The sequence below is a fragment of the Pseudomonas sp. SCB32 genome (assembly GCF_009189165.1).
Classification (GTDB): Bacteria; Pseudomonadota; Gammaproteobacteria; order Pseudomonadales; family Pseudomonadaceae; genus Pseudomonas.
Map to the genome: position 1 here is coordinate 3615476 of NZ_CP045118.1, position 57671 is coordinate 3673146.

Below are 57671 nucleotides of genomic sequence, written 5' to 3' on the forward strand. Positions count from 1 at the left end.
ATCTGGAGCTTCCACAGCAACCCGCCCGAAGGTGGCGCCTACAGCCTGGTGCTGTGGCAGTGGATGAGCGTTGGTGACTTCAAGGCCAACTTCACCCTGTACCTGGACGGCCTGTCGGTCACCATGCTCGGCGTGGTCACCGGCGTCGGCTTCCTGATCCACCTGTTCGCTTCCTGGTACATGCGTGGCGAAGCCGGCTATTCGCGCTTCTTCGCCTACACCAACCTGTTCATCGCCAGCATGCTGTTCCTGGTGCTCGGCGATAACTTGTTGTTCGTGTACTTCGGCTGGGAAGGCGTGGGCCTGTGCTCCTACCTGCTGATCGGCTTCTACTTCAACCACGTGCCGAACGGCAACGCAGCACTGAAGGCGTTCATCGTGACCCGCGTGGGTGACGTGTTCTTCGCCATCGGCATGTTCATCCTGTTCCAGCACCTGGGCACGCTGAACATCCAGGAACTGCTGGTCCTGGCTCCGCAGCACTTCGCCAAGGGCGACCTGTGGATCAACCTGGCGGCCCTGATGCTGCTTGGCGGCGCCGTCGGCAAATCCGCCCAGCTGCCGCTGCAGACCTGGCTGGCCGACGCGATGGCCGGCCCGACTCCGGTCTCCGCGCTGATCCACGCCGCCACCATGGTGACCGCGGGCGTCTACCTGATCGCCCGCTGCCACGGCCTGTTCGAGCTGGCTCCCAACGTCCTGGAGCTGGTCGGCATCGTCGGCGCCGTGACCCTGGTGCTGGCCGGTTTCGCCGCCCTGGTGCAGACCGACATCAAGCGCATCCTCGCCTACTCGACCATGAGCCAGATCGGCTACATGTTCCTGGCCCTGGGCGTTGGCGCCTGGGGTGGCGCGATCTTCCACCTGATGACCCACGCCTTCTTCAAGGCCCTGCTGTTCCTTGCTTCCGGTGCGGTGATCGTCGCCTGCCACCACGAGCAGAACATCTTCAAGATGGGTGGTCTGTGGAAGAAGCTGCCGCTGGCCTATGCGAGCTTCGTGGTCGGTGGCGCCGCCCTGGCCGCCCTGCCCTTCCTGACCGCCGGCTTCTACTCCAAGGACGAGATCCTCTGGGAAGCCTTCGCCAGTGGTCACCAGAACCTGCTGATCGCAGGCCTGGTCGGCGCGTTCATGACCTCGCTGTACACCTTCCGCCTGATCTTCATCACCTTCCACGGCGAAGCGAAGACCGAGGCTCACGCTGGCCATGGCATCAGCCACTGGCTGCCGCTGGGTGTCCTGATCGTGCTGTCCACCTTCATCGGCGCGCTGATCACTCCGCCGCTGGCCGGCGTCCTGCCGGAAAGCGCCGGTCACGCCGGTGGCGAAGCCAAGCACAGCCTGGAAATCGCCTCGGGCGCCATCGCCATCGCCGGTATCCTGCTGGCGGGCCTGCTGTTCCTCGGCAAGCGCCGCTTCGTCAGCGCCGTCGCCCAGAGCGCGCCGGGCCGCTTCTTCGGCACCTGGTGGTTCCATGCCTGGGGCTTCGACTGGGTGTACGACAAGCTGTTCGTGAAACCCTATCTGCTGATCTGCCGCCTGCTGGCCGCGGACCCGATCGACAAGTCGCTTGTCCTGGTCCCGCTCACCGCCCGCGGTGGTCACAAACTCCTCAGCCTCACCGAGAACGGCCGCCTGCGTTGGTACGCCGCTTCCCTGGTGGGCGGCGCCGCGCTGCTCCTCGGCGCGCTGCTGCTGGCTTAAAACTTCACGAATGAGATTGAGCCCGACATGATTCTGCCCTGGCTAATCCTGATCCCCTTCATCGGCGGCTTCCTTTGCTGGATCGCCGAGTACACCAGCAAGACCCTGCCCCGCTGGGTCGCGCTGGGGTCGATGACCCTCACCCTCGCCCTCAGCCTGTGGGTGTGGCACACCGGTGACTTCCAGCTGGCGCCCGCGCCGGGTGGCGAGCCGCAATGGACCCTCGAGTTCAAGCTGGCCTGGATCGAGCGCTTCGGTATCAGTGTGCACCTGGCGATGGACGGCCTGTCCCTGCTGATGGTCGCCCTGACCGGCCTGCTCGGCGTGCTGTCCGTACTCTGCTCGTGGAACGAGATCCAGCGCCGCATCGGTTTCTTCCACCTGAACCTGCTGTGGATCCTGGGCGGTGTGATCGGCGTGTTCCTCGCCGTCGACCTGTTCCTGTTCTTCTTCTTCTGGGAAATGATGCTGGTGCCGATGTACTTCCTCATCGCGCTCTGGGGTCATAGCTCGGACGACGGCAAGAAGACCCGCATCTACGCCGCCACCAAGTTCTTCATCTTCACCCAGGCCAGCGGCCTGGTGATGCTGGTGGCGATCCTGGGCCTGGTGTTCGTTCACTACAACAGCACCGGCGTGCTGACCTTCAACTATGCCGACCTGCTGAAGACCCAGATGCCGGCGCACACCGAGTGGCTGCTGATGCTCGGCTTCTTCGTCGCCTTCGCGGTGAAGATGCCGGTGGTCCCGGTGCACTCCTGGTTGCCCGACGCCCACGCCCAGGCGCCGACCGCCGGTTCCGTGGACCTGGCCGGCATCCTGCTGAAGACCGCCGCCTACGGCCTGATCCGCTTCGGCCTGCCGCTGTTCCCCAACGCCTCGGCGGAGTTCGCCCCGATCGCCATGACCCTCGGTCTGATCGGCATTTTCTACGGCGCCTTCCTGTCGTTCGCACAGACCGACATCAAGCGCCTGGTGGCCTACTCCTCCGTGTCGCACATGGGTTTCGTCATCATCGGCATCTACTCCGGTAGCCCACAAGCGATGCAGGGTGTCGTGATCCAGATGATCGCCCACGGCCTCTCCGCCGCCGCGCTCTTCATCCTGTGCGGCCAGCTGTACGAGCGCCTGCACACCCGTGACATGCGCAAGATGGGTGGCCTGTGGTCGCGCATCCCGTACCTACCGGCCGTGGCCCTGTTCTTCGCCACCGCTTCGCTGGGTCTGCCGGGCACCGGTAACTTCGTCGGCGAATTCCTGATCCTGCTGGGCAGCTTCAAGATCGTTCCGGTGATCACCGTGATCGCCACCTTCGGTCTGGTGTTCGGTTCGGTCTACTCGCTGATCATGATCCACCGCGCGTACTTCGGCCCGTCCAAGTCCGAAGGTGCGATCGCCGGCCTGAACTTCCGTGAACTCTTCATGGTACTGGGCCTCGCGGCACTGCTGGTCCTGCTCGGCGTGTACCCGCAGCCGGTCCTCGACACCTCCGCGGCAACCATGCACGGCGTCCAGCAGTGGCTGGGTGCCGCCCTCTCCACTCTGGCAGCACGGTAAGCGCGACATGACCTTCACGATCCAACACTTCATCGCGCTCCTGCCGCTGCTCATCACCAGCGCCACCCTGGTGGTGGTGATGCTCGCCGTGGCCTGGAAGCGTAACCACACGATGACCGCCACCCTTTCGGTGATCGGTCTGAACCTGGCGTTGCTGTCGATCCTCCCGGTGCTGAAAGTCACCCCGATCGAAGTCACCTCGCTGATGCTGGTGGACAACTTCGCCTGCTTCTACATGGCCCTGATCCTGGTCGGTGCCCTGGCCTGCACCACGCTCGCCCATGCCTACATGGAGAGCTACCCGGGTAACCGCGAAGAGCTCTACCTGCTCCTGCTGCTGTCCACCGCGGGCGGCCTGGTGCTGGTCAGCGCGCAGAACCTGGCCGGCCTGTTCATCGGCCTGGAACTGTTGTCGGTGCCGGTCTACGGCATGGTGGCGTACGCCTTCTTCAACAAGCGCACCCTGGAAGCCGGCATCAAGTACACCGTACTGTCCGCCGCAGGTTCCGCCTTCCTGCTGTTCGGCATGGCGCTGCTCTACGCCGAATCCGGCAGCCTGGGCTTCTCCGCCATCGGCGCCTCGCTGGCCGAAGGCACCAGCCATGGTCCGCTGCTGTCCATCGGCGTCGGCATGATGGTCGTTGGCCTGGGCTTCAAGCTGTCCGTGGCGCCGTTCCACCTGTGGACCCCGGACGTCTACGAAGGCGCCCCGGCTCCGGTCGCCACCTTCCTGGCCACCACCGCCAAGGTTGCCGTGTTCGCCGTGCTGCTGCGCCTGTTCCAGATCGCTCCGGCGGCCTTGAACAACGGCCTGCTGCATGACGCCATCGCGGTCATCGCCATCGCCTCGATCCTGATCGGCAACCTGCTGGCGCTGACCCAGAGCAACATCAAGCGTCTGCTGGGCTACTCGTCCATCGCCCACTTCGGCTACCTGCTGATCGCCCTGGTGGCGAGCAAGGGCCTGGCCGTGGAAGCGGTCGGCGTCTACCTGACCACCTACGTCGTCACCACCCTGGGCGCCTTCGGCGTGGTCACCCTGATGTCCACCCCGTACAGCGGCCGCGACGCTGACGCGCTGTTCGAGTACCGCGGCCTGTTCTGGCGCCGCCCGGTGCTGACCGCGGTAATGACTGTGATGATGCTGTCCCTGGCCGGCATCCCGCTGACCGCCGGCTTCATCGGCAAGTTCTACATCGTCGCCACCGGCGTCGAGTCCCAGCACTGGTGGCTGGTCGGCTCCCTGGTACTGGGCAGCGCCATCGGCCTGTTCTACTACCTGCGCGTCATGGTGACCATGTTCCTGGTCGAGCCGAACATGAAGCGCCACGACGCTCCCCTGGACTGGGCCCAGCGCGCTGGCGGCATGATGCTGGTGGCCATCGCCCTGCTCGCCTTCTTCCTCGGCGTGTACCCGCAGCCGCTGCTGGAGATCCTGCAGCACACGGGTCTGGCCGTCGCCGGCTGAGATCGACAGGCATGAAAAACCCCGCTTCGGCGGGGTTTTTTATTGGGCGGGATTCGTACCCTGCGCGCGTTTCGTAGGAGCGAGCTTGCTCGCGAACCGCATCACTCCGGCCTTGTACCGGCACCGTTCACGAGCAAGCTCGCTCCTGCAAAGTGCCCTACCCTGCCGTTTTGCGTTCTTCACCTTCACGCCCGGTGAACAGGTCCCACGAGGCGATGAACAGCGCGGCGATCAGCGGACCGATGACGAAGCCGTTCAGCCCGAACAGTGACATGCCGCCAAGGGTGGAGATCAGCACCACATAGTCCGGCATCTTGGTGTCCTTGCCGACCAGGATCGGGCGCAGGATGTTGTCCACCAGGCCGATCACCAGCACACAGAACAGGGTCAGCACCACGCCTTGCCAGATCGCGCCGGTCAGCAGGAAATAGGCGGCTACCGGCACCCAGATCAGCCCCGCACCAATGGCCGGCAGCAGCGAAAGGAACGCCATCAGCGTGCCCCAGAGCAGCGAGCCCTGGATGCCGAGGAACCAGAAGATCAACCCGCCCAGCGCACCCTGGGTCACGGCTACGGCGATGTTGCCCTTCACCGTGGCACGGATCACCGTGGTGAACTTGGTGAACAGGTGCTGCTTGTGGTCGACGCTCAGCGGCACCGCCTGCTTGATGCGGCGCCCCAGGGCGGGCCCATCGCGCAGGAGGAAGAACAGCAGGTAGAGCATGATGCCGAAGCTGATGACGAAGTCGAAGGTGTTCTGGCCGATGCTGAAGGCCTTGGTCGCCACCAGTTGGCTGACCTGCATGGCACCCTTGGACAGCTTATCCTGCAGCCCGGACAGGTCGGTCAGGTCGAAACGCTCCAGCCAGTGGTAAGCCCAGCGCGGTAACGCATCCATCACCGCCTTGAAGTACGCGGCGAAGTTGAGATCGCCGGACTTCAGTTGCTGGTAGACCGTCGCCCCTTCCTGCACCAGCGCACCGGCGATGAAGGTTATCGGCAGGATCACGATCAGCAGGCAGATGGTCAGCGAGATCAGCGCCGCCAGGTTGTTGCGCCCATTCAGGCGCACGCGCAGGCGGCGCTGCAGCGGCGCGAAGATGATCGCCAGGATGGTGCCCCAGAACACTGCGCCATAGAACGGCAACAGCAACCAGGCGAAGGCGATAGTGACCATCGCCAGGAGGAGCAGGAAAGTCCGGTATTCCAGTTTCGATTCGAACATGAGCAGGCCCTGAAGAAGGGGAAACCTGCTCATTAGTTAGCACCCAGCCTGCCGAGTGCAACTTTCGCAGCGCACTAACCGCCTTACAGCACCATTGCCGCCACCCAGCCGAACGCCAGCAGCGGCAGGTTGTAGTGCAGGAAGGTGGGCACTACGGTGTCCCAGATATGGTTGTGCTGGCCGTCCACATTGAGGCCCGAGGTCGGGCCCAGGGTGGAGTCCGACGCCGGCGAACCCGCATCCCCCAGTGCGCCGGCGGTGCCAACGATGCTGACAATGGCCAGCGGGCTGAAGCCCAGCTGTACCGCCAGCGGGACGAAAATGGCAGCGATGATCGGCACCGTGGAGAAGGACGAACCGATGCCCATGGTCACCAGCAGCCCCACCAGCAGCATGAGGAATGCGCCCAGGGCCTTGCTGTGGCCAATCCAGGCAGCCGCGCTCTCGACCAGGGTGGCGACCTGGCCGGTGGCTTTCATTACCTCGGCGAAACCGGCGGCGGCGATCATGATGAAGCCGATCATCGCCATCATCTTCATGCCCTCGGTGAACAGATCATCCGCCTCCTTCCAGCGCACCACGCCAGAGAGGGAGAACACCAGGAACCCCACCAGCGCGCCAAGGATCATCGAATCCAGCCACAACTGCACGACGAACGCCGCGACGACCGCAACGCCGGCCACCGCCAGGCTCATCGGGCTATAGGGAGCGCTCACCCGCTCGGCCTGTTCGATGCGTTCCAGGTCATAGCTGCGCTTGCACCGGTAGCTGAACAGCACCGCGACCAGCAGGCCGCAGACCATGCCCAGTGCCGGGATGAGCATGGCCCGGCTGACGTCCACGCCGCTGACATCCACCCCACTGCGCGCGACATTCGCCAGCAGGATCTCGTTGAGGAAGATGTTGCCGAATCCCACCGGCAGGAACATGTAGGGCGTGATCAGGCCGAAGGTGATCACGCACGCGATCAGCCGGCGATCGATCTGCAGGCGGGTCAGCACATAGAGCAGCGGCGGCACCAGCAGCGGAATGAAGGCAATGTGGATCGGCAGCAGGTTCTGCGACGCGATCGCCACCAGCAGCAGAAGTCCGATCAGCAGCCATTTGAAACCCGCCGGCGCTCCGTCTTCGTACCGCCCGAGCATCGCCAGTGCGCGGTCGGCAAGCGCGTGGGCCATGCCGGAACGCGCGATCGCCACGGCGAAGGCGCCCAGCATGGCGTAGGACAGCGCCACCGTCGCACCACCACCCAGGCCGGCGTTGAACGCCTTGAGCGTCCCGTCCATGCCCAGGCCACCGAGCAACCCACCGGTCACGGCGCCGGCGATCAGCGCCACCACCACGTGCACGCGACACAGGCTCAGTACCAGCATAAGGCCAACGGCGATCAGCACCGCATTCATCTCATCACTCCTACGAAGCCGGCCCGGCCGGTACGGGGGGGCAGGCAAAAAAAAGGCGCGTACTCTGCCGAACCCTACCCAGCCTGTCAAAAAGCCAATCGAATCAAAGTCTTTCGTGCAGCCAGCGACGCATTCGCAACAGGATTTTCGCCTTGGCGAACATGCTTTTTGCTGAGAAAACGCTGCCCTTGGAACGGACACACCAGAATCGCCTGTTTTTTGGCGTTTTCTCCTGCCATCGATCAAGAAGGGGCGAAAAAGGCCGATAACCCGGCAGCCCCGAGTTTTCCTGCTCAAGGACATGACCATGCTTCTCCGCCGCCTTTCCATCCAATGGAAGATCACGCTGCTCGCCGGTCTCTGCCTGCTTGGCGTGGTGTCGCTGTTGTCCGGCCTTTCCGTATTCCGCACCCAGCACAGCACCGCGCTGGTCAAGGAGTCCAGCACCCGCATGCTCGACGAAGCCGCCCAGGCGCGCCTGCGTTCGCGCGGCGAAGTCCAGGCGATGCGCATCCAGCGCTACATCATGGATGCCTACCAGTACGGCAAAGGCTTCTCGCGGCAGGTGATGTTCCTGCGCGATCAAGCGCAGAAGCGCTTCCTCGATGCCTACGACCTGCGCGAGGACCTCACCCGCCAGGTGAAGACCGCCGTGGAAGGCAACCCCGAACTGCTGGGCCTCTATGTTGCCTTCGAGCCCAATGCCCTGGATGGCAAGGACCAGCTGTTCGCCGGCCAGGCCGAGATCGGCAGCAACGACGCCGGGCGCTTCTCGCTCTACTGGTCACAGGCCACGCCGGGCCACCTCGAGTCCGAGGCGACCAACGAAGCCATGCTCGCCGACACTAGCCCCGGCCCGAGCGGCGCCCCCTACAACGCCTGGTTAACGTGCCCGAAGACCACCGGCCAGCCCTGCGTGCTCGACCCGTATTTCGACGAGGTCGGCGGGCGCAAGATGCTGATGACCAGTATTGCCTTCCCATTGGAACTGGATGGCAAGATCGTCGGCGTGATGGGCCTGGACATCAGTCTGGATAAGCTCCAGGAGATCAGCCTCCAGGGCAGCCAGGAACTGTATGACGGCCAGGGCAAGGTCAGCATCGTCAGTGCTGCCGGCCTGCTTGCCGGGCACAGCGCCGACGCCAGCCTGCTGGGCAAGAACCTGCAGGATATCTATCCCGGCCAAGGCGCCCAGCTGCTGCAGTCCATCGCCAGCAACCACGAGCAAGTGCTGCGCCAGGACGATCAACTGCGGGTCATCGAGCCGCTGCAACCGATCCCCGGCTCCAAGCCCTGGGCCGTCCTTCTCGAAGTGCCGGAACAGACACTGCTCGGCCCGGCCATCGCCCTGCAACAGCAGCTCGACGAGCAACGCACCCAGGGCACCCTTTCCCAGCTCGGTTTCGGTCTGATCGCGATCCTCGGGGGCCTGTTCGCCATGTGGCTCACCGCCCGTGGCGTGACCCGGCCGATCCTCAAGGTCGCCGCCATGCTGCGCAACATCGCCAGCGGCGAGGGCGACCTGACCAAGCGTCTGGACTATTCCGGCAAAGACGAACTGGGCGAACTGGCCGGATGGTTCAACCGCTTCCTCGACAAGCTGCAACCGATCATCCGCGACGTAAAATCCTCGGTGCAGGATGCCCGCGCCACCGCCGACCAGTCCTCGGAAATCGCCAGCCAGACCAGCGCCGGCATGCAGCAGCAGTTCCGCGAAGTCGACCAGGTCGCCACCGCCTCGCAGGAGATGAGCGCCACCGCCCACGACGTCGCCAACAGCGCGGCCATGGCCGCCGATGCCGCCCGTGGCGCCGACGGCGCGACCCGCGACGGTCTCAACGTGATCGACAACACCACCCGCCTGATCGACGAACTGGCCAGCGACATGAGCAGCGCCATGAGCCAGGTGGAAGGCCTGGCGGCGAGCAGCGAGCAGATCGGTTCGGTGCTGGAAGTGATCCGTGGCATCGCCGAGCAGACCAACCTGCTGGCCCTCAACGCCGCCATCGAAGCCGCCCGCGCCGGTGAGGCGGGGCGTGGTTTCGCCGTGGTCGCCGACGAGGTGCGCAACCTGGCCCGGCGTACCCAGGACTCGGTGGAGGAAATCCGCCAGGTCATCGAAGGGTTGCAGAACGGCACCCGCGACGTGGTCGGCGCGATGAACAACAGCCACCGCCAGGCGCAGGACAGCGTGTCCCAGGTCGAGCAGGCCGTGGCCGCGCTGAAACGCATCGGCGAGGCGGTCGGCGTGATCACCGACATGAACCTGCAGATCGCCAGCGCCGCCGAGGAACAGAGCGCGGTGGCCGAGGAGATCAACCGTAACGTCGCCGGCATCCGCGACGTGACCGAATCGCTGTCCAGCCAGGCGCAGGAATCGGCGCAGGTGAGCCAGTCGCTGAACAAGCTGGCCAATCATCAGCAGGGGTTGATGGATCAGTTCCGCGTCTGACCGCAGAGCGTCCAATGCTCTCGTAGGAGCGGACTTCGTCCGCGATCCGCCGCGCTGCTGGGCTCATCGCGGGCACGATACTCATCGCGTACAAAGACCGCTCCTACAAAAGCTGGAATCACGCCACCCGACGCGGCAGCTCAACCACCACGCGCAACCCGCCCAGCCCGCTCGCCTCCAGCCTCAAGCTGCCGCCACAGGCCGCCGCGATGTCCCGCGCGATTCCCAATCCCAGGCCGTGCCCCGCCACCTGCTCGTCCAGCCGCGTGCCGCGCTCCAGCACGCTTTCGCGCTGATCCTCGGCAATGCCGGGGCCGTCGTCATCAACGCTCAAACGATAGCTATCGGCGCCCTTCCCAACCGTCAGCCGCACCTGGGCGTCCGCCCATTTGCAGGCGTTGTCCAGCAGGTTGCCGAGCATCTCCAGCAGGTCTTCGCGGTCGAACGGCAGTCGCAGCCCAGGCGTCGCCGCCCACTCGATACTCAGATGCTCGCCATGGATCAGCCGCAGCATCTCGCACAGGCTGGGCAGCTCCGCATCGCAATCGAAATGCGCGCCGGGCAGCGCTTCGCCTACCAGTCGTGCGCGCCCCAGCTCGCGGGCCAGGCGCTGCTCGATCTGCTCCAGCTGCTCCTGCAACACGCGACGCATTTCCGGGTGCCCGCGCACCTCATCGCGCTCGGCGAGGCTGATCAGCACCGCCAGCGGCGTCTTCAACGCATGCCCGAGGTTTCCCAGGGCATTGCGCGAGCGACGCAAGGTGTCCTCGGTGTGCTGCAGCAGGTGGTTGACCTGGTCCACCAGCGGCTCCAGCTCCTGCGCCACCGGTCGGTCCAGTTGGCTGCGCTGTCCTTCCTGCAATTGTGCAATCTGCTGGCGTACCCGCTCCAGCGGGCGCAGTGCGCGGCGAACGGTGAATCCCTGGAACACCAGGATCAGCAGCAACGCCACGCCACCGGCACCCAGACCGATGTTGCGCAGGCGGTTGAAGCTCTTGAGGATCGGCGTGTAATCCTGCGCCACGACTATCTGCAACTGCTTGCCGTAGCGCTTGTAGTCCCCGCGATAGACCAGCAGACGCTGCCCCTCCGGACCTTTCTCCAGGTCACGGAGAAGGCCCTTCTGCGGCGGCAGCTCCAGCTCGCGATCCCAGAGCGAACGCGAACGCCAGGTGACATCATCGAAGCGGATGACGAAATAGCGTCCAGAGAACAGCCGCTCATAGACGGCGTCCACTCGCTGATCATCCAGTTGCAGGCCGGCAGGGCCACGCATGATGCCCACCAGCAGACTTTCCGCCTCGTCCTGCAGGCCATCGGCCAGGTATCGACGCAGGCCCTGGTCGAACAGCCAGAGTCCGGTCTGCGCCAGTACCAGGCCGATCACCACCAGCACCACGCCGAGCCCGAGGCCGAGCCGGCGCTGGATCGACATCAACGGACGGCCCCGCCGGCGCTGCCGGTGAAGCGGTAGCCCTGGCCACGACGGGTCTCGATGATCTCGCGGCCGAGCTTGCGGCGCAGATGGTTGATGTGGACCTCGATGACATTGGAGTCGCGCTCGGTCTCACCGTCATAGAGGTGCTCGGCAAGGTGCGACTTCGACAGCAGCTGACCGGGGTGCAGCATGAAATAGCGCAGCAGGCGGAACTCGGCGGACGTCAGGTCGACATCCTTGCCGCCCTGCTGCACGCACTGCCGCGCCTCGTCCAGGCTCAGCCCCGCCACTTCCAGTTGGCTCTGGTTGGCCAGTCCACGGGCACGGCGCAGCAACGCCTGGATGCGCAGCAGCAGCTCCTCGGGATGGAAAGGCTTGGTCAGGTAATCGTCGGCGCCGGCCTTCAGGCCATCAATGCGCTCTGCCCACGAGCCGCGTGCGGTGAGGATCAGCACCGGTACGGCCAATCCCATACCACGCCATTCGCGCAGTACGTCGAGGCCGGGGCGCCCCGGCAGGCCGAGGTCGAGAATGATCAGGTCGTAGGGCTCGCTCGCGCCCTGTACGGCGGCATCGCGACCGTCGGCGAGCCAGTCGACGGCATAGCCTTGGCGCGTCAAGGTGGCCAGCAGTTCATCGGCCAGGGGGACATGGTCTTCCACCAGCAACAGGCGCATCAGTCGTCTTCCTTATCCTTGAGGATGCGGCCGTCGCGGGCATCCAGTTTCAGCTCGCGTACCACGCCCTCGGCGGTCAGCAGTTCCACCTCGTAGACATAGACGTCGTGCTTCCTGTCCAACTCTGCCTCCAGCAGCTTCGAACCGGGATAACGGGCCTGGGCGATGGGCAGGATTTCCTCGAACGGGCGGATCACCCCTTCACGACTCAACCGCAGGGCCTCGTCCTGGCTCAGGTCGTGGGCCTGCGCGGCACCGGCCGACAAGGCAAGCGCAACGGCCAGCAGGGCCGCGCGCGGTAAATCGATCTTCATCAGTCGTCCTGGCGATCCTTGATGATTACGCCGCTCACCGCATCGAGTGCGACATCCCACTTCACGCCCCGGGCGTCCTTGATATCGACCTTGTAGAGGTAGCGGCCATGGTCCAGCTCAAGCTCGCTATCGTACACCGATCCGCCTGGATGCTTGCCCAGTGCGGCCTGGTTCAGGGTCTCGAGATCGCGGATGGTGCCAGCATCGCGCAGACGCAAGGCCTCATCCGGGCTGATGTGGTGGGCCATCGCCGCGGCAGCCCCAAGCAGCAGCGCGGTGGCGACCGTCAGCAGGATCAGCGGTTTCATGGGCAAGCACCTCGTCTGAATTGGCATCGTCCTAAGACTAAGGTGAAGGACTTAATTCAAGCTGAATCGGCAAGGGTCATTCACCTCATGAAGTATCCTTGCGCCCTGCATACAGGCTCTATAATCGCTGGCCTGCACCCGCGAGGCCCGCATGACTGCCATCCAGATCAAGACCCCCGCTCTCACTCTCAAGGCCGGTACCCGCGCGCTCAAGCGCATCCGCGAACAGGGCCTCGCCCCTGCCGACGTCGGCATCCTGCCTGGCGCCGCTGGCGGCCCGAAGGCGCTGGGCATCCAGGGCCTGGACCTGGCGCTGTTCGGCGAATGGTTGCCGCGCGCTCCGCGCGAGCGCTCGCTGATCGGCGCGTCCATCGGCTCCTGGCGCTTCGCCAGCGCCTGCCTGCCCGATCCGGTCGAAGGCATCCGTCGTCTCGGCGAGCTCTATACCCAGCAACGCTTCGCCCGCAAGGCGAGCATCGCCGACGTTTCGAAAAGCTGCTCGAAAATGCTCGACGACCTGCTCGATGGCCGCGACGCCAGCGTACTGGACAACCCCTGGTACCGACTCAACGTGGTGGTGGTGAAGAGCCACGGCCGCCTCGCGCAGGACGGCAAGGCCAACCTCGGCCTCGGACTGGGGGCGGTGATCCGCGACAACCTGGTGGGGCGCCGCCATCTGCATCGGCACTTCGAGCGGCTGATCATCCACGACGCGCGCCGGGCGCCGCCGCTGGAGCCGCTTTCGGACTTCCCCTCGCGCTACCTGCACCTGGACCTGGCCAACCTGCGCCACGCCCTGCTCGCCTCCGGCTCGATCCCGATGGTGATGGAAGGCGTGCGCGACATTCCCGGCGCCGGCCCTGGCACCTACCGTGACGGCGGCCTGCTCGACTATCACCTCGACCTGCCCTACCTGCCCGAAGGCGTGGTGCTCTACCCGCACTTCACCGACAAGGTGATCCCCGGTTGGTTCGACAAGGGCCTGCCCTGGCGTCGTGGCGATGCCGGCCGCCTGCAGGACGTGCTGCTGCTCGCGCCGTCGAAGGAGTACCTGGCGCGCCTGCCGCACAACAAGCTGCCGGACCGCAAGGACTTCCACCGCTACCTGGGCGACGACGCCGGCCGCGAGCGCTACTGGCACAAAGCGATGGACGAGAGCCGGCGGATGGGCGATGAGTTCCTTGAACTGATAGACAGCGGCCGACTGGGTGAACGCCTGCTGCCGCTGACATAATCGGCGACTTCACAACTCCGGCAAGGAATCGCCATGCCTCGCAACCGAATGCTCCGTTCACTCCTGGTATCGCTCCTGTTCATCGGCGTCGGCGCGCAAGCCTCAGTCGATGCCAAGGCGCAGAAGGAAATCACCCAGTTGCTGGACTTCATCGAGCACAGCAACTGCCAGTTCATCCGTAACGGCAGCGAGTACCCCGCTGCCGAGGCGCGGGCGCACCTGCAGAAGAAGCTGGACTACCTGGAGAACAAGGACATGGTGAGCAGCGCGGAGGATTTCATCGTACGCGCCGCGACCAAGAGCAGCATGAGCGGCCAGCGCTATCAGGTGGATTGCCCGGCCGGCAAGCAGGACGCCAGCGCCTGGCTGAGCGACGAGCTCAAGCGCCTGCGTCAGGCAGAGTAAGACAACTCAGCACATTCGTAGGAGCGGGCCATGCCCGCGATCAGCCGCCAACGGCGGCTTCACAACGCAACTCCGATCAGCCCGGCTGCCCATCCAGACGCGGCTTCCAGAACATCGGGCCGTAGTGCCAGGCGAACAGCAGGAAAGCCACCACCCAGCACACGGCGGCGATGCTCAGGCCCTCCAGCGGCCACCACATCACCAGCAACACCCGTGCGACGACACCCAGGTTGAGCAGCGCGAAGGCCCAGGACATCGCCTTCGGCGGTTGCAGGGGCCGGCCGGTATGGCCGAGGCTCACTCGCGCGACCATCGCCAGGATCAGCCCGCCAACGCCACCCACGGTGAGTGCGTGGATGGCCAGGCTCATGTTGAACGCCGGCGAGAAGTTCCACAGCGCCATGCCCGCCGGGGCCAGCATCATCCACACATAGGCCAGGTGCAGCGACCAGAGCAGCGGGACGCCCCAATAGTCCTTGTCGTACCAGCGCCACAGGCGGATCAGGTGGCCTATGGCAAGCGCCGCAAACAGCACGCCCACCAGCGGATGCGGCGTCAGGCCGAGGCCGACTGCGGTCAGGACCGCCACCAGCAGGGTACCGCCCAGCAGGGAATTATCCAGCCAGTTCCAGGCCGGCACCTGGGCGGTGCGGCCCAGCCCGCGCTGGGTGAAGAAGGGAATGACACGGCCACCGATAAGACCCATCAGCGCCGCCACCAGCCAGAGCGCGGCCAGTACGCCGCCGCGCTGCCAGCTTTCGTTGCCGGTCCACAAACCCGCCATCACCAGCGCATCGGCCAGGGCCAGCAGGCTCAGCACCGCGATTACCGGATAGTTGCGCTTCTGGCGAACCAACCAAAGACTACGGCCGATGAAGAAGGCCAGCGCCGGCAGGAACGCCAGCTCCAGCGGAGTGACCAGCCACAGCGGCGCTCCGGCGAACCAGCCCAGGCGTGCCGCCAGCCAGACCAGCGACAGCAGCATCAGGGGCTTGCCGCTGACGCCGGGACGGCCGGTCCAGGTCTGCACCGCGGTCAGCAGGAAGCCGGCGATGATCGCCGCCGCAAAGCCGAAGAGCATTTCATGACGGTGCCACGCCAGCCAGCCGCCCAGCGGCTGCCAGGCCGGCAGAACACCGAGCAGCACGGCGGCCCAGGCGGCAATGCCGATCAGCGCGAACAGCGCGCCACCGAGGAAGAATGGGCGGAAACCCAGGCGCCACAGCGGCGCAATGGTCAACAGGGCTTTTCGATCAACCAGCAACACAGCATGCCTCCCAACCGTCCTTGCGCATCTGATGCTGGGCGATGAGTCGCAGCACATAGCCCAGCTTCAGCGATGTAGGACCGAGGATGGTGAGGGCATGGGATGCCACGATTGCCGACAGCGACAACCTGGCATCGATCAGATAGGCCCCGGTGATCCCCACCAGAAACAGCGCTATCCCGCTGCCGAGCAACGTCGACGACATCACCAGGTTCCGTCTGGGGCAAGCGAAAAGACCATCCATCACACACCTCCTCGGTTGAACCGGCCCGCGAGCGGGCCGGGTGTTTCAGCTTCAGGCCTCCAGCACGCTCGCCGGGCCGAAGAACTCGTAGTGAGTCTGCTGCTCAGGCACGCCGAGCTCGCGCAGGTGACGCTTCACCTGGGCCATGAAGGGCTTGGGCCCGAGGAAATAGGCGTCCAGGTCACGATCGGCGGGCAGCCACTGGCCCAGCAGGTCGCGGCTGAGGAAACCCTCGGCGTGCACCTCATCCTGCTCGCGCGGCTCGCTGTAGCAGAAGTAATGCAGCAGGTGCGGATGGGCCTCGGACTGCGCTTCGATCCAGTCGCGGAAGGCATGCACGCCGCCATGACGGGCGCAATGGATGAAATGCACCTCGCGACCGCCGTCCAGGGCCTGCTTGAGCATCGCCAGCGCCGGAGTGATGCCCACGCCAGCGGTGATAAGAGCCAGAGGCTTGTCGCCATCGCGCAGGAAGAAATCACCAGCCGGCGGGAACAGGTCGATCTCATCGCCCACCTTCAGCGCGTCGTGCATGTGGTTGGAGACCTTGCCCTCTGTCTCGCGCTTCACGCTGATGCGGTATTCACGGCCATTGGGGGCATCGGAGAGTGAATAGGTACGGCGCAGTTCCTCGCCGTCCAACTCCAGGCGCAGGCCGATGTACTGGCCGGGCTGGAAGTCCAGCAGCGCACCGCCGTCCACCGGCTGAAAGTAGAAGGAGGTGATTTCCTCGCTCTCGACTTCCTTGCGGGCGACACGGAAGCGCCGCGCGCCACGCCAGCCGCCGTGCTGCTCGGCATTCTGCTGGTACACCGATTCCTCGGCGCCGATCAGGATATCGGCCAGCTGACCATAGGCGGCGGCCCAGGCATCGATCACCGCCTGGGTGGCGATTTCCTCGCCGAGCACTTCGCGGATCGCCCGCAGCAGGCAGCTGCCGACGATCGGGTAATGCTCCGGCAGGATCTGCAGCGCGGCATGCTTGTTGACGATCTTCGCCACCAGCGGGCCGAGCTGCTCCAGTTCGTCGATGTGACGAGCGTACATCAGGACACCGTTGGCCAGGGCGCGGGGCTGGTCGCCGGACGCCTGGTGCGCCTGGTTGAACAGCGGACGTACCTCGGGGTATTCGCTCAGCATCATCTTGTAGAAGTGCTGGGTCAGCGCCTCGCCGCCGGTCTCCAGCAGCGGAACGGTGGCCTTGACCAGGGTACGGTGTTCATTGGACAGCATCGGGATCTCCTCGGATTGGCCAGGTAGAGAGTGGTCTGCCTGTGCTTTCTACAGAAACCATTTCAGAAAGCGTGCCAACCCTGGAGCCCAGTATTTCCGGGACCTTTGGAATAGATTGAGTCATAATGACCACTATCTTCATGAGTCATAATGACTCCAAAGAGGTCAAAATGACCCGAAACCCCTTGCTGGCCACCCTGCTCCCGCTGGTTGCCGACCTCTCCCGCGAACTGCCCGACAGCGAACGCTATCGGCGCCTGCTGGAAGCGCTCCGCCAACTGCTGCCCTGCGACGCCACCGCCCTGCTGCGCCTGGAAGGCGACCAACTGGTGCCGCTGGCCGTCGACGGGCTCAGTGCCGACACCCTCGGCCGCCGCTTCAAGATCAGCGAGCACCCGCGCCTGCGCGCACTCCTCGAACACCCCGGGCCAACCCGCTTCGCCGCCGACTGCGGTCTGCCGGACCCTTACGACGGCCTGGTGGAGGGCCTGCACGGCCATCTGGAAGTGCACGACTGCCTGGGCTGCCCACTGTTCCTCGACGAGCAGCCGTGGGGTTTGCTGACACTCGATGCCCTCGACCCGGAGCGCTTCTCCATCGGCGACCTCGACAATCTGGAAGCCTTTGCCAGCCTCGCCGCCGCCACGGTGAAGGCCAGCCAGCGCATGCTCGACCTCGCCCTGCGCGCCGAGCACGAACAGCAACGCGCCGACGCCTACCAGCGCGCGTCCGGCGACCAGCCACGGGAGCTGATCGGCCAGAGCAAGGCGCACCAGGCGCTGATGAATGAAATCCAGCTGGTGGCCGGCAGCGACCTGAGCGTGCTGATCACCGGAGAGACCGGGGTGGGCAAAGAACTGGTGGCGCAGTCGATCCACGCCAACTCCCAGCGCCGCGAGCAGCCGCTGGTCAGCCTGAACTGCGCGGCGCTGCCGGAAACCCTGGTGGAAAGCGAGCTGTTCGGCCACGTCCGCGGCGCCTTCTCCGGCGCGGTGGGCGAGCGGCGCGGCAAGTTCGAGCTGGCCGATGGCGGAACGCTGTTCCTTGACGAGGTCGGCGAGCTGCCGCTGGCGATCCAGGCCAAGCTGCTGCGCGTGCTGCAGAGCGGACAGTTGCAGCGGGTAGGTTCGGACCGCGAGCACCACGTCGACGTGCGCCTGATCGCCGCCACCAACCGCGACCTTGCCGAAGAAGTGCGTGCCGGACGCTTCCGCGCCGATCTCTATCACCGCCTGAGCGTCTATCCGCTGCGCGTCCCGCCGTTGCGCGAGCGCAGCAACGACGTCCTGCTGCTGGCCGGCTACTTCCTCGAAGATAACCGCCCGCGCCTGGGCCTGCGCAGCCTGCGCCTGACCCGCGAGGCCCAGGCCGCCCTCCTCGACTACGGCTGGCCCGGCAACGTGCGCGAGCTGGAACACCTGATCGGTCGCGCCTCGCTCAAGGCACTGGCTAACCATCCGCAGCGCTCGCGCATCCTCAGTCTGGGGCTAGACGATCTAGGGCTGGAGCAGCAGAAACTGCCCGCCCCCACCACTGCCGCGCTCTCCGACGCTGCCCCTGAGGCCGGCGCGGAAGGCGAACTGCGTCCGGCACTCGATGCCTTCCAGCGCCGCATGATCAATCACAGCCTGGAGCGCCACGACGGCAACTGGGCGGCGGTCGCCCGCGAGCTGGGGCTGGACCGCGCCAACCTCAATCGCCTGGCGAAGCGTCTGGCGATCCGCTGAGCCACTGGCCGGAACCTCCGGCCCCACTTGCGGGTTGGTGGTAGACTGAGTGCCCATTTTCCGGCCAGCCCGCTCCAGGGCTGGCGATCGTCATAGAGCACGCAATTTTGGAACTGTTCAAGGAATTCACCTTCGAATCCGCCCACCGCCTGCCCCACGTCCCCGCCGGGCACCAGTGCGGCCGCCTGCACGGCCACTCCTTCCGGGCCGCCATCTACATCGAGGGTGAAGTCGATCCGCATACCGGCTGGATTCGCGACTTCGCCGAGATCAAGCAGATCTTCAAGCCGATCTACGACCAGCTCGACCACAACTACCTGAACGACATTCCGGGGCTGGAAAACCCCACCAGCGAAAACCTCTGCCGCTGGATCTGGCAACAGCTCAAGCCGCTGCTGCCGGAGCTGTCCAAGGTACGAGTGCACGAGACCTGCACCAGCGGTTGCGAGTATCGCGGGGACTGAGTCAGCGGAACGCCTACGGTTGCCGTGGCATCGCGCCGCTTTCGTAGGAGCGGATCTTATCCGCGAAGGGCGCCGATGCATCCGGATGAATGCGTGGAGCAACGGGCTTGCGCCCGTTATCGCGGAGAAGCTCCGCTCCTACAAGAGCCGCCCGCCTCCAACTCAAATGCCCGCGATAGCCGCAGAAAACAAAAGGCCCCTTTCGGGGCCTTTGTCGTTTTCAGGATCAGCGCGAAGCCTTGCGGCGCAACGCCGACGGGCTGAAGTTGGAATCGTCCGGCGCCGGCTGGCTGAAATCGGCGGTGCCAGGCTCTTCGTTGTCCAGCCACTGGATGCAGTAGCGATGGGCCTGGAGGTCATGGAAGGTGTCCAGCGCGGTCCACACCATCGGCTGCTCGTAGAAGCTCTTCAGGTAGGCCTGGGACACGCGCCACAGCTCGCCGCGGCCGTCGTACTGGTCCACCACGGCGGCGCCCCAGCTGTCCTCATCGAGGTAGAGGGTACGGCGCGAGTAGATGTGCCGCGCGCCGGGCTTGAGCTTGCCGTCCACCACCCAGACGCGGTGCAGCTCGTAGCGGGTGTACTTGGGATTGATGTGGCCGGGGGTGAGCAGGTCCTTGTACTTAACGTCCGGGCTGGTGACCTGGTAGTTGTTGTAGGGGATGTAGATTTCCTTCTTGCCCACCAGGGTCCAGTCGTAGCGATCCGGCGCACCGTTGTACATATCGGTGTCGTCGGCGGTACGCAGGCCATCGGAGTCTTCGATCGGGGTGTCATAGGCCAGGGTCGGCGCGCGACGCACACGGCGCTGGCCGGGGTTGTAGCCCCAGGCCTGGCGCGGCTCCTTGACCTGGTCGAGGGTCTCCTGCACCAGCGCGCCGTTACCGGCCAGCCGCGCCGGGGCGGTGGTGAAGGTCATGTAGTAGAACAGCGTGTTGCCGAGCTTGTCGTAGCTGCCCTTGGGATCGTAGAAGCGGAACAGAGCCTCGTCCTGGCTGGTCACCAGCGAATAGGCGCCGTTGCGCTGCACACCCGCCTGGGAAGAACGGCGCACGATGTAGGTGCCACGGTAGCGGGCAATGTGGTTCCACACCGCCTCCACGCCGCTCTGCGGAACGGGGAACGGCACGCCGCCGTAGGCGTCGGTGAATCCATTGCCGCCCTCCACCAGCTTGGCGCTGGTGGCGTTCTTGAAGATGTTGTCATACACCCACTGCGGTGCTGAACCGGTGCGGTGAGTCGCGTAGACCGGCATCTGGAAGCTGTCCGGATAGGCGTTGAACAGCGCGACCTGCCCCGCCGTCAGGTTGGCCTTGTACTTGTCCAGGTTGGCCTTGGTGATGACGAATTGCGGCTTCTCCCCGGCGAAGGGATCGACATGGTGCGTGCCCGGCCCCTTGTAGCCGGCAGGCGCTGAGGTCAGGCCGCCCGTCCAGGCGGGGATGGTGCCGGCGGCGTTGCCGGCCTTCTCCGCCCCCATCGGGGTAAGACTGCTTTTGAGCTTGGCTGCCTGGTCAGCCGAAACCGCTGCACGTGCATCGGTAACGGCCAGTGCCGCCAGGGCCGCAAAGACGATCAGGGAACTCTTCTTGTACATGGTTCTCTCCGGATCAGAACGAGTATTTCGCGGTGAGCGAGACGTTGTCGCGGTCGCGCATGGAGTTGCTGGAGCCGGCGCCATAGTAGTTGGTGTACTGGGTGCCGACCTCGAAGGTGTTCAGGTAGCTGGCGTCGATGCCGAGGGTATAGGCCTTGCGCCCCTCGATGAAGTTGCCGGTACGGTCGGAGTTGCCGCTGAAATCATCCTGGTAGACGACGTAGGGTGAAACCTTCACCCCAGCGTAGACGTCGTTCCAGCTGCCGGTGAGCAACAGCGTGTAGCCGTAGCTGTCGCGGCTGATCTGCACGTCGTCGCCGTTGCCGCCGACATAGGCCTTGTCCTGGGCGCCGACGAACTTGCGCTCGCTGCCGTCCCAGGCGGTGTACGTCAGGCTGCTGCCACGGATGTGCTCGGAGGCCAGTTCGGCGACACCGGTCATGGAGTCGAAGGACAGGTGCGGACCGAGGTTGTAGATGGTCGACAGCGAGATGTTGTAGGTCTCGGCACGCTCGTAGTTCTCGAACAGGCTGCCACGGCACAGTTCCTTGCCGGCCACCGGTGCGCAGGCCTGGTTGGCCGGGACGTTGGCATCGAACAGGTTGGTCTTGCCGAGTACCCCCTGGGTCAGCAGGTCACCGAGGAGGTCATCGGTGGCGGAGATGCTGATCGGCATGTTCGGCCGGTAGGCGATCTCGCCGGACACCGAGGCATCCCCCAGGGTGGTGTTGAAGCTTAAGCCGTACATGCGGATGTCTTCGACGTAGTCGCGGCGCGCCTCGGCGTTGCTGGCCATGTCCAGCGTCGACAGGCCCGGCACCGCATCACCCAGCCCCAGCGGGCCGAGCAGCGAGTTCAGCGCCGCCACATCGACCCCCTGGTAGTCGCGCAGGTCAACGGCGATCTGCGGTTCCTTGGAGTGGTAGTTGACGAAATAGAATCCGAACTCGGTGGAGTTCAGCTGCTCGGCGATGTAGCGGAAGGCCACGCCGAACTGGCCACTGTCGCGAGCGTCGATGTCCCTGCCGACGTTGGCGACCTTGAAGGTGCCGGTGTTCGGGTCGAGGAAGGAGTTCGGGCCGTGTGGGCCATTGCCCAGCAGGCCGAGCGACGCCACGGTCGGGTAGCCGGCCAGCAGTTCCTTGATCTGCGGGTTGTCCTCGGTGGTGTAGGCGGTATTGCCGCCGTCGCTGAACAGGTCGGTGTCGGAGAAGAAGGTGCCCACCGAGTCGAGGCGGGTTTCCTTCCACTTCCACTGGTAGAAGCTCTCCATCGACAGGTCGTCGGTCAGGCCGAAGTTGAAGCTCAGCGCCTCCACCGGCACCAGCACTTCCTTGAGCTCGGAACCCGGCAGGTGGAAGCGCGCGGCGTCCACCGGGTTGATGGTATTGACCCCGCCCCGGTAGAACACGCCCTCGCCCCAGTTCAGCACCTGGCGACCGACGCGCCCGGTGAGCGGGTGCTCGGCCACGTCCCAGCTGCCGGACAGGTAGGCGTCCAGCAGCTCGGCCTTGCGCCCGGCGATGTGCCGCGTGTCTTCGGTGAAGTGATCGTCCTGGGGATACGACTGGCTGGGCCGCACCACCCCATCGGTGGTGTCGTAGTAGTCGTTGCGCTTGTCCATGATCTGCGTGTCGTAGTACGCGGTGCCACGCATGAACAGGCCGTAGTTCTGGTACTTGGCCGACAGGTCCGAGGTGAGCTTGAACACCTGGGAGACCAGCCCGGTATCGAAGTTGCGGTTGCCGTCGTCGGCGTTGATGTCCGAGATGTTGCTCTTGTCACGACCCTGCACCCGCCACATCGCGCCATACGACACGGTGCTGTCCAGGGAGCCGGTGATCTCGTTGTCGGCCAGCTTGAACTCCAGGGCCTGCGCCGATCCCGCCACCAGCAGCGGCAGGAGCCCCATCACCGCGCCGGCACGCCGGGGCGCCCAGAATATGGACGAACGTCCCCCCATCTGACTGTTCATAGACAGCATTACCTCCTTGACGGCCAAGATTTATTGCCCGGTCGTTGCAACCGGTGCTGTTTTTATTCGTTTCTCGGCTGCTGATCGCCCGGCTCCTGCCGGACCACCACGCAGTAACTCCCCTGCTGGAGCGCTTGCGGGCGCTCGGGATACCTCTGTCTGTTCTGGCTGCACGCCCAGAGTTGGCACTATCGTGCAGGCAAAGTAACAAACTGTGTCCCGCCTGCCAATCCGAAGGATGCAATGCAGCTCTTTTCACACGCAAAGAAAAGCCCGGCCTATAGACGGGCTTTTAATTTCGTAAGCTAATGATTTTTAAGTATTATCTGTTATGTTAATTTTCATATCCCCCAAAAAATCCCCCACCTCGTTTCTTTGTGCACTTTTTGAACAGTGGTGGTGGGAGTGAGAGCGGTCGCATAGCGGGTCGCGCGACCATACGTCTTTCAGCTTCCGTTCTGCTAGACGCAGGCAGATATCCACCAATGATGATATCTGGCCATCACTGCGATGGGTGACGCTCAGCTCCGACTGCAATGCTAAGGCGGCTCTACGTCACTGCTGCTTCGGAAAGACCAAGTGGTCATGGACCGTACAGATCAGCCGCTGATCACTTACGACAAACTGCGATAGGTCCTCGGGATTCTGCGCACCGATGACGAACAAGTAGGTTCGCTCATCAGCCCTCGCTTTCTTCGCCGCCATGTTCTCCTGCCGAGCGATCTCCAGTTCATTCTTCAGCCGAGTCCTGGCGGTCTGCGTCCACTCGGCCCACTGCACGACAATGCAGTACGGCCTCACGAGTCGTTTGTCCATCCACTCTCCGGCATCGAGCGGAATGATCAGCCTGTCGTCATGCTCCTGAGCGGCCGTCCATGCCAACTCTGCGTAGAAGATACGTTGCTGAGGAAAGGCCTCAACACCTTCGGAACGCAGCTTTTTGAACACCGTTTGGTAGGTGGTCGTCTGGACTCCATCGATCTGCAGTGGCAGATGCCGGTCGTAAGGAAACTCCAGGAAGGCTCGGCAAATGGGGCGAATACTGTTCGCAGCACGGCGTCCTGCTGGTTTCTGCAGTGCATCTCCCGTTGTGGCTGAGCGGCTGCCGCCCTGCGCGTGAGCTCCGGCGGGAGTAGCGATGGGGTCGGTGATCACTCGCGTCTCGATCAGGCGCAGGCTGGCCGGCGAAAGCCCTGGGCTTGTTTCCAACTCTTTGGCGATGCTGCCTTTCTTGCCACGTGCACGAAGATCGTCCTCGCCCTTTACATCGCAATCCGGTGCATGAGCTTGCCCTTTGGGAAGCGAGAAGTGCGGTCTCTGCAAATTTTCAGGACGGTACGAGCGTGGAAACACTCGAACGCCGCACGCATGCCCATGGCAGACATAGCCGTAGGTATCTACGTGCTCCAGTAGCTTGAGGTCATCGGCCTCGACAATTTTCTGGGTGACACGATCAAGGGCGTTTTCCATCAACGACAGCTTCCTTTTGCGCTTACGAAGCCACTGAAAGTACGCGAAGAGGACGACTCTTTCGAGGATCTGCGCCTTTGCCTGGGCGAAGCCCTGTCGGATTTCGATTCAAAAAATTTTCAGACCTATATCACCCACCTGAAGGCGTACCCGTATGCCTTCGTAGATCCTATTTGGCGTGATATTGGGAGAGTTTCACGATGATCTGTCCATCTTGCGGCTCCAGCCGCGTAGTGAAGCGCGATTTCGGTAAAAAAGCCGGCGGCCTGATCGGCTCTGTCGGTGGAGCTGCCAGCGGTATCTCCGGAGCAATGGCCGGAGGCGAGACCGGAGCGGCTCTGGGCGCAGTGGGTGGTCCCGTTGGCATCGCCCTGGGGGGCATCGCGGGTGCGCTTCTAGGCGGTCTGGTGGGCGCAGCGACTGGCGGCATTGCTGGCGCCGCCCTAGGCAGCCAGGTCGATGAGCAACTGCTGAATAACTGCCACTGCCAGCACTGCGACTACTGCTTCAGCCTCACCGACTAAACGCTCCCCCTTCTACCTCGCAATCCACTCCCTCTGGCCAGTGCTGCGCCTCGCGCAGCGCTTTATGCCGCCTATTACCTCAAGGAAAACTCTCATGGCTCATCTCGTTGAACACATGGCTTACGTTGGCGATACCCCCTGGCATGGTCTGGGCAATCATCTCCCGCGCAAACAGCCCATCGAAATCTGGCAGCGTGAAGCCGGCATGGACTGGCAGATCCAGGAAAGCCCGGTGCATTTCAAGGCCGATGCAGTCGGCCACCTGGGCAGCATCCACTCCTTCCCCGAACAGAAGGTGCTCTACCGCTCCGACACCAAGGCACCGCTCTCGGTGGTCTCCCAGCGCTACCAAGTCGTACAACCCAAGGAGGTACTGGAGTTCTACCGCGACCTGACCGAGGTCTCGGGCTACGAGCTGGAAACCGCCGGTGTGCTCAAGGGCGGTCGTAAATTCTGGGCGCTGGCGCGTACCGGGCAAAACACTGCCCTGAAGGGCGATGACCAGGTGAACGGCTACCTGCTGCTGGCCACCTCCTGCGACGGCACCTTGGCCACCACGGCGACACCCACCACCATTCGCGTGGTCTGCAACAACACGCTGACCATTGCCGTCGATGGCGCGACGCGGGCCATCCGGGTGCCGCACAACACCCGCTTCGATCCCAAGGCGGTGAAAAAGCAACTCGGCATCGCCGTGTCGCAATGGGACGACTTCATGTACCGCATGCGTGCCCTGGCCGAGCGCAAGGTGCAGTGGCACGAAGCGATGGGCTTCTTCATGAACGTGATGTGCGATACGCCGATCAATGGCGCACTGCCGGAGAAGCTCGCCAACGAACGCGCCATGCGCAAGGTGCAAAGCCTGTACGAAGGCCGCGGACGAGGTGCGCAACTGGAGTCGGCCCAAGGTACTGCCTGGGGCCTGCTCAATGCGGTGACCGAGTATGTGGACCATGAGCGCCGGGCGCGCAGTAACGAATATCGCCTGGACTCGGCCTGGTTCGGCCAGGGTGCCGTGCTGAAACAGAAAGCCCTGGATGCAGCACTGGCACTCGCGGCGTAACGTCTGCCGAATGGCTTTGCGCATCGCTCGGTCTATTCTCACCCCCTGTAATCCCATTGCTCCCTCGCCCGAACGGCCTCGCCGCTCGGGCTTTTTTATGCCCGCAGGAAATGACCATGACCTCACTGAAAGCCCCCTCATCCCAACCGGGTAGCCGCCCTGCCCTGCGCCTGGTCAGCACCAAAGACCTGCCTCGCGAGGATTGGTTGCTGGTGCGCCAGCAGGGCATTGGCAGCTCGGATGCCGCCGCAGCGGTAGGACTGAACCCCTACAAATCGCAGCTAGAGCTGTGGTTGGAAAAGACTGGGCGCGATGCCTTGCTGCCCAAGATCGATCCCACCGACGAGGAAAGCCCGACTTATTGGGGCAACATCCTCGAACCCATCGTCGCCACCCACTACACCCAGCGCAGCGGCAACCGGGTACGGCGCATCAATGCCGTTCTCCAGCATCCCGATCCGAAGCTGGAGTGGATGCTCGCCAACATTGACCGTGAGGTGATCGGCGCCAGCGACGTGCAGATCCTCGAATGCAAGACCGCCGGCATCAACGGCGCGCGCCTGTGGAAGGAAGGCGTACCGGTGTATGTGCAACTGCAGGTGATGCACCAGCTCGCCGTCACCGGCAAGCAGGCCGCCGACGTGGCCGTGCTGCTCGGTGGCCAGCATCTGGAGATCCACCGCATCGAGCGCGATGACGAACTCATTGCGCGGTTGATCGAGCTGGAGCGCGATTTCTGGAGCTACGTGCAACGCGATACACCGCCACCCGCCGATGGCTCGGAGTCAGCGGATCAGGCACTGCGCTGCCTGTATCCGGAAGACCATGGCCAGACACTGGATTTCACTCAGGACTCGGTGCTGTCGGCAGCCTTCGACGAATTGCAAGCGGTGCGTGCCGACCTGGACCTCCAGGGTAAGCGAGAAGCCGAACTCAAGCAGCGGCTGCAGCAGGCCATGGGCGAGGCCAGCCGCGCCACCTTCGCCAATGGCGCGGTGTCCTGGCGCAAGGCCAAGGACAGCGTAGTGCTCGATGTTTCGCTGCTGCTCAAAGAAAAGCCCTACCTGCTGGCGCGCTACCCCACCACCAAAACCGGCAGCCGCCGTTTCCTGATTTCCTGATTCCGTTTCCCCCATTTCCCCCATTGGCCATCCCCGCGCGCTCCTGCGTCGGGATGGCCTTTTTTATTCCGTCACTGGAGGACTCCCCATGCTCAAAGGCTTGGCCATTACCCCGCCCTTACTCGGGCGAATTTCCATCGGCAAGGTCGTCGAAAAGAACGGCAAGCGTCTGCCGGAGAAGGACGATCAATTCACCATCACCTCGCAGGTCCAGCTGCGCGACGGCTGGGTGGCCCACCCCTTCGATGAGGAGTTGCGCAAAGCCCAGGAGGGCAAGATTCGGCGGATTCCGATTCGTCTGTTGTTCAACGCACCGGAGCTGAATTTTCGTGCGGAGTACTGCCTGTTCGACCGGCAGTCCGGTCGCCCGGTCTGTGTCGGCAACGGAGAGACCTGTAAGCGTCGGGGCCAAGACGGCATCGCCTCGCTGCCCTGTCCATCACCGGATACCTGTCCATTGGCCAAGGGCGGTGCCTGCAAGCCCTATGGCCGCCTCAACGTGGTGATCGGCGATGAGGATGCCTTGGGTAGCTTCGTGTTCCGCACCACCGGCTTCAACAGCATTCGCACCCTGGCGGCACGGCTGCAGTACCTGCAAGCCATCTCCGGCAATCGCCTGGCGTGCCTCGCCCTGGAGCTGCGCCTGCGCGGCAAGTCCACCCGCCAGAGCCATGGCTCACCGATCTTCTACGTCGATATCACGGTGCGCAGTGGAATGGCCTTGGAGCTGGCGCTGCAACAAGCCCGTGAGCTGGATGAACTGCGTCACGCCTCGGGCTTCGACCAGGCGGCGCTGGATGCCACGGCAAGGCTTGGCTTTGCCAATGGCGCCTTCGAGGACAGCGAAGACGAAGGCACGGCCATCGTCGATGAGTTCTTTCCCGAGAGCACTAGCGATAGCCCGGTTTCGCCCGAACCACCGCCTGCTGAGGCTGCGCCACCAGTTCACACCAACAAGCCGCGCCCCACGCTCTCAACCCTGCTGCGCGAACGTGCTGAGGCACGAAATCCCTCAACGAATTAGTCGCCCCTAAAGGGCGGCCCTATGCCGTCAACGACTCAACTCAATCCGTCCAGGAGTCCCCGTCATGCTCATCCTCACCCGCAACATCGGTAAAGCCATCCGCATTGGCGATGACATCGAGATCGTCATTCTTCACGTCAAGGGCCACCAGGTGCGCATCGGCGTCACCGCGCCACCTGACATCGCTGTGCATCGCGATGAGGTCTACCAGCGCATCCAGGCCGACCAGTGTCAGCCGTCCTGACCCCGTCACTCACCCCGCAGGAGTTTCACCATGGGTTTACTACGTTTTTTAGGCTTGCTGTTCGTGCTGGTCAGCATCTTCGCCGGCACGGCGGCAGTCGTCGCGCTGCTGCTCCTGGCGCTGCGTTTCTGGCCGCTGCTACTGGTCATAGTGCTGGCGTTGCTGCTGTTCCAGCAGGAACTGCGTCGGGCCGAAGCACGTAAGCGCTCGCCGACCTGAGACGGCATAAACAGGAGCCCACCGGGCTCCTGTTGCTTTCACTTTTGGAAATCCCTTCGGAGCAACTATGAGCCCCAATCCCTTTCGTCGCGGCTACGACACGCTATCGATTCAACTGATCGTGCATGACCTGCAACCGGGCAGCACCGTGCGTGAGCTGTCCTACGTGATTCATGCCCAGGACCAAGATCAATCGCTGGTACTTGGCGTACAGCCCACGTTGGAACAGGCCCAAGGCATTGTGCAGCGCTTGAGTTTCGAGACCGGGCATTTCAGCCGGTGCTGGGAGATCAGTGCAGAACATTTGCCAGAAGACGTGCTGAACCAGCTGTTCCTCATGCGCACTGATCTTCATGCCTTACAGCTGGAGTTCTTCCAGAACGCCAATCAAAGCGTGATCGGTTGCAAGCTGCGTAATACGCCGTGGACGGACAAGCACCTGGACCTGCTCAACACCAGCTCGGCAGCACTGCGTCAACAGCAACTGGACTATGGGTTGCCTGCCGAATTCGTGGAGATTCTGCACCTGGCTGGGCAAGCCGATGTGCGCTTCTTGCTGTTCGATCCAGATGCGGCATTTCTCGACGGCTTACCGATCTTCAAGGACGTGGCGTAGCCGCTCTTACAGCCCGGCCTCCACCAACAGCTCAGAGGGCTTGCACCCAATGGCCGTGGCAATCCGACAGATGTTGAGGAAGGTGACGTTGCGCTCGCCTCGCTCAATCTTGCCCATGTGGGATCGATCGATCACCGCCGCATCGGCCAGGGCTTCTTGCGAAAGCGCCAACGCCCTACGGCGCGCTCGTATCGCTGCGCCCAGCTTCACGAGGTCGCGGTCTTTGTCCTGATGTCCGGAGATTCTTGCCATGGCAAAAATCGTCCCGTTATGATGTCAAAACGACCACGGTATTTACGACCCAATTAACAACCAAACATCCCCTCAATGAGCATGCTGCTCATCCAACCCACCGACAGAAGGACATGTCCTGATGAACAAGAAACTGCTGCTTACAGCTCTGCTTGGCACGCTGCTCAGCAGCGCGACGCAGGCGGGCACTTATGAATGGACCTCGGGCTTTGCCCAAGGCGTCACCGAGCACCTGGTCGATGACGGCAATGGCAACGGCCTGAACATCTCCTGTTCCAGTGATGACGGTCAGGCCGTCCGGGCTTACGCGAGCATCGCGGGCCAGGAGTACTCCTCCGAAAGCGACGAGGGCTTCGATGTCATCGTCGATGGCGTGACTTACAGCAATCCGTTCTTCACCGACTGCCATGCCTGTGGCTCCAACTTCCCCGGGTTCTGGGCTGCCCTGCGCAGAGCCAACAACCTGCAGATCACGGCTCACGGCAAGACCGTCAAGCTCCCCACCAAGAACCTGAGCCGCGAGCTACTACCACTCAGCAGCCAAGAAAACGCGTGCAAGTCGGCGTGGTAATGCCGGCTCCCCAAATCCCTCTGGAGAAAAGTCATGGATCATGATGTTCAGCAAAACGAGCCCGATGTACCAATGATCAGCCCAGCCGTGATTGGCTGGGCTATCGCCGCTGTGGTGGTCTCGATTCTCTTCGTCGTGAAGAACAACTCGGCCCTGGTGCTGGGCGCGAGTACCTTCGCCAAGGTGGGTGCGGTGGTAGTGGGAAGTGTCCTGGGACTCATCGGCGCCGTACTGGGTGATGCGCTGCGCCGCTTTGCTCGGCCCGATGCGGTCTATACCCGTGGTGGCATGCTGCAGCTGATTTGGATCAAGGTGTTCTGGCTGGTGGGGCCGCAGGTGGTGGGCCTGATCGGCGGTATCGCCATCGGCTGCGCCCTTGTGTTGCGCTGAGGAAGGCCTGTATGCGCGCACTCTTTGTGGTACTGCTGATGGCCACGCTGGTGGCCGGATGCTCTGACGAGAACTCGAAAGTGAGGGGGCAATTCCTGGCGGGATGCATCCAGGGCGGAGCCCCGAAAGCCATCTGCACCTGCACCTTCGAGAAGCTGGAAGCAATTTACAGTCCTGCTGAACTCAAAGCACTCAACAAACCCTACACAGCACCACCTGAGCACATTCTCAAAGCCCTAATGGCCTCCGCTCAGGCCTGCCAGGCCGAGCAGTAACAAGGACACCCTTGCGACCTCCTGCTGACAGCCCCGAATGGGGCTGTGGGCGGGAGGTTATATTTTTGTCTCTTCGATCAGTTGGAGGCTGCTGTTGCTGATTCCCGAAGTGCAGTCGTTGTACCAAGCAGACTACGAGCAGCGACGGGGGCGGTAAATCGCAGGCAATAAAAAAACCAGCTCGTTGGCTAGGGTTTTTATTAACTATTTAGACGTAAGCCAATATCCTCTTGCAGAGGAATTCATAAAAATCACATGCATAATCCAAACACTCACCGGAAGGGATTCTAATTTTTATCAAGTATTCCCCATCTTTATAGGAGCTCAAATCAAAGAAGAACACCTCTCCCAAATCCGTCTCACTTATAACCAATCTCCGATCATCTACAGTGTTATTTTTCAGCCCAACCAAATGCTGATAAACAATATCCCCACCATTGACCGTATCGAAATCCATACCGTAAAGACTATAGATTTCTTCACTACCAACTTCTCCGCCAGCGTATTTATTTAAATACCATTTATAGGAATCAGCAAAGACCGCGCCCAATCTTTGCTCTGCCTTCTCAACCCAATCATCACCAACTGAGTTGCTTTCATCGCCGAAATTAACGATTTCGCGATGCAAATCCACCAACTCTTCAACTTCACGAAAACCATACTTATTCATTGAATACCACCGTAACCAGCAGCCCTCTGCTCCCAATACTGAGCTTTCCATTTATCGAATGCAATACGATCAATTCCAGACGGGATAGTGTTCGGATTGATATGAATAACAGAGCTATTCTGCTGATGGAAGGTTTGCGTCATTTCAGCAATAGGCCCATCCTGAGTTTGAGTAGTGTGGTGTAGATTGACTGACTTTCCGTCTACACCTATTGGCGCTCGGCCACTAGCCATACGTTCAATGTTGGTTCCGCTTACAACTTTCCCGCCATCGCGCCAACTACTAACGAGATTCGGGTCAAACAAGTCATCTCGCTGATAAACCTTATTACCACTGAACTGAATAGGCTCCTTAGACCAGAAACTTCTTTGCTGGCTGAAGACCGAACTGGCTTCAGCCGCTGTCCCAGCCCCTTTTGGCAGCAGCTTATTAAAGCTACTGCCACTACCACCAATCAAGCCACCAGCTGCCGACTGAGCCAATGCCATCTTGAGCAGTTCAGTCGTACCGCCTGTCTGAGCAAGATACTCAGAGGTGGCTGTATCCATCGCCATGCGGTTCGACTGAATATAGTTAGTCGAGATGACGGCTTCCAACCCAACCGTTTGGGCCTTGTGCAGACTCAGCGCCAGCTCGACGTTCTGCGGATCTTCCGCCATCAGACGGGCCGCGATCTTTCCGCACGCAGCCAAGTCGCTCTGGCAAAGCGCGGGGTACTCATTGTTGCGCTGTTGATCCAACTCCGAGTACTGCTGGCCGATGCGATCCTTGCAATCCTTATCGGCTCCACATCCCTGGATTTTTCTCGCCATCTCATCCAGTTCTTCGTGGAAGAGATAGTTGTACTGCGTTGAGTTCTTGGCGGCCCAAACCCCGGTTTCAAGCTGGTCAGTGCTGGCGTTCTGGATGACAGCCGCCGTGGCGACCAGCCCGACCAACTGGGAGCTGGTCGTCAGCAGTTGCTCTCGTTGGTCCGGGCTCAGCTTTTTGAAGGTGTCATCGAGGCTCGCAACCATCGCCTCGTTGGCGCCAGCAGCCACCGCGCCTGTGGCAAAGTCTCCACCGCTGACGACCGAGGCTAGGCCACCCATCAATGCATGCATGGCCACCATTGGAGCGCTTCCAGGGGCATAACCATTGATGGCCCCAATGTCACCCACCTGATTGAAACCAGCCGCTGCGAAGGTGTTGTAGAGGCTGTTCTTCAGCGCATCACCAAAGCTACCGCCTTGGTCCAACGCTTGGCTCAACGCTGTGCTGGTGAAGTTCTGCATGCCCTGGCTGGCAGCGAAACTACCAACGCCACCCCAACTGCTCAGATCGGCAACTGTCTTACCTCCCACGATCTTTGTATGTGTATCGGCCCCACTCAAGCTGTTGAAGTACTCCGCCGTCAGCCCGCCTGTCAGGCTGGCAATCGCCATCTGCTTGAGGTTGTCGCTGCTGAAGCTGTCGCTGAGGACTTTGCCCAGGTCTCCTTTGTTGTTAATCAGGCTGACGCCGGCCGTTCCTGCGAGACTGCCAGCCGCCCCCACACCTGCGCCCATAGCAAAGGAGCCACCGGCAACGCCGGCACTGCTGAGTGCACCCGCCGCTGCCATCCCGCCAATAGCCGCCGCCGCAATGGCCACCGCCAACTGGGTGGCCGGCCCCATGCCGGAACTGCTGTAGGAGTAGCTGTCATGCAGCTCCTTCACCGCCCGCCAATCCACATCCCCACGCGCCGCCGCGTCCTTGATCCACGCGAGGTTCGGATCGGCCTTGACCATCGCATCGATGGCCTGGCTGACCGATTGCTGATCGAGGTGCTTGTAGTCGATCTTCAGCCCATCCACAGCCTTGATCGTCAGGTTGCCCTGAGCGGTCAGTTCGCTCTGCCGCACCGTTTCGTCGGTGTTCCCCTTGCCCTTGGCACTGCTCCAGGCGAGGTCACTGTTGCTCTTCTCGTGACTCTCCTGGTGCAGGTCTTTCACCGCTTCAAAGACCACTTCTCCGCCACTGACGATGGAGAGATCGTTACCGCTCTCCAGCTTGGCGCCCTGGTACTTCTGATCCCCGCCACTGATCAAGGTGATGTCGGAGCCGGCGCTGATTTCGCTGCCCACCGCCTTCACGTCGGTGACTTCATCGCGCTGGGTTTTCTTCTGCCCGAAGCTGCCCTTTTCTTTTTTGTCGTAAAGGCTGTAATCGCTGTCGTTGGCGGCGAGGATTTCGATCTTGTCGCCGGCGACAAGGTAGGCTTCGTCACCCGCACCGATCTTGCTGCTGACCAGGGTGATGTTCTCACCCGCGTGGATCAGTACATCCCCCCGGCAGTCAGCTCGGTGCTTTGCTGGTGAACATGGTCTTCCTGAGCAGTCACCTTCTTGGTGTGGCTGTAGCTATGTTGTTCGTCCGCCGCCGACGCGAGAGTGACGTCGCGGCCCGCACTCAGGGCCGCATCACGCGCGGCATTGATCCGGCTTGCCACGGCATTCAGATCACGCCCTGCGTTGATCTCGAGATCGCGCCCGGCGGAGGTCTCGCTCCCCAGTTGGGTGATGTTCTGGCTACCGTAGCGACGACCGTTGACCTGGCCGTCCTCCAGCTCAACGCTGGTCAGGTTGACGTCACGCCCAGCCTGCATCGACAGATCGCGACCACTGCTGATCATCCCGCCGAGGTTGCCGATATCACGTCCGGCGCTAATCTCCAGATTGCCTGCAGACTCGATACGCGCGGCGCTGTCGGCGAAGCTGGTCGTCCAACTGCGATTGCTGCCCTGGGCACTATCGATGCGAGTGACGCTGCGCTCGTTGATCACATCGCCGGTCAGCGCGGTGAGGCTGACGTCGCGGCCCTTGATGATGCCGCCCTGGGTGTTCTGGATACTGTTGGTGGCCAGCAGGTCGAGACGCCCGCTGGCTTCGATCAGGCCGCTGTTATTGAGGTTGGCAGCGCTGGCGCTGAGGTCGCCGCTGGCACGCAAGGTGCCCTGGTTCGCCAGATCGCCGCCGCTGATCAGCGACACGTCCTTGCCCATGATCAGAGCGCCATTGGGGCCGAGGCGATTATCGACCTGGGCCAGGTACACCACCGGCACCAACACCTTCTCGCCATTCACGATGGCTTCTTCGAGCCACACGATGTCGTGGGTCAGCGCTGCCACCTGCTCGGCGCTTAGACCAACACCCACCCGCAGATTCAGGCGGTCTTTGTAGGCGATGGCGTTGTCCATCAGATAGCGGAACAACGCCTCGTCGCTGGTCATTCCGTCGATGAAGCGCTGGCCGGTGCGAGCGACCACCGCCTGCTGGATCAAGCGCTGTTCGTAGAGACCATCCCCCAGACGCTTCTGCGACTTATCCGGGTCGTAGCCGAGCTGGCCCAGCAAGTAGTCGGAGCTGAGGAAGCTCTTCAGACTGGTGAGATCCGGGTTAGTCTCGATCAGGTACTTGTGGCTGTTGTCCGGCCGAGCGCTGCTGGGTAGGCCTTGTACACGCGGTACGTTCAAGCTGGCGCCGGACTGAGCGTCCGCCGTGGACGTGCCGCCCCCCAGGGCAACGCTGCCCGCGCCGCCTGTACCGCCGCCCAACGCCACTTCGCGCTGGGACGGATCAATGCCCGGGCCGGCGAAGATCAGCTCTCCACCGCCCGATATGCTTTCAACGCTCCCACCACTGCCACCCTGACCACTGAGGCGGAACAATCCATTACTGCCAGTGGGCAGACTGAAGCCCGGCAGGCTGATGGGGTTGACCTGCTTCTGCGCAAGGTCTGGCGGCAGTTGCGAGTTGATCGGCACCACGGTGCTCAGCGGACTGTCACCCAGCGCAGTGTCCCCGGTCTTCTGGCCCGGATTGACGTAGGCGTAGTGGTTGCGGATGACGCTGTTGTTGATTTCTTCACTGGCGGTGATGCTGACGTTGCCGGCGGCCTGGATGATGGCCGCGTAGGTCTGGTCGCCACTGCTCAGCTCGGTCACCGAGCCGAACTCCGGTAGCTCAGTCTCGGTGCGGGCAATAAAGTGGCTCAGCGCGGCCGCCAGACCGGCGGGATCATTCACGTAGTTGGGGCTGTCGATCCAATACAGATCGGTGAAGGCATTGGCCTCGCTGACCCAACTGCCCATGTTGTTGGTGCGCTGGGATCGGAAGACGCGGAAGGTCTCGGTCTCGCCGGGAACCACGCCCTGGTTGGTCAGGCTACGCACCGTGGCGGTGAAGTTCTGCCCTGCGCTGATCACGCTGCTGGCATTGTTCAGGGTGTCGCCGACGATATTCAGATTGCCGCCGGCACTGATGGAGGAAGCGGCACTGGCCTGCAGCACTTCGAGCTTGTCGCGCTCGGTGATTTCCCACACACCGTTACGCTTGCCAGAACAGTCCGCAATGCTGTCGTTGAGGTACTTGTAGCAGTTCACCTCGACGATCTGGGCGGTGTATTTACCGGCGCGATTGACCACCAGCACGACGCGCTGGTTATTCAGTGCGCCGACGTTCAGGCGCATGTCGCGCTGGCTTTCGAGATTGGCGGAGAGGTTATCCAGACGTACCGTACGTCCGCCCTGGTCGTCGGCCGCCAGATCCAAGCCGCCAAGGCTATAAATGTCCGCAAAGCGGTTGGTCAGGGCGCCGCTGACCCGCAGGGTCATGTCGTCGCCACTGAAGATCAGCGCGCCGTTGGCTTCGCCATCGTTGAGCAGGTTCCCGGCCTGGAGCCGCAGCAGACCGGCGCTGCCGAGGGTGCCGTAGTTGTTCAGGTTGCCGGTGTTGGCCGTCAGGTCGCCAGCGGCGGTGAGGCGGCCATGGTTGTTCAGGGTGTTGGCATTGAGCGTGACGTTGGCGCCACCCGCGATGCGGCCGTTTTCGCTGAGATCGAGCTGATTGGCGGCGAGCGTGAGGTCGCCTTGGCTGCTCAGTCGACCGTTGCTGCTGTAGCTACCCGTCAGATTGAGATCCAGAGAACCGTCGCTGGCGATCAGGCCGTCGTTGCTCCAGGTGCCACCCGTGCCGGTGAAGCGTTGTACGGCGAGTAGCTGCCCCGTGGCGCCCTGGGTGAGCTGTCCGATATCCAGGTTAAGCTCGCGCGCCTGAATGATGGCGTTGTTGGTCCAACTGGCGGCCTGGTAGCTGAGGCTGCCATTGCTGGTGAAATTGCCACCGGCCAGGCCTGCCTGGGCCAGGTCGATGCCGAAGGTGCCGTTGCCGACATGTAGCACGGTGCCGCTGCCGTTCTGCAGCGTGCCGGCCTGCTGGAAGAAGTCCTGGTTAGCGCTTTCGATCCGCCCCAGGTTGTTGTTGAGCAGCCCCGAACTGGTGATCCGCGTGGTCCCGCTCTGTCCCAAGGCGCGAATGGCACCGATCACGTTGTCGATGCTGGCCGCCCCCAGAGTCAGGCTCCCGCTGCTTTCGATCAGGCCGAACTGGTTGTTCAGTGCACCGGCGAGGCTGAAATCGATGGTGTTCCCGCCAATCTTGCCGCCCTGACCAAGCGCGGCACCGTCGTTGAGCAGCTGAGTGCCGCGCAGGTGCAGCAGGTTGCCGGCATAGAGGCCGCCACCCTGGTTGTTGAGGCTCGTGGTGACGATACGATTGTCGCCACTGACTGCCGAGAGGTGGCCTGCACGGTTGTCGATACCACCGTTGGCCTGGAGGTCGAGGGATTGAGCCTGGGTAATGCCGGTGTTGTTGCTGAACCAGCCGGTGACCAGTTTGAGCGCGCCGGTGAAGCTGGCCAGCACACCGTCTACGCTGTTATCCAGGCTGCCGCTGGTGATATCAACCGAGCCGGCCTGGCTGGTGATGCGGCCACTCTGGTTGCCGATAGCGCCTTGAGTCGTGAGGGTGGTGTGGCCTTGCCCTTGCACGGTGCCACCCGCGTTATCGAGACTGTTCGCGATGATGGCGAGCATGCCGGCCTTGCTGAAGATCAAGCCGTCCTGGCCGTTGAGCAGGTCGCCGGTGAGGGAGAGGGTCAGATCGGTCTGCGCCGCCAGGGTGCCCCCGGCGCTGTTGTCGAAGCGTCCGGCGAGCACCTTGAGCAGGCCCTGGCTGGCGAGCTGTCCGCCGCGGTTATCGACACTGCCGGCCTGGAGATTCAGCGGACCCGCGCTGACGATCTTCGCATTGCCACCAACGTTGAGCAGCGCACCGAGCAGGCCCAGGCGCAAGGCGCCCTGGCTGGAGAGGCTGCCACCACTGTTATCCAAGCTGCTGGCGTCGAGCTGCACGCCATTGCCGCTGATCTCGCCACCCCGGTTGTCCAGGGTCTGGCCGCTGCCGGTCAGGCTACCCTGGGCGCTGAGCAGGCCACCGTTGCGGTTGTCGAGATCACCACCGAGCGTCAGGCCCAGATTGCCCTGGGTGGAGACGATGCCGTTGGCGTTGTTCAGGCTGTCGGCAGCGAGGGTGATATTGCCCAGGCTGACCAGAGCCCCCTGATCGTGGTTGTCGAGGGCACCGCTGAGGGTCACGTTCAGTGCGCCATTACGGCTGGAGAGCGTGCCACCGAGGCTGTTGTCCAGGCTGGTGGCGTTGACGGCGAGGCCCTGCCAGCCGGACAGCAGGCCCTGGTTGGCATTGCGCAGCGCAGCAGCCTGCAGCGTCAGTTGGCCGGCGCTGATGATCCGGCCCTGGTCGCCGTTATCGAGGCTGCTACTGGCGACGAGGCTAAAGCCCTGGTTGCTGGAAATCTCACCGCCCCGGTTATCCAGATTGGCCAAGCCGTTGATCTGTAGGTTGCCGCCTGCACTGAGCAGACCGCCTTGGTTGTCGAAGTCGCCCCGCGCACCATTGCCCAGGTCGATGCGCACGTTGCCTTCGCCGATCAGCGCGGCCTGCTGCTGGAGCAGCCGGGCGACGATCAGTTGCAGATCGCCCTTGGCGGAGACTTCTCCGCCGCCGAGTGCTTCGAACTGCCCCGCCCGCACGGTGAGTGCCCCCTGACTGGTGATCAGGCCGCCGGAGTTGCCACTGCTGCCCGCGCCGTTGAGGACATTGCCGGCGCTAAGATCGAGGCCTTGTGCGCCGCTGACGATGCCATCGCGGTTGTCGAGGTCGGCGGTGGTGGCGGTGAGGCTGCCCTGGGCGAGCAGACGGCCATTGCGGTTGTCGGTGTTGCCGGTGGCCAGTTGCAGGTTCGCTCCTGCCGAGAGCAGGCCACCCTGGTTGTTCAGGCTGGTACTGCTGACGTCAAGTTTGCCGCCTGCGACCAGTGCGCCGTCACCGTGATTATCCAGGGTACCCTGGCTACGCACTTGCAGATCGCCCCGGCTGGCCAGGGTGCCGCCTTGGCTGTTGTCGAGGCTGGTCGCCGTTACGCTCAGGCCATTGCTGCCGGACAGCACGCCGTCGCTGCTGTTGTTCAGCGCCCCCGTGGTGAGGGTCAGGCGGTCCCCGGAGAGGATCTTGCCACCCTGGTTGAGCAGTTCCCCGGTGCGCAGATCGAAAGCGCGGTCGCTGGAGATTTCGCCCGCACGGTTATCTAAGCTGCTGGCATTGCGCAGCAGCAATTGGCCCGGGGTGACGATCAGACCACCAGCATTGTTCAGCGCCCCGCCTTGCAGGTCGAGGTCGATGCCAGTCTGGCTGACCAGTTGCCCACCGCCGTGCTGATCAAAGCCACTGACGCGACCGTCGATGACGCCCCGCGCGGACAGGCTGCCGCCCTGGCTGTTGTCCAGCTGGGCGCTGTCGAGGTGGAGGGCGGCATCGGTGACGATACGGCCATTCTGGCTGTTGTTGAGTTTCGCGCTGTGTAGGCGAATATCGCCGGCAGCGCTGAGGACGCCCCCCGCGTTATTCAGATCGCCGCTCGCCAGATCGATGCCGGCGTCGCTGAGCAGCCTGCCGCCCTGGTTATCGAGGGCACCGGCCAGGCGGGCGAACAACGTCCCCGCGCTGGAGAGCGTGCCGGCCCGGTTGTCGAGGCTGGCGGCGCTGAGGTTCAAACTGCCCTGACTGAGCACTACCCCCTGGTCGTGGTTATCCAGAACGCCGGACAGCTGCAACCAGATGCTCTTCTGGCTGCTGAGCAGGCCGCCCTGGCCGTTGTCCAGGCTCTGCCCGGTGACGCTGAGGCTGTCGCGCCCAGCGAGGGTGCCGGCGCGGTTGGCAATGCGCTGCACCTGCAGGTTAAGGCCGGTGTCGCCGATCACCTTGCCAGTGCTGTTGTCGAGGCTGTTGGCGTGGACCTCAACCTTGGCACGGCTGGAAATTTCTCCGCCCTGGTTGAGCAGGTCGGAGCCCTTGATAGTCACGCCGTTATTGGCGGCGACCAATCCACCATTGCGGTTGTCGAGCTGGCGCGCATCGAGGTTCAGCGCACCCTGGGCGAGCAATTCGCCGCCCTGCTGGGTGAGGCTATCGACTTTGGCCTGCAGATCGCCCTTGGCAGCGATGCGCCCCTGATTGCCGTTGTTCACCTGAGCAGCAGTCAGGCGTAATGCTGCACCACTGTCGAGGGTGCCACCCTGGCTGTTGTCCAGTTGGCCGACATCGACTTGCAGATCACCCTTGCTGCTGATGACGCCTTGCGTGCTGTTATTCAGACTGGAGGCGGAAAGGTTCACGCCGGCATCACCAACCACCAGACCGCCCCGGTTATCCAGGCTACCGGTCTGCACGCTCAGGGCGCCCTTGGCCGAGAGCAAACCATCGGCTTGGTTGTCGAGCGTCTGCCTCACCAGGGCCTGCAGCGAACCGTTACTGATCAGGTTGCCCTGACTGCTGTTATCCAGGCTGTCGAGGTTTAGGCTGAGCGACTGCTCGGCACTGAACAGACCGAAACGGTTGTCCAAAGCACCGCCGCGAACCTGGATGAACTGCGCGCCGACCTGGCCATTGACGTTGCTCAGTTGCTGACCGGTCAGCGTCAGGTCTTGCTGCGCCAGGAGACGCCCCTGCTGGTTGTTCAACTGCGCGGCCTGAATATGGCTGCTGTTGCCTTTTAGGCTTCCGTTCTGGTTATCCAGGGCGGCACTGGCCGTCACATCGAGATTACGGCTGGCGAGCACACTGCCGCGGTTGTGCAGGTTTTGCGCACTGAGTGCTATATCGCCTTGAGCGTTACGGGAATTGTCTGGGTTGATGCCGGCTTCGATGATGCTGGTGTTGCTGATCTGCGCAGCGGCGAGTTGGATACGCGATCTGGCGGCCAGCTGCCCCTGGTTGCTCAGCGTTCCCTGGGCCTGCAATTCGACGTTGTTTGCCGCATAGGTCGGGCCGTTGACGGTGACGTCCTGTGCATTGGCGCGCAGGCTACCGGCGGTGCTGGTACGGGCGAGACTCAGTTGGCCATTGGCATCGATCTGAATATCACCAGCGCTGGCGGCCAGGTTGCCAGCCAGCTTTACGCCCACGCCCTGTTCCGTGCCGACCAAGCGGATGGTGTTGGCGTACATGCCGCCCAGGGCGGAGCTGTCGATGGCCAGTTGCGGTTTGCTGCTGCCGTCGTCGGGCTTGGCGGTGGCGGCCAGGCTCTCGGCGTCCACCTGGTTGCGACCGGTGACGACGTTCAGTTGATTGGCGTACAGGTCAGCATTGAGCTTGGCGCTGCGGGTGATCAGCTCGAAGCGATCCACGTTGCTGGCATTCAGGCCGGCGCCTTCGATGGCGATCTCGCCACCATCGACGTCATAATCCTGCAGACGCTCGCCATTGATGATCGGTTTGCCGGTGGTGAGGGTGGCGCGCGGAGTGTTGATGAAGCCACAGCCGGCACACGTAATCCCACCTGGCGCAGCGACAATCACATGGGCGGACTGGCCCGCGACTTCGGTATAGCCACGCAATTGCGCCGGGTTGTTGCTAGTCACCTCGTTGAGGATTTTGCTCGCTGCGCCGCCCTTCAGGTTCGGGTTGCCGATGATGATCCCACCCAGTTGGGTGCCCTGGGTCTTGCCGGTGGCATTGTTGAGGATCAGGCCATTCTGGCCGACGTTGTAGTCGGTGAACTTGTTGTGCGAGAGCCCCGCGCCATTGGGTGTGGCGATGTTGACGATAGGGACGCCATTACCCGCCGCACCGAGCTGGGTATTGCCACCCGCCGCCTTGTCCACCGCCAGTTCGGCGGCTGCCGCGACGATGGGATTAAGGATCAGGATGCCGGCCAAAACGCTGGCAATGGCTTGGTACAACGGATGGCGGACGTCCATGTGGGGGCTCCCAAGTACTAAAAGAACAAAGCAGTGCGGAGGAATCAGAAGAAGAGGTCGGCGCGGAAATAGACCGGATGCTCACGGCGCTCGATGAAGTCAGGGCGCTCCAGCGAATGCGCGAAGGTGACGGAGGCGGCGGCGTGCTGGCCGCGTGCGCTGAACTCCACACCCTGGCCGCTCATGCGCCCGGAAAGCTCCTGGTTGTAGCGACCATGCTCGATAGCGCCGAAGTCGTAGGCATAGGCCACGCCGTATTCCTGCAGCCAGGGCTGCAGTGGCTCCCAGGTCACGGCGCGGCGCCAGCGCAACTGGTTGCGCCAGTAATAGCCGGAGTCGCCGGAGAGGCTCTGGTCCTTGAAGCCGCGAATCGAGGTGAGACCACCCAGGCTGATGCGCTGCGGGCTGTAGAGCACGTCTTCGCTGTGCTGGCCGGTGGCGAGGCTTTCGAAGCTGAAGGCTTCGTCCCACAGCCTGAACGGCTGCAGGTAGCTCAGGGTCAGGCTGTACTTGTTGTAGCGAGCCTTGGGTGCGCCGGGCGGTGCGTCGTGGTCGTCATCCTGCGCGCCAAAGGCGCCGATGCCACGCTGCCAGCCGGTATCGAGGTTGACGAAGGCGCTACCGATGCGCCGGCCATGGTTGAAGCCCAGGCGCGCTTCGCTGAGGTGGGTGCTGGAGACGTCCAACAGGGTGTCATCGATGTAGTTGCGGGTGCGCTGGTGGCCAAGGCCCACGTTGAGCGCGGTCTTGCTCACGTCGTCGCGATGAATGACCCGCTCGGCGCCCAACTGGTGAGTCTCGTTGTCGCCGTCGTATTTGAAGGCGAAGCCACTGTCCTCGTTGCGAGTGCGGTAGTAGTTGCGGCTGTAGCTGTAGTTGAAGGTCCACCAGCCGTAGGGGACGCTGTACCAGAGGCTCTGGTTGTCGGAGTGTTTCCAGTGGTCACTGACCACGTCCTGCCCGGCGCGCAGGCCGAACTGGTCGGCCAGGCCCAGCGGGCTGTCCCAGTCGAGGCCGACGCCGGCCTGCTGTTCGCCGGAGGTGGAGTCGCCGTTGTTGTCGCGGCTGGCCGACACGCGCCAGGGCTTGCTGCGCTCGCCCTTGAGCTGCACGCGGCTGCCGCCGACGTCCTTGCCCGGCACCAGTTCCATCTGCGCCTGGCGCGAAGGCAGGCGGTTGATCTGGTCGACCAGTTGCTCCAGGTCGCGCAGGTTCAGCATCTCCCCGGTGTGGCCGGGAAAGGTCATGGCCAGCTCGCGGGGACTAGCCAACGCGGATTGATCGAAGCCTTCGAGACGGCCTTCGACCACGATGATCTTCAACTTACCCTTGGAGAGGTCCTGTTGCGGCAGGTAAGCGCGAGTGGTGACGAAGCCATGGCGCAGGTAGAGGTCGGTGATGCTTTTGAGCAGTTCGTTGAGCTGATTCACTCCCAGGCAACGATTGCGGTAGGGTGCGAGCAGGGCCTCGCGGGCGTGCTCAACGAGGTGCTCCGCACCTTCGAGGGAGATGGTGCGGATGGTGAAGCAGCGGGTATCCGGCGGAGTGGTGGTCGGTGCTTCGGTGGGGGCCTTGCCAGGGAGCTGCTGGAGTTCCTCCAGACGCTGTTGCTGCTCATGCAGGAGCTGTTCCTGACGCTGACGTTGGAGATCGTTGTCCCCCGGTGTGGGCAATGGTGCGGCAACGGCATGGGAGCCCTGCAGCACACTAACACCCAATAGCACAGCTCGAATCGACGTCGCCAATTCTTCGTCCTTGAAGAGAGTAGTTAAATCCGGCGCAGCCTATCGCTCGCGACCAGTCTCGTGCCGTAAGAAAAGTCCCAAATAGTGGCCGTAAATTCCCAAGCACCACGACACAGGACGAGTCAGCTCTGCATAACTGCCGCCTAGGCGAAAGGAATGAATAAAAATCCCCCCTGCACCATTTAAAGACGATGCAGGAGGGCTAGTTCACTCACAGAGAGCAGTCCCTTGGCGAAGGGGACTACTCATCCACACTACAGAACCGCCACGTACCCGCGATATCAGGCATTTCTGTAGTCCGCGCAGGGTATTTCTGGTCTGCTAGTAAGTATTTTTGAGCCATTTGATAGAGGCCTGAGCCGAGCAGGCTGCAAGGCATCAAATCAGAAGGGGCACGCGCAGTTCCGCGCTAGCAGTAACGAACGGGCTCACACGCCCCAAGGCCGTTTCGGAGCAGAAACGGATGGAGCCCCTCCCGGACAATCAGGTCTTCGCCAGTCATCTCCCCCCGATCAATGGGGGGCCGCCTTCGCGCGGCCACATTCATGATCAGGTCATCGGCATAACACCGATGAGTTGCAACGGATGGGCATCCTGCGACTTGTGGAGGCTCAGTACTGGTTCACCGACGTACTACGCACCTGCAGCCGCTTCATACCCGGCAACTGCATTGCTCAATCTGTTGACGGGGGCTCAATCGTGGATGATCGCGAAACAGACTCGCTTGAGGAAACAACCGATGCTTTCTTGGCCCTATTACCGACCTTGGCCGATGTCATCGAGCGCAGTATTCCCTCAGCAGCAGCGCTGGCGGAAGCAAAGCTGCATCGACAACAAAAGGCTTGGGCCGAGCTTTGCCACTTGGCAGATCAAGTAAGCCTCTCTCCATTCACAATTGCCAGACTGATCGTACTGATCTACCGGAGCGAACAACGACGTAGCGTACCGGCCGATCCCTCCTGACGAGGCTCCATGCAAGGCGAACCGATGCCCAACCCGCGCTCCGTCGAGCCCACTGAGGAACAGCTATGGGCTGTGGCTAACTACCTGGCCTGTCGCAACGCATTGCAGCGTATCTTCCACGCGGGGTTGGGCGTTCTGATAGCGATGCTTGCCAGCCTGCTCGCTCTACAAGTGCTCCCTGGGGAGCCTGTCCCTACGGTTGCACTCTGCCCTCTGAATGCACTGGTTGTGCTCGTAGCGCTGTTCATTGCTGGCCAGGTCGCTCGTCAGAGCTATCAGGTATACCTCGCACGGCAACAGGCTCTGCGTGCAGGCATTTCAGCTGAGCTGCTAAAGGCCGCCGAAGCGCGCCAGTGGCGCTAGGTAAATCTTCGAGTGAGAGATCGGTACTGCTAGGGCAACTATCCCTGACTGAGCAAGCGTGAGCGGATACGCTCCACGAGCCAATTGGTCGTCTCCGCCGTACTGAGGTAGCGGCTTTCACTCTCATCCAGGCAGGTGATGCCAACCAGAGGGCTGAACTCAATGCCCACGTCCTGGCATGCATCCAGAAAGATCCGCTGTCTTTTGCTGAGCAGATCGTCTTCCATGGAAACGACGGCGTCATACATCCGCTTGAGATCGGGCACGAACCGTCCAATCGGCGTTGCAGTGGCGTGCTCATCCCTCTGACAGTCAATCGTGACGATGAATGCTGGCTCTCTAGAGCACGCTATACGCTCCACGAATTGATTTATCACTGTCCATCGTCCTTGGCCTTGCAGAGGTAGCTCATGCGGTGGAAGTACACCGTGAACTCCTTGTTGGCTAATGTGCGCTAAGCAATTCCCGCGAGATCCGCCACGCTAGCGATTAGGGTCAGCCCCCAAACTAGTCCTCCTAAGATTAGGAACGGCAGGTTGTAACGGGTCATTGAAGCGTTGGTATCACCCAGCGGATGACCGCCCGCTTGGTTGGCACGATGCTGGATGCTCAATAGCGGAATGAGTTGCAGATGGACTGCGATCAGCAGCAGCAAGGTGGACAAGGCAGAAGCGAAATCACTCAGAGTGTCAATGAAAGTCGCAACGATCATCAGGATGACTGCCCAGGTGGCATCACTCCGGTAGCTCCAACTCTTGCGCACCGTTTCCGGCAACGCCTCGGCGATACGCCTCGCGAGGGAGTGGATGAAGAACAGCATGAAGAAGCTACGCAACGGGGGATTGATCTTGCGCGACATGTACAGCTTCTGAATCGACCAATGCTTGTACATCCAGTAGAAGCTGTACAGGCCGGAAGTCAGCACGTAGAGCGTCGCCATCTTGCGCAGAGAGGTGATGAAGAATGGCCTGACCTGGTCAGCCTCTGCGCTACCCATGATCAGCTCGGCCTCGGGGGGGCGGTAGGGATTATCCATTTCCATGTCCGTTACTCCATTGAATAGAACGTTCTATTGTCTGGCAGTACCCCGAATACACGCATAGGGCCCGGGCGGGCGGGTGGTTAGACGTACAAGTGGGGCAGACCAATCGGCGCGATAAATATTGTGTTAGTGCCAATCGAACTGTCAGGAGGAAGGTTCTCCTCGTGCTGTAGGCTCATTCCGCACCACCGCGACTGCGCACGTGTCATGCCCCTCAGAAGGCCCGAACGCTCCCTCGCGGATCGGCGGCGCGCCAAGGAAGAGAAGGACATCCGAGGACGTCGAACCAGATCTAATAGCTTCGTGCGAGAAAGGTAGTGACCAAGCTTCTGATGTTGGACTACTCCCTGCTATATCCGCAGACATGCTGCCCATCGCCATAGACCTTGCTCTTGGCCTTGCACAGGTAACTCATGCGGTGGACGTACGCTGTGAGTCTCTTTGCTGGCAAATGGGGATGTGCGCTAGCGCGAGTGAGCATCCGGCGTTTCCATAAAGCGCCGGACGGCGGTCCTGATGGAGGTCGTTGTGGCGGCTGATTCGTTTATTGCACGCTTCTGCCAGGTTAAGCGTCGCAACGAGGATCTGCTCGCCCACGGCCTCCGCCGGCCTCGCTTGCGGGAAACCATCCGCATCGACAATCACCGAACCCTGTACCCAATCCACCCCACGCTCGTGGCCGTGCCGGTCGCATGCGGCAATGAACAAGCGGTTGACCGAAGCGTTAGCTTGCACTCGAATGACCTCTGCCGGGCGCTCCTGGCTCGGGCGAGGCCCCTAAGGCCAATTCACTGGAGCGCACAGCAACTCGGCACCAGCCAGCGCCACGGCATCTTGCCCATCCAGGCAGGTGGAAATCAGTCCTTGCAAACTCATCGGTGTGTCCTAAATCCCTTCATGTACGGCACATCGTCAATCTTGGGGTTGGTGCGTTTGGTAGCGTCGCCAGGCGGCTGAGCCAGGTTTGGTTAGGCTCATGTGGTGGCAGGTTGGGCACCAAGTCCCTGAGCGCACATGGATATAAATCGCACGCCAGGTATGCCCACGAGCGCATTGCCATTGGTAGTGAGCTCTTGCGCCCTCGTAATGCAGCGAGAGACACAGTCCTCCTCGCTCTCGGGCGGTTTGCTGCATGTGCTCTAGCGTGAGTTTTCTGCTCTCAATGTGGCACCGCTGGCACCAGTGGCCGTTACGGATTGCGGCGTATTGGGCCTTCCAGATATGGCCTTTGGCGCATTGCCATTGGTAGTCGCTCGTCGTCGAGACATAGGCATCGGATAGGCAAGTACCACCTTTGGCCTCAGCGGCTCGCTGGAGCGTTTGCAGATCGAGACGCCGCTGATCATTGGCGCAGTGCGGGCACCAGCTACCCGAGCGAATCGAACCGTAGCAGGCTCTCCAGGTGTGCCCCTTTTGGCAGGCCCAATCGTAGAGCGTCCGATCATTCAGATAAGCCGTGGACAGGAACTGTCCTCCACGTACCACGGCTGAGGCACGCACCTTATCAATCCCCAGTCGCTGCTGGTCCGATTGGCATTGCTGGCACCAGGTGCTATTACCCAGCATGCTGCTGGGGCGAGCATCCCAGATATGCCCCTGGGCGCAGCGGAACGAATGCTTGCGCTCCCCGCCCAGATAAATCGGTGAGATGCACTCGCCACCTCGGCTCTTCGCATACTCCTGCAATCTCTGCAGGCCATTGGTCATTAGCTTAGGCCCCCTGGGCTTGCAATGGGGGCAGGACGATGTTCGCAGAGCCACGGTAAACGACCGTAGCCACTCGTGAGAGGGATCGCTCAGGCAACGGAATCGATAGAGCGCCGTTGAGCCGCGCCACTCATCCAGGCACTGGCTACCGTCTTGCGCCGCTTTATCCTGAATACGTCGAAGCTTCCTGACGTTACGACAGTGCGGACATTCGCTAAGGCTCAGCAGGACGTCTGCCTTCCATGCAAATTCGTGCCCATGCTGGCAGCAAAATCGATAGCTTGCCTGCCGCGTTCGCCAGTGCTCGTCAAGTAGAGTCAGTTGTAGGCGATCCATTTCGCGCTGGATGGCAGGTGGACATTTGATCATGGCAAGAGCTACTCAAACGGCTCGATCACGGCATAGGGATCGGAGGCCCCGGCCCCCGTGACGAAGATGTTCGTGGGCAGTGTGAAACCCCGCAGCTGCAGCACAGCCAGCGGGCCGTTGCCCAGCTCGGTGCGCATCTGCCAAGTCAAAGGCAACTTGTCCGGCGCGGTCAGCACCAATTCAAAGCGTGTGTTGCTGTCGTCCAGAGTGGTGACCTTGGCCTGTTCGAGCAGGCGGATTAGGCCCCAGGTACCGGAGTAGTCGCCGAACAAGCGGGCCCCGGCATTAATACTGGTCCAGCTCAAGGAGGCGCCTGGATGGTCGGTTCCCCCCGGCCAGGTGAACTGCTGCCAGCTCTCCATCTGGTTGAAGTACTCCAGCTTCACGCCATCGAGGATGAAGGTGGTCTCCACCACATTGCGCACGGGCTTGGCCTGGAGCTGGAAGGTCATCCCCATGCCGCCATCGGTGTAGAGGATGTCCGCCAGCTCACCCAGTTGATTGACCGCTTTGAGGAACTGTGGATTGAAGTGCAGCCCCTGAGTATTGGCGCTGTCCGGTACCCAGCGATTGCCTTCCTTGTGCAGCACACCACTCAGTTGCGAGCTGATGAACTGGTCGATGCGACCGGTACCGGAACGGATCATCTGACCTAGCATCGGCAGCGACGCATCGCTGCCGGTGGCGGCGAACGGATAGCGACCATTGAAGGAGCGCTGCCAGTTGCCGACGATTGCTCGCTGCCACTGGCGATTTAGGCTTGCAGCGGAGGGCTGGAGCACGCCTTCCCAGGCTTGGTTGAGTGGTTGCACGAAGAGGTTCTGGCCGAAGCCATTCCACTCCGCCCCGAGGCTGGCGGCGATCAGGCTGCCGTAGTCGAGGGTGTCGGTCAGGTCCACGCTCTTGCCCTGGAACACCGTCTGCGCCAGGGCCTGGGTCATCGCCTGCGGATCGGTGGCGGTGGTGATCTGTTGCAGCTTCAGGCGCACACGCGTGACGCGGGTGAGGAAGGCTTGCAGGCTCAGGTTGTCATCGCCGGTGGTGGCAGCGGATTTCTCCTTGCCCAGCAAAGCGAGGAGCGGACCGAAGGTGCCGTCCAATGGCCCCTGTGGACCGGCGGCCTTCTGGTCGATCACCGGCTGCTTGCCCTTGTCCAACAGTTGCTGCGCCGATTTCATCAGCGAATCGGAGAGGGCTTCGCCTTTGACTTCGGTCTTGCCCTGGTAGGCCAGGGTGTTCATCAGGGCAATCAGCGGTGACTGGCGCACATCGCTGAGCAGGGTGAGCTGGCTGATCGCGTCGGACAGACTGTCCGCCTGGCGCCAACGGATGCTGTTGAGAAAGGCCAGCCAGGCGTCGCTGAATGCCTGGAAATAGCGCTCGGTCAACTGCGCCTTGAGTACCTCGGGCGTCAGGTCGCTGTCGATCGTGCTCTGCTGATCGCTCAGCACCCAGTCGATTTCTTCGCGACGGGCCTCGGCTATTTCGTCGATGGCTTTGCGGACCTGCCCCTCCCAGGCCTGACGGGTGAACACTCCCGGCACGCTGTTGGGGGTGTCGAACAGGCTCGATGCATCGGTTTCGCCGACCATATCCAGCAAGGTCATCGCCGCGTAGTTGTTGCTCGCCCGGTCGATCACCTGCTGGTACAGGTTGGCCATGCCGTTGCGCTGGCCCAGTTGGCTCAGCAGCACTTGTCGAGATTGGGCCACGAGGCCGGGCTGAGTCTCCGTGCGCCAGTCGGGGTGTGCCGCCAGGTGCTGTGCGTAGAACGCCCAGAGGTTGGGCGACAGGTCTTGCCAGAGACCCGGCGTGACACCGGGACGGTCGGTTTCCTCGCGGGCCAGCACCTTGGTCAGGAACTCCGGATCGGTCTTCTCCGGGCGGGCCATCATCAGGTAAGCCTTGAGCTGGGCGTGTGCTTCTTCCGCCCGTGTCGCACGCTCGGGGCTGTCCGCCGGCAAGGCGGCCAGGTCCGTCAGTCGTTGCTCCAGGTGCTTGGCCGCCACATCGCGCATCAAGCGATTGTTGGCCTGGGCATAGCGCGGCCACAGCACGGCCAGCAGGGCGTCGTTCTGGCTCAGGCCAAAGCGCAAATACCAGGGCTCGCCATGCTCGCGCCGGTAATCCAGACGCGCCATCTCGCGGGTCAGTTCGTGCAGAGCCTTGAGCTGTGCATCGGCATTGCCCGGCGTATTGAAGGTCGCCAGGGCCAATTCCACGGCGGCGATCTGGCTGCGGTTGCTGACGAAGGACACCAGCACCGCCAGTACGGCGAGACAGGCCAGCCCCAGCAACGACATCCGAGTGCCACGTCCCCAGGTCCAACCCAGCACACGGCCAGTGGCCTGCCGGTCCTCGCGCAACGCCTGCCAATCCGCTTTGGGCCACCAGGCGTGCTGTATACCCTCCACAACCGAAGAGGGTTGCGGCGGGCTGAAGACCAGGCCCCGCAGTGGCATGCCCTTGGCAAAAGGAATCAGTGAGGGCGCCAGAGCGTTACACCACTGGGTAATGCCGTCCCGCTCCAAATCCCGGGCCAAACGCAGCAAGAAGTCATGCGCCGGAACCTTGTACATCTGCCCCAAGCCTTGTTCGCGCAGCGGTCTCACCAACTGGCGTAGGGACGATTCGATCTGTTCGACCGAAGCCTTAACCGGCAGTAGGCAGCCCACGGATTGGCGTTCACGCGTAATCTGCTCCCAGTCACTCTGACAGACCTGCCACAGGTACAGCGGCGCTTGCCAACGCAATTGGCGCGCCAGTTCGCGCAAGCGATGCGCCCCATGGCCCAGGCCCTGGGCATCACGAGACTGAGCTTCGTTCAGCGCCCAGACCACGCCATCCAGCGGAGACGCTGAGCGCAATGACGTTAAGGCCCTCCAGCGCCGGATATTCTGCTCTCCGAGCAGAGCGCCACCCCACAACAAAACGTCGCCATTCGACTCCAGCCATCCGGCGTCCTCCAATCCGGGCGCGATGGCTTCGATTTCAGCCGGCTCGCCGAACACCAGCAGCAAGCGGGCCTTGCTTCTCCACAGGGGGCCTAGCTCCGTGCGCAGATGATCTTGTAGCCGGGCAAGCGCATCAGGCTCCGACTCGGCCTCAGGCATAAGCGCTTCCGGCTCAGCCGGGGCGCTGTGCCGCGTCTCCAGCCGATAGCGATCGCGCCCCAGGCTCCGGCCTATCCAGAGATAGGCCGCCAGTATGAGAACCACGAGCGTGCAAAAGCCGGAGATCACCCACCACGCCAAGTGTTGCTCTTCGCTTCCAGCACTGATGCCGAACAACGCGGGCTGAACACTGACGAATAGGGCTGAGCCGAAGCCCAGTACCATAACGACGAAGACAAGAGAAACGAGCAAGAACAAACCCACCGAACACTACCTACGTTGAAGACGGCGACACGCCCGTGAGCGTGGTGCACCAGAGCATCGCTTCTGGGTCCACAGCCCCACTGAAAATCAGCTGCGGCTTGGCGTTAATGCCGGCGGCCTCTGTGGCCGCCGCAATGGCGATCCAAGACGCCGCACAGCCGGCATGCCCGAGCGAAGTGTCCAGGTCGTAGAGGCCAAGCCCGGGTTTGATCTGAGACGGCAGATCGAGCAGTACCTTGGTGATGTCCGACTGGCGCGTCGGTGCAACCCCGCTTAACCAGACATGCTCGACTGCTGCCACCGGCAGGGGAGCCCAATTCAACGCCTGATGGGCGGCGTACAGCAGGTCATCCACCGTAGCCGTACGCTCCTGCTCGGGGCGATGCAGATTGGCCAGTGGGATGAGCCCACTCTGACGCAGGCGATTGCTCAGCAGCAGCGCTACGGCCGCCTCGGCGATGCCGTCCTGTTCCCCAGAGGTCAATCGCACGGCAACCACTAGTAGTAGCGCATGGTCGTTGCTGCGGGTATCCAGCCAATGATCAATGGCCGCCAACCCGGTCCCCTTCACGGCTTCGATCTCTTGCGTGATGCCCGATTCACGCCAGGCCTGTGCCCAGGCCCGCGCCTGATGCTCATCAGTTAACGTGCATTCGGTTTCCAGCAATAGGGCCAGCGGCTGTGTCGAGGGCAGAGATGCAAGCGGTTCCGCCAAGTCGGACAACACACGACGGTAGAGCGCCAACAAATAGGCTTCTTCATTGGCCTCCACCTCAGACACTAAGGTCGCAGGAAATTGGCTGTGCCGGTACACCAACTCTTCGCGGCCTCGCGCTGCTTGGCTTTTCAGAACGCTGCGGTTATTGAGCAGTGCTTCAATCTGGCGCGTATGGCCATCCTCGCGCCCATCATGGGCGGCGCTGTAGAAACTGCTGGCCACGATTTGAAGAGCACGCCGCCCTTGGCGCAGTCTGCTGGTCAGGTCCAGGGAGCGTTGCTCGTTGAATCCTTCGGCTCGCCCCTGTTGCAGCAGCAACAGCATGAGCCGCACCACCAGCAAGCCGCCCCAGATTGCACTAGGAACACCCAAGCTGAGGCCCCAGAACTTCAGCGACTGCTGCAACATCGACTCTTCGCCGAGCGCTAGGGTCAGGCCCAATCCGACCAACAGTGACAGTGCCAGCAAGCCGAGCCACACCCAAAGGCAGGGCAGGCTAGGCGCTTCTGCTGGAGCGGGGATGTTGTCCAGTCGTACCGGCATGGTTAGCCCACCGTGGCCTGAGGCAAGGAACTCAGCAGGACACAGCCACAGGCGCAGCGGTGGCCGTGGAGCGCAACGGGAATGCCGTGGTCAGTGAATGTCGGATGGCCTTCGGCAATCACCGTGGGACCATGCCCAGGCAGCGGGCAAGTGACGGAGTCGCCTACACGTGCGACGCCGATATCCTGAAACTTCATCACAGCAGAGCCCGAAATAACGGTGCCGCCACCCGTGGTTTTATCGCCGATGCGGATAATTCCCCTCATGAAGTATTCGTCCACTAAAAAAACAAAAAATCACAAGCCGAGTATGTTGATCGCACTATACGCCTCCCCAATTGCATCCACCTTGGCTTGTGTGAGTAGCCTTTGAGTTGTAGTTGAAATTAAATATCTTCCCGGACTTCGAGCGATATGAGAACTCATAAATTATTGCCCCCTGGGAAATAACCGTATACTCGCCACCTTGCTCCCCCTTCAATATCTCCCTCCATTTTGTCGTAACCTCGAAAGGTCTGCCTTCCTCAAAGACCCTTTCAGACTCACCAGAAAAGTATAGTGGTATCGGCTCTTTTGATTTTTCGTACACGACATATCCGATCCTGTACTTATCCGAGGGAACAAACATTGTTGAAAACTTTAGATTAATTGGTGCGCCACTATTCTCCATGCTGGTAAAACATCTAACCTCAAAGCTTTCAGCCATTCCCAGTGCTGGAAGAATAAAGCAGCCAATGCACAGCCATGCTCGAAACCAACTCATAATTACTCCAAGGTTAGCGCCGCAATTCTTTGATCTACAAACCCTTGAACATCTATATATCTTATCCCATAGATTTTTTTGTTAGGTGTGGCAGGATCCATTGGGCTTGACTGCAAAAGAACCTTCGCCTGTTTGTATCCAGCTAGAGCTTTATGCCTATCTTTAGTCACGCCATGCTCCGTCCTGACAGGGTCATGCCAAATCCCCCAGGCTAATGAATATATTTTATTTTTATAAATGGCGCTTGTATCAAAAGGAAATTGCCCCGAAGCTTCCAGCTTGCTCAGATGCGCTCCACCCAAAACCATAGATGCTGACTTAAAATACTTCAATCGATCATTGTAGCCATTAAATCCACCATTGATTCGAGCGGTAATCATATTTAAATCATCATGCTCAGAAATTCCTATAAGTTTTTTGTGTTCTGCATAGAACCAAAATGCTGACAGGGCACTATGTGGAGGCTTCGTTAATTTATCTCTGGCTGTATCCGAAGAGGTGACGTCTTCCCCAATATAAACGCCGTAATTTTTGTAATTTTCTTCTAAGGTCAGCTGCAAGAATCCCCGCCCAAACCAAGGGGCATATGACTTGCTCTCCCCGCCATACTCCCTTGTGGCGTAGAGCTTATCGCTCTCATGCAGTACTTGTGCTAGGAAATGAGCCTTTTGCCGGCATGTAGTAATGTGGAATTGATTGAACCCTTGGTTGATGGAGGAAAGATTCGCATCAATTACATCGTCAGATGTCCCTGGTGAGATCTTTTTCAATTCCTCTTTGGTTATATCGCGACCGCACGCGCACTCAGTTAAAAACACACCATTCAACCACAGCGGATGTAGGAAGTAAGCCTCGCCACCCCTTGTTAATATTCCTCGTTCCGCCACCTCACCCCACCAACTCAACTCTTTGATGCGCGTTTTCTCCGCGACCCAATTCAAAATAGGTGTCGAGCCTGTATGCCCCAAGACCTTATCCAAGGCATCCCATTTGCGCTTTTGGTAATACCATTCGCTTTCATAGTGAATAACCAGTTGCGAAATGGATTGGGCATAAGCCGGAATACCCAGTGCTAGCTGAACCTCTTGCGCCTCGATCTTGCCATCTCGATTGGCATCGATGATGTCGAACAACCGCTGTCGCACCGGCCCTTTATCGGAGGCATCGGCCAATGGCTTCCACTGATCAAGTTCCTGCTCATTAAAATAATCGCCCAGGTTGAACAGAAAGTAGGACAGTGCATTTTGCGGTGGGTCGTTGTTATAGATGACTTCATAGCCATCCCAGGACCATGGACTGACCCAGGGAGAGGGAGTTGTGCCTTCTTCATCGCACACCCAGACGTCCGGCAGGACCTTTCTATCAGCGCCGAGTATCAGGTTTTCCAGCCGATACCAAGTCTTGGCTCTGGAGTGTTCATTGGCTGGCACTTTAATCTTTCGGTCTTTTGCAAGCCCCTCCAGCATGGAGCGGGGCAGCAGCAAAGGGGCGCTGCTCAGGGAGTGATCATGACTAAAGTTGGGTGGTGTGGCTGTGCTGTAGCTGTCTTGGTGGGTGACAGCCTTTGTGCCTTTCTCCAGCTTCAGCCAGGTCTTCTCTTTCTCGGGTAGGTCTTTAGCCCATTCACGACTATTCTTGAAGAAAGTTTCCACGTTCTCGCACGCAAACACTTCCAGGTGCAACTTTTCTTGCGAATGTTCATCTCGGCAATCTTGATACGGGCCAAGATGACCGATCAGTTGGCCAGCCTTGATCGGAACGGGCCTGTCGAGCACGACCACCTTCCCACGTTCCGGTGTGCGCACGCGCTCCAGTGAAGTAAAGTGTACGTACTGGGTGACGCTTTCCAGCTTGCAAAACGCTCCTTCACTACTCAGGGTAAGTTCCGTGCCTTTGGGCAGTTTGAAAATCTGCGCACTCGCTGCATTGCCATCTGTAAAAACCTTCAGCTCATTACTGATGACACGATACCCACCGCCAGAGGCTTGCAGCCCGCTCTGACTGACGTAGCCACGTAAGCTGCCATCCGGATTTTGCAGATCCACCGGGCCCTTGATGCCTTCTACTTTTCGATAGTCGCCTGTACCACTGACGGTAACGGTCGCGCCGTGCGGCAGGAAGCCAATGATCTTTCCGTGCGAGGGCAAGTGCCGAAGGTTCAGGCCTAGTTCATCCGGGTGATTTAGGCGCGGGTCTTTATTCGCTGCCTTGACCCGGAGCTGAGGTGACTCGGGCCAGAAGGCAGGACGCTCCCTTCTGATATCCGCCTGGTAGCTGGCCCAATCGGCCAAATGCATGTACAGGCTGTAGAAAATCAGGCTTGGCGGCGTCCCCTTGCCCTCAATCTTGGGGGCTTCCAATCGATGGCGTACCAGCACAAAGCCGGAAGCAAAAGGCACTGGTTTCGTTTTACCTGGAGCGGGGTGAAACGTGGTTTCGGGCGTCTTTTCAGGGATGCGGTAAGCAATCACTTCCCCATCAGCGAGACAGCGCACGTAGCTCTGACCCTCTGGGCGAACCGCTCCTGCCGTTCCCGCGTCAAAGTGCACCCCGCCATGCCAAAGGCCATTGCGGCCTATTGGGAAGTAGCCCGCCTGGGCTGACGCCAGGTGGGTTAGCTGTTGGATGGGATCTGCCTTGCTGCCAAACGGATGGCTCCAGCTCCTGACGGCAGCCAGATCACTTGCTGGCTGTGGAGTCGCCGGGGCTGGGGCCGCGCTTGGCGCTGGACTAGGCGGCGAGGCAGGAGGTGTCAACGGCTGCAGTCTGGACTGTCGCTGCATTGGTTGCGACACAGGCGGGCCATCGCGCCAACGGCGGTATTCATCTTTCGCTGCTAGTAAGAGATCGAAAATGGACAATCGTCAGTCTCCTGTCCGTGAGAGTGGGGCTGATGCTTCCGTGCAGAGGCGCAGTACTAGCCAGAGAAATCTGAGAAGCTCTGGTGGCTACGCTGGTACTCACCGAGTTGAGGCAATTCGGGTAGCTGTGGAGGTTGCTTGGTAGGGCCTTGGCAATTGAAATCAGCCGACTTGATCAGGTAGTCGCCCTGTGTACCGGCTTCGATGCCGCTTGGGCCCAGAGTGATGTAGGTGCCACCCGCGTTGAGGACGATCTTCTTCTTGGCGGTGATGTGGATTTCGTCCTCAGTGCTGACGATATCCAGCGCCTGACGAGCAAGCAGTTCCATGCGGTCGTTTTGCGCCTGGATCTGCACCTCGCCCTGGTTGGCGATGAGCTTCATACCCAGCATTCGCACGAATAGGCTCAGCCCTTCGCCTACGCCGATAAACAGGCGCTTGACCACGCTGACATCAGCTTCGTTGCCGGCGTTGAGCATCAGGTTGCGCTGGGCGGCCAATTGCAGGTGCTCGCCACTGGTGAGAGCAAACCCGTGTGGCGCACTGAGCAGCGCCACCGACTTCTGCAGATCGGTCAGACGTTCCTGCAGCAGGTTCAGTTGGGCCTGGACATCAGCCGGGCCTGCGTTGGCCCTCTCGGCATCAGCGGATATTGACTTGAGCTGCTCACTGGCCTCTTGCAGACGCTTGAGAGCAGCGGCCATGTCCAGCACCTGGCCTTGCGCCTTGGCTTGCTCATCAGCACTGATGAAGATGCCCCTGCCACTGCGAATGGCCCCCCAGCCATCAGTACGTAGCTCAAAACCTTCCCCGCGCTTCTGCTTCTGCGAGTCCACCAAGTGGCCGAGATTGAGCTGGCTCTTGCCGCTGTGCTCGGTACTGAGCTTGATGTGCTCCTGCCCTCGCGTGTCATCCAGGCGCAACTTGTTATTGGCCGGGGTGCGCAGCACGTTGCGCTTGTAGTTCTGGATCGTGACGTGGTCGGGATGCAGGCTGTCGTGCAGCGCATGGGCAATGAACGGACGGTCCGGGTCGCCCTGCTCGAAGGCGATGGCCACCTCGGTGCCGGCGAGCAAGGGTAGGTGCAGCCCGTAGGTGTCGCCGGCATAGGAGCGCGCCAGGCGCAGCCACATGCTCTCTCGACCTGTAGGCCAGCTATCCCGATCGAAGAGGAAATTGACGCGGTAGCGTCCTTCGCTGTCGATGTGGCTGTAGGGATCGTTCCGCTGCGGGCTGGTGACGCGTGCCGGGACCGTGCCAGCGATGCGCGGCTTGGCCGGTACTGGTGGACGGAAGGCGATGTTGCCATCAGGAATAGCTTCGAAGCGGACTTCGAAGCTGCGATCACGGGCGGCGGTGCAGTGGGTGCGGACGATCAACGCGCCCTCAGTGAAAGCTGAAGGTGCCTCGCCCTCGACCTTGAGCACGTGGCCCGGAGGCAGGACCGCGCTGCTGCTGGCACCGCTCAGGCGGAGCTGGTCATTCAGGTAGCGCTCGTGGGCCAGCTGCGCGTAGAACACACCGCTTTCGGCGTGCCCCTCTTCATCGCCACGCGCCAGCGGATCACCGAGCGTCTGGTAAGGCTCGTCGGCGTAGTGATAAGCCTCGCCGTAGGTCGTGGTCGCTCCTCGGGTCAGATCGACCTGACCGTCGAGATTGGCGCCGGCGTCACGCGAGTAGTAGGCCCGGGTGCTGACCAACTGCTGTACGACCTGGTGGTTGGCCTGCAGATCCCACACAGCATCTTGGCCGGTGGTTTCCAGCCCGCTCAGGGGGCGCAGCGGTATACGGATGTCGCGTTCGTAGTGCATGGGCGAGTCTTTGAACTCGACCACATCAATTTTTAACCTCGAGTCCATGCTGAAGGAAAACCAGATCCCCCTCTCCGCGCAGATGCGTTTGATATAGGAAAAGTCCGATTCGCCGTACTGGAGCAACTGCTCATGCTGGGCGTA

At 61.9% G+C, this 57671-nt stretch carries 44 protein-coding genes and 1 pseudogene (2 of these 45 running past the window's edge); 19 read left to right on the forward strand and 26 right to left on the reverse strand.

Going from position 1 to position 57671, the window contains the following annotated elements; genetic code table 11:
• The 3 genes in view from nuoL to nuoN are tightly spaced (at most 27 nt apart) and all read left to right on the forward strand, a layout consistent with a single transcriptional unit that may run on beyond the window.
• Positions 1-1704, forward strand: the 3' portion of a protein-coding gene (gene nuoL, locus GA645_RS16500; RefSeq protein WP_152224085.1) for an NADH-quinone oxidoreductase subunit L. Its footprint begins 144 nt before the window's first position; the window shows 1704 of its 1848 coding nt (coding positions 145-1848); its start codon lies off the left edge, out of view; its stop codon occupies positions 1702-1704.
• Between the two features lie 27 nt (positions 1705-1731).
• On the forward strand, positions 1732-3261 hold the full coding sequence (gene nuoM, locus GA645_RS16505; protein WP_152224086.1) for an NADH-quinone oxidoreductase subunit M: 1530 nt from the start codon (positions 1732-1734) through the stop codon (positions 3259-3261).
• 7 nt (positions 3262-3268) lie between these two features.
• Positions 3269-4729: an NADH-quinone oxidoreductase subunit NuoN gene (gene nuoN, locus GA645_RS16510; RefSeq protein WP_152224087.1), complete on the forward strand. Its 1461-nt coding sequence runs from the start codon at positions 3269-3271 to the stop codon at positions 4727-4729.
• A 157-nt stretch (positions 4730-4886) separates the two neighbouring features.
• Here nuoN and GA645_RS16515 read toward each other — a convergent pair whose 3' ends face one another.
• Together GA645_RS16515 and GA645_RS16520 are read right to left on the reverse strand one after the other, a co-directional pair.
• Positions 4887-5954 (reverse strand): AI-2E family transporter, encoded by a 1068-nt coding sequence (locus GA645_RS16515; protein ID WP_152224088.1) that lies wholly within the window; start codon positions 5952-5954, stop codon positions 4887-4889.
• Between the two features lie 83 nt (positions 5955-6037).
• On the reverse strand, positions 6038-7357 hold the full coding sequence (locus GA645_RS16520) for a Na+/H+ antiporter family protein (protein WP_152224089.1): 1320 nt from the start codon (positions 7355-7357) through the stop codon (positions 6038-6040).
• Positions 7358-7664: 307 nt separating this feature from the next.
• On the opposite strand from GA645_RS16520, the gene GA645_RS16525 reads away from it, so the two are divergent.
• A complete protein-coding gene (locus tag GA645_RS16525) occupies positions 7665-9809 on the forward strand; it encodes a methyl-accepting chemotaxis protein (protein WP_152224090.1) in 2145 nt (714 codons plus the stop codon).
• 118 nt (positions 9810-9927) lie between these two features.
• On the opposite strand, the gene GA645_RS16530 is transcribed toward GA645_RS16525, so the two are convergent.
• The 4 genes from GA645_RS16530 to GA645_RS16545 are packed head-to-tail and all read right to left on the reverse strand — an operon-like array spanning position 9928 to position 12546.
• Positions 9928-11247 (reverse strand): sensor histidine kinase, encoded by a 1320-nt coding sequence (locus GA645_RS16530; RefSeq protein WP_178119560.1) that lies wholly within the window; start codon positions 11245-11247, stop codon positions 9928-9930.
• Positions 11244-11924 (reverse strand): response regulator transcription factor, encoded by a 681-nt coding sequence (locus GA645_RS16535; RefSeq protein WP_152224092.1) that lies wholly within the window; start codon positions 11922-11924, stop codon positions 11244-11246. Before GA645_RS16535 ends, GA645_RS16530 begins: the two co-directional genes overlap by 4 nt.
• Positions 11924-12238, reverse strand: coding sequence for a PepSY domain-containing protein (locus GA645_RS16540; protein ID WP_152224093.1), 315 nt, complete (start codon positions 12236-12238; stop codon positions 11924-11926). The genes GA645_RS16535 and GA645_RS16540 overlap by 1 nt, the downstream gene beginning before the upstream one ends.
• Positions 12238-12546 carry a PepSY domain-containing protein gene (locus GA645_RS16545; protein ID WP_152224094.1) on the reverse strand — a complete coding sequence of 103 codons (309 nt, stop codon included), beginning with the start codon at positions 12544-12546 and terminating at the stop codon, positions 12238-12240. Before GA645_RS16545 ends, GA645_RS16540 begins: the two co-directional genes overlap by 1 nt.
• A gap of 151 nt (positions 12547-12697) precedes the next feature.
• On the opposite strand from GA645_RS16545, the gene GA645_RS16550 reads away from it, so the two are divergent.
• Together GA645_RS16550 and GA645_RS16555 are read left to right on the forward strand one after the other, a co-directional pair.
• Complete coding sequence (locus GA645_RS16550; protein WP_152224095.1) at positions 12698-13780, forward strand: patatin-like phospholipase family protein; 1083 nt, start codon at positions 12698-12700, stop codon at positions 13778-13780.
• Between the two features lie 33 nt (positions 13781-13813).
• Positions 13814-14185, forward strand: a complete 372-nt coding sequence (locus tag GA645_RS16555) for a DUF5329 domain-containing protein (RefSeq protein ID WP_178119561.1) — start codon at positions 13814-13816, stop codon at positions 14183-14185.
• Between the two features lie 76 nt (positions 14186-14261).
• Here the strand turns inward: GA645_RS16555 and GA645_RS16560 are convergent, their stop codons facing one another.
• Genes GA645_RS16560 through hmpA form a run of 3 tightly spaced genes read right to left on the reverse strand, consistent with a single transcriptional unit; the run spans position 14262 to position 16929 of the window.
• Positions 14262-15452 (reverse strand): NnrS family protein, encoded by a 1191-nt coding sequence (locus GA645_RS16560; protein WP_152224096.1) that lies wholly within the window; start codon positions 15450-15452, stop codon positions 14262-14264.
• Positions 15439-15696, reverse strand: coding sequence for a transmembrane sensor/regulator PpyR (locus tag GA645_RS16565; RefSeq protein ID WP_152224097.1), 258 nt, complete (start codon positions 15694-15696; stop codon positions 15439-15441). The genes GA645_RS16560 and GA645_RS16565 overlap by 14 nt, the downstream gene beginning before the upstream one ends.
• Positions 15697-15747: 51 nt before the next feature.
• Positions 15748-16929 (reverse strand): NO-inducible flavohemoprotein, encoded by a 1182-nt coding sequence (gene hmpA / locus GA645_RS16570; RefSeq protein ID WP_152224098.1) that lies wholly within the window; start codon positions 16927-16929, stop codon positions 15748-15750.
• Between the two features lie 170 nt (positions 16930-17099).
• On the opposite strand from hmpA, the gene norR reads away from it, so the two are divergent.
• Both norR and queD read left to right on the forward strand, forming a co-directional pair.
• Positions 17100-18656 carry a nitric oxide reductase transcriptional regulator NorR gene (gene norR, locus GA645_RS16575; protein WP_152224099.1) on the forward strand — a complete coding sequence of 519 codons (1557 nt, stop codon included), beginning with the start codon at positions 17100-17102 and terminating at the stop codon, positions 18654-18656.
• A 107-nt stretch (positions 18657-18763) separates the two neighbouring features.
• The gene (gene queD / locus GA645_RS16580; protein ID WP_017516521.1) at positions 18764-19120 is read left to right on the forward strand and encodes a 6-carboxytetrahydropterin synthase QueD; all 357 of its coding nucleotides are present in this window, start codon (positions 18764-18766) and stop codon (positions 19118-19120) included.
• A gap of 226 nt (positions 19121-19346) precedes the next feature.
• Here queD and GA645_RS16585 read toward each other — a convergent pair whose 3' ends face one another.
• The 3 genes from GA645_RS16585 to GA645_RS16595 all read right to left on the reverse strand — a co-directional run bounded on the left by GA645_RS16585 (position 19347) and on the right by GA645_RS16595 (position 24162).
• Positions 19347-20717 (reverse strand): DUF1329 domain-containing protein, encoded by a 1371-nt coding sequence (locus GA645_RS16585; protein ID WP_152224100.1) that lies wholly within the window; start codon positions 20715-20717, stop codon positions 19347-19349.
• Positions 20718-20730: 13 nt separating this feature from the next.
• On the reverse strand, positions 20731-22692 hold the full coding sequence (locus GA645_RS16590) for a DUF1302 domain-containing protein (RefSeq protein ID WP_152224101.1): 1962 nt from the start codon (positions 22690-22692) through the stop codon (positions 20731-20733).
• Positions 22693-23247: 555 nt separating this feature from the next.
• A complete protein-coding gene (locus tag GA645_RS16595) occupies positions 23248-24162 on the reverse strand; it encodes a hypothetical protein (RefSeq protein WP_152224102.1) in 915 nt (304 codons plus the stop codon).
• 200 nt (positions 24163-24362) lie between these two features.
• Here GA645_RS16595 and GA645_RS16600 point away from each other — a divergent pair, with 200 nt between their 5' ends.
• The 7 genes from GA645_RS16600 to GA645_RS16630 all read left to right on the forward strand — a co-directional run bounded on the left by GA645_RS16600 (position 24363) and on the right by GA645_RS16630 (position 28973).
• Positions 24363-24686 (forward strand): hypothetical protein, encoded by a 324-nt coding sequence (locus GA645_RS16600; protein ID WP_152224103.1) that lies wholly within the window; start codon positions 24363-24365, stop codon positions 24684-24686.
• 94 nt (positions 24687-24780) lie between these two features.
• The gene (locus GA645_RS16605; protein WP_152224104.1) at positions 24781-25749 is read left to right on the forward strand and encodes a DUF932 domain-containing protein; all 969 of its coding nucleotides are present in this window, start codon (positions 24781-24783) and stop codon (positions 25747-25749) included.
• A 110-nt stretch (positions 25750-25859) separates the two neighbouring features.
• The gene (locus GA645_RS16610; RefSeq protein WP_152224105.1) at positions 25860-26870 is read left to right on the forward strand and encodes a YqaJ viral recombinase family protein; all 1011 of its coding nucleotides are present in this window, start codon (positions 25860-25862) and stop codon (positions 26868-26870) included.
• An 88-nt stretch (positions 26871-26958) separates the two neighbouring features.
• Entirely contained in the window at positions 26959-27894 is a 936-nt protein-coding gene (locus tag GA645_RS16615; RefSeq protein WP_152224106.1) for a hydrolase or metal-binding protein, read from the forward strand.
• A gap of 64 nt (positions 27895-27958) precedes the next feature.
• Positions 27959-28138, forward strand: coding sequence for a carbon storage regulator CsrA (gene csrA / locus GA645_RS16620; protein ID WP_152224107.1), 180 nt, complete (start codon positions 27959-27961; stop codon positions 28136-28138).
• A gap of 30 nt (positions 28139-28168) precedes the next feature.
• Positions 28169-28357, forward strand: a complete 189-nt coding sequence (locus tag GA645_RS16625) for a hypothetical protein (RefSeq protein ID WP_152224108.1) — start codon at positions 28169-28171, stop codon at positions 28355-28357.
• A gap of 67 nt (positions 28358-28424) precedes the next feature.
• Positions 28425-28973 carry a hypothetical protein gene (locus GA645_RS16630; protein ID WP_178119562.1) on the forward strand — a complete coding sequence of 183 codons (549 nt, stop codon included), beginning with the start codon at positions 28425-28427 and terminating at the stop codon, positions 28971-28973.
• Between the two features lie 6 nt (positions 28974-28979).
• Here GA645_RS16630 and GA645_RS16635 read toward each other — a convergent pair whose 3' ends face one another.
• Positions 28980-29225 carry a helix-turn-helix domain-containing protein gene (locus GA645_RS16635; protein WP_152224109.1) on the reverse strand — a complete coding sequence of 82 codons (246 nt, stop codon included), beginning with the start codon at positions 29223-29225 and terminating at the stop codon, positions 28980-28982.
• A 121-nt stretch (positions 29226-29346) separates the two neighbouring features.
• Between GA645_RS16635 and GA645_RS16640 the strand changes: the two genes are divergently transcribed.
• The 3 genes from GA645_RS16640 to GA645_RS16650 are packed head-to-tail and all read left to right on the forward strand — an operon-like array spanning position 29347 to position 30461.
• A complete protein-coding gene (locus GA645_RS16640; protein ID WP_152224110.1) occupies positions 29347-29796 on the forward strand; it encodes a hypothetical protein in 450 nt (149 codons plus the stop codon).
• 33 nt (positions 29797-29829) lie between these two features.
• Entirely contained in the window at positions 29830-30186 is a 357-nt protein-coding gene (locus tag GA645_RS16645) for a hypothetical protein (protein ID WP_218572329.1), read from the forward strand.
• An 11-nt stretch (positions 30187-30197) separates the two neighbouring features.
• On the forward strand, positions 30198-30461 hold the full coding sequence (locus GA645_RS16650) for a hypothetical protein (RefSeq protein WP_152224112.1): 264 nt from the start codon (positions 30198-30200) through the stop codon (positions 30459-30461).
• A 208-nt stretch (positions 30462-30669) separates the two neighbouring features.
• Here the strand turns inward: GA645_RS16650 and GA645_RS16655 are convergent, their stop codons facing one another.
• The 4 genes from GA645_RS16655 to GA645_RS16670 form a co-directional block, all read right to left on the reverse strand.
• Positions 30670-31131 (reverse strand): SMI1/KNR4 family protein, encoded by a 462-nt coding sequence (locus GA645_RS16655; RefSeq protein ID WP_152224113.1) that lies wholly within the window; start codon positions 31129-31131, stop codon positions 30670-30672.
• Positions 31128-33245, reverse strand: a complete 2118-nt coding sequence (locus GA645_RS29065; protein ID WP_372239766.1) for a DUF637 domain-containing protein — start codon at positions 33243-33245, stop codon at positions 31128-31130. The genes GA645_RS16655 and GA645_RS29065 overlap by 4 nt, the downstream gene beginning before the upstream one ends.
• A 182-nt stretch (positions 33246-33427) precedes the next feature.
• Positions 33428-41266 carry a filamentous hemagglutinin N-terminal domain-containing protein gene (locus GA645_RS16665; RefSeq protein WP_256675940.1) on the reverse strand — a complete coding sequence of 2613 codons (7839 nt, stop codon included), beginning with the start codon at positions 41264-41266 and terminating at the stop codon, positions 33428-33430.
• A gap of 44 nt (positions 41267-41310) precedes the next feature.
• Positions 41311-42972: a ShlB/FhaC/HecB family hemolysin secretion/activation protein gene (locus GA645_RS16670; protein ID WP_306092905.1), complete on the reverse strand. Its 1662-nt coding sequence runs from the start codon at positions 42970-42972 to the stop codon at positions 41311-41313.
• Between the two features lie 624 nt (positions 42973-43596).
• On the opposite strand from GA645_RS16670, the gene GA645_RS16675 reads away from it, so the two are divergent.
• Positions 43597-43974, forward strand: a complete 378-nt coding sequence (locus GA645_RS16675; RefSeq protein ID WP_152224115.1) for a hypothetical protein — start codon at positions 43597-43599, stop codon at positions 43972-43974.
• A 401-nt stretch (positions 43975-44375) separates the two neighbouring features.
• Here GA645_RS16675 and GA645_RS16680 read toward each other — a convergent pair whose 3' ends face one another.
• The 9 genes and pseudogenes from GA645_RS16680 to GA645_RS16720 form a co-directional block, all read right to left on the reverse strand.
• The gene (locus tag GA645_RS16680; protein ID WP_152224116.1) at positions 44376-44603 is read right to left on the reverse strand and encodes a hypothetical protein; all 228 of its coding nucleotides are present in this window, start codon (positions 44601-44603) and stop codon (positions 44376-44378) included.
• A 188-nt stretch (positions 44604-44791) separates the two neighbouring features.
• Positions 44792-45379, reverse strand: coding sequence for a hypothetical protein (locus GA645_RS16685; protein ID WP_178119563.1), 588 nt, complete (start codon positions 45377-45379; stop codon positions 44792-44794).
• Between the two features lie 489 nt (positions 45380-45868).
• A pseudogene (locus GA645_RS29070) lies at positions 45869-46226 on the reverse strand (nitrilase-related carbon-nitrogen hydrolase); the annotation flags it as partial.
• 1237 nt (positions 46227-47463) lie between these two features.
• Positions 47464-50568, reverse strand: coding sequence for an ImcF-related family protein (locus tag GA645_RS16695; protein ID WP_256676195.1), 3105 nt, complete (start codon positions 50566-50568; stop codon positions 47464-47466).
• Between the two features lie 274 nt (positions 50569-50842).
• On the reverse strand, positions 50843-52093 hold the full coding sequence (locus tag GA645_RS16700; RefSeq protein ID WP_152224117.1) for a hypothetical protein: 1251 nt from the start codon (positions 52091-52093) through the stop codon (positions 50843-50845).
• Between the two features lie 2 nt (positions 52094-52095).
• Complete coding sequence (locus GA645_RS16705) at positions 52096-52359, reverse strand: PAAR domain-containing protein (protein ID WP_152224118.1); 264 nt, start codon at positions 52357-52359, stop codon at positions 52096-52098.
• A gap of 55 nt (positions 52360-52414) precedes the next feature.
• On the reverse strand, positions 52415-52855 hold the full coding sequence (locus tag GA645_RS16710) for a hypothetical protein (RefSeq protein ID WP_152224119.1): 441 nt from the start codon (positions 52853-52855) through the stop codon (positions 52415-52417).
• A gap of 2 nt (positions 52856-52857) precedes the next feature.
• A complete protein-coding gene (locus GA645_RS16715) occupies positions 52858-55716 on the reverse strand; it encodes a hypothetical protein (RefSeq protein ID WP_152224120.1) in 2859 nt (952 codons plus the stop codon).
• A 56-nt stretch (positions 55717-55772) separates the two neighbouring features.
• Positions 55773-57671, reverse strand: the 3' portion of a protein-coding gene (locus GA645_RS16720; RefSeq protein WP_152224121.1) for a type VI secretion system Vgr family protein. It continues 477 nt past the right edge of the window; the window shows 1899 of its 2376 coding nt (coding positions 478-2376); its start codon lies off the right edge, out of view — the gene reads right to left on this strand; the stop codon is at positions 55773-55775.

Excerpts from the sequence above, each read along its gene's own strand:
- nuoM (WP_152224086.1), top strand. The coding sequence starts at position 1,732 with ATGATTCTGCCCTGGCTAATCCTGATCCCCTTCATCGGCGGCTTCCTT.
- nuoN (WP_152224087.1), top strand. The coding sequence starts at position 3,269 with ATGACCTTCACGATCCAACACTTCATCGCGCTCCTGCCGCTGCTCATC.
- GA645_RS16515 (WP_152224088.1), bottom strand. The coding sequence starts at position 5,954 with ATGTTCGAATCGAAACTGGAATACCGGACTTTCCTGCTCCTCCTGGCG.
- GA645_RS16520 (WP_152224089.1), bottom strand. The coding sequence starts at position 7,357 with ATGAATGCGGTGCTGATCGCCGTTGGCCTTATGCTGGTACTGAGCCTG.
- GA645_RS16525 (WP_152224090.1), top strand. The coding sequence starts at position 7,665 with ATGCTTCTCCGCCGCCTTTCCATCCAATGGAAGATCACGCTGCTCGCC.
- GA645_RS16535 (WP_152224092.1), bottom strand. The coding sequence starts at position 11,924 with ATGCGCCTGTTGCTGGTGGAAGACCATGTCCCCCTGGCCGATGAACTG.
- GA645_RS16540 (WP_152224093.1), bottom strand. The coding sequence starts at position 12,238 with ATGAAGATCGATTTACCGCGCGCGGCCCTGCTGGCCGTTGCGCTTGCC.
- GA645_RS16545 (WP_152224094.1), bottom strand. The coding sequence starts at position 12,546 with ATGAAACCGCTGATCCTGCTGACGGTCGCCACCGCGCTGCTGCTTGGG.
- GA645_RS16550 (WP_152224095.1), top strand. The coding sequence starts at position 12,698 with ATGACTGCCATCCAGATCAAGACCCCCGCTCTCACTCTCAAGGCCGGT.
- GA645_RS16555 (WP_178119561.1), top strand. The coding sequence starts at position 13,814 with ATGCCTCGCAACCGAATGCTCCGTTCACTCCTGGTATCGCTCCTGTTC.
- GA645_RS16565 (WP_152224097.1), bottom strand. The coding sequence starts at position 15,696 with ATGGATGGTCTTTTCGCTTGCCCCAGACGGAACCTGGTGATGTCGTCG.
- hmpA (WP_152224098.1), bottom strand. The coding sequence starts at position 16,929 with ATGCTGTCCAATGAACACCGTACCCTGGTCAAGGCCACCGTTCCGCTG.
- norR (WP_152224099.1), top strand. The coding sequence starts at position 17,100 with ATGACCCGAAACCCCTTGCTGGCCACCCTGCTCCCGCTGGTTGCCGAC.
- GA645_RS16585 (WP_152224100.1), bottom strand. The coding sequence starts at position 20,717 with ATGTACAAGAAGAGTTCCCTGATCGTCTTTGCGGCCCTGGCGGCACTG.
- GA645_RS16590 (WP_152224101.1), bottom strand. The coding sequence starts at position 22,692 with ATGAACAGTCAGATGGGGGGACGTTCGTCCATATTCTGGGCGCCCCGG.
- GA645_RS16595 (WP_152224102.1), bottom strand. The coding sequence starts at position 24,162 with ATGGAAAACGCCCTTGATCGTGTCACCCAGAAAATTGTCGAGGCCGAT.
- GA645_RS16600 (WP_152224103.1), top strand. The coding sequence starts at position 24,363 with ATGATCTGTCCATCTTGCGGCTCCAGCCGCGTAGTGAAGCGCGATTTC.
- GA645_RS16605 (WP_152224104.1), top strand. The coding sequence starts at position 24,781 with ATGGCTCATCTCGTTGAACACATGGCTTACGTTGGCGATACCCCCTGG.
- GA645_RS16610 (WP_152224105.1), top strand. The coding sequence starts at position 25,860 with ATGACCATGACCTCACTGAAAGCCCCCTCATCCCAACCGGGTAGCCGC.
- GA645_RS16615 (WP_152224106.1), top strand. The coding sequence starts at position 26,959 with ATGCTCAAAGGCTTGGCCATTACCCCGCCCTTACTCGGGCGAATTTCC.
- csrA (WP_152224107.1), top strand. The coding sequence starts at position 27,959 with ATGCTCATCCTCACCCGCAACATCGGTAAAGCCATCCGCATTGGCGAT.
- GA645_RS16625 (WP_152224108.1), top strand. The coding sequence starts at position 28,169 with ATGGGTTTACTACGTTTTTTAGGCTTGCTGTTCGTGCTGGTCAGCATC.
- GA645_RS16630 (WP_178119562.1), top strand. The coding sequence starts at position 28,425 with ATGAGCCCCAATCCCTTTCGTCGCGGCTACGACACGCTATCGATTCAA.
- GA645_RS16635 (WP_152224109.1), bottom strand. The coding sequence starts at position 29,225 with ATGGCAAGAATCTCCGGACATCAGGACAAAGACCGCGACCTCGTGAAG.
- GA645_RS16640 (WP_152224110.1), top strand. The coding sequence starts at position 29,347 with ATGAACAAGAAACTGCTGCTTACAGCTCTGCTTGGCACGCTGCTCAGC.
- GA645_RS16645 (WP_218572329.1), top strand. The coding sequence starts at position 29,830 with ATGGATCATGATGTTCAGCAAAACGAGCCCGATGTACCAATGATCAGC.
- GA645_RS16650 (WP_152224112.1), top strand. The coding sequence starts at position 30,198 with ATGCGCGCACTCTTTGTGGTACTGCTGATGGCCACGCTGGTGGCCGGA.
- GA645_RS16655 (WP_152224113.1), bottom strand. The coding sequence starts at position 31,131 with ATGAATAAGTATGGTTTTCGTGAAGTTGAAGAGTTGGTGGATTTGCAT.
- GA645_RS16665 (WP_256675940.1), bottom strand. The coding sequence starts at position 41,266 with ATGGACGTCCGCCATCCGTTGTACCAAGCCATTGCCAGCGTTTTGGCC.
- GA645_RS16675 (WP_152224115.1), top strand. The coding sequence starts at position 43,597 with ATGGGCATCCTGCGACTTGTGGAGGCTCAGTACTGGTTCACCGACGTA.
- GA645_RS16685 (WP_178119563.1), bottom strand. The coding sequence starts at position 45,379 with ATGGAAATGGATAATCCCTACCGCCCCCCCGAGGCCGAGCTGATCATG.
- GA645_RS16695 (WP_256676195.1), bottom strand. The coding sequence starts at position 50,568 with ATGCCTGAGGCCGAGTCGGAGCCTGATGCGCTTGCCCGGCTACAAGAT.
- GA645_RS16700 (WP_152224117.1), bottom strand. The coding sequence starts at position 52,093 with ATGCCGGTACGACTGGACAACATCCCCGCTCCAGCAGAAGCGCCTAGC.
- GA645_RS16705 (WP_152224118.1), bottom strand. The coding sequence starts at position 52,359 with ATGAGGGGAATTATCCGCATCGGCGATAAAACCACGGGTGGCGGCACC.
- GA645_RS16710 (WP_152224119.1), bottom strand. The coding sequence starts at position 52,855 with ATGAGTTGGTTTCGAGCATGGCTGTGCATTGGCTGCTTTATTCTTCCA.